Genomic DNA, 49,991 nt, shown 5'->3' on the forward strand with positions numbered 1-49,991 from the left:
TTGAGGGCGGAAGCATCGACGTCAACGGGCGCGGAACGCTGATCACCACCGAAGAGTGCCTGCTTAGCACGGTTCAGCAGCGCAATCCGGGGCTATCGCGAGCGGATATCGAACTGATCTTCGAGCGATACCTTGGCGTCACCAACGTGATCTGGCTCGAGCGCGGCATTGTTGGCGACGACACTCACGGTCATGTCGACGACATCACGCGGTTCGTCGGCCCGAACACGATCGTCACATGCTTCGAGGACGACCGCAGCGATCCAAATCACGAGATCCTGCGCGAGAACTACAAGCGACTGACGCGCGCGAAGGATCAGGACGGGAAGCCGCTGCGGATCGTGAAGATCCCGATGCCTTCGCCGGTCGTCTATCGCGACCAGCGACTGCCCGCGAGCTACGCGAACTTCTATATCGCGAATGGGCGCGTGCTGGTGCCTGTGTTCAACGATCCCAACGACCGCATTGCGCTGAACACGCTCGCAGAGTTGATGCCGAAACGCAGGATCGCGCCGATTTACTGCGGAGATCTCGTCTGGGGACTCGGGACGATCCACTGCATGACACAGCAACAGCCGAAGGGCGAGTGACGACGTTACACGTCCAAACCAATCGACCTCATTAACGCCAGCCCATTGCTCTTCGTAACAATGCCCTCGCGCAACTTGTAATCGAAATGAATTCTTTCGTCCTCGAACTCTTCCTGGAAGTGAACGTTGTGTACGTGCCCATCGAGCGGGCCACCAATCTCCGCGAGCGCCAGGTCGTGGGTGCTGACCATTCCTATGGCACCGCGGTCCAGGAATGCATGAAGTACGCCCTCGGCTCCTATTCGCCGGTCATTCGAGTTGGTACCTTGCAGCAACTCGTCCAACAGGAATAGCAGTGGAAGATCACGGTCTGCAAGATCGAAGAGCTTACGCAATCGAGTAATTTCGGCGTAAAAGCGCGAGCTTCCTTCCTGCAAGGAATCGTTGATCCGAATGCTCGCACCCACATGCAAGGAGGTCAGTCGAAGGCGTTGCGCCCGGACAGGTGCGCCAGCCATCGCCAGTACGGTGTTAATACCGACTGTCCGAAGCAACGTGCTTTTGCCAGACATATTTGAACCGCTTACGAGAAGAACTCGAGTGTCTCCGCACAAACGCACGCTGTTGCGAACGCAGCGTCCCGCGGGGACCAGTGGATGCCCAATCTCCTCGGATTCGAAACGCGCCGCTCCTTCTGTAAACTCTGGAAATGGGTCGGCGGGATGCTCATAGCTGTAGGTTCCCAGTGATATCAGTGCCTCGATCTCGCCGATTGCCTCTAACCAGCGACGGACCGCATGTCCGTGATCGCTTCGCCAGCGATCAGCGGCGAATGCTACGTGCACCGAGTACATCAGCGGAATATCGAGCAGGCCCACAATCATGTTTCTCCGGGAATCGGAGAAATCGACGATGGTTTTGAGACGAGCGATCGCTTCGGAACTCGCAAGCGTATGCGAGGAGAGGTCTCGCTGAAGAGATTTCAGACGTGGCGAAGAGAAAGCCTGTTGTTCGACCCGCGCCAAAACGCCGGAGAGCAAGCCGAGGTCGTGAAACACATGCTCGGAGCTGAGCAGAACCTTGTCAATCCAGTTCCGCAGGGAGTACCTCAGAATGCTTTCGACGACGATGACGATGAAAAATGGGGTGGCGATTCCGAAGTAGCCCCACACGACAACGCCACCGATTGCCAGGAGCGCGAGCACCCAACTGAAGCCGCGAAGCCAGCGGGGCTTTGTCTCGGATGGACCTTCCGCCCATTGGAGCAAGGCTTGCGGATGTACGCCCACGCTTGAATCCGCGCCCAATATGGCCAAATCCTCGCGGAGATCAAGCTGATCCCGCAGCTCACGAACGGCCACGTGCCGTTCGGCGATCTCATCCACTGTCGATGGGGCGAGCAGCCACTTCGCAAGGGTCTCTTCACCCATGCGGGTACGGGCAGTCGAGAGAAGTTCGAAGAGATTGCCGCGCCCGAATAGATCGAGGTCGGCAGCGTATTCGTGGTGAGGATCGTTGAACCTTTCGCCCGTCTGTCCTGTTCCCGCCCAGCGGTCTTCAATACGAGCCAAGCCAGCCTTATAAAACACCGCCTCACGCCGGGCCGTGTCACGGGATGTCAGAATGCGCGAATGATAAATCGCAATGGCCACAAAGCTGAGTAATGGAAGCAGCACCCACGACGGCGAGAAGGCATGCTGTTTCAGGGACTCCCAGGCCAGGACGACGATTATCAAGCCCAGCAGCAAACGAAGATTCCCAAGACGAATGTGGATTGCCTCGCAATGAGCGGCTGCTGTTTCGCGGTGTTTGAGGCGGTCTCGATATTCCTGCGCTGGCTCCACAGGTTGAGAATACAGCAGGAGGAGTGACGGTCAAACCAAGAGAGATGGGCGCCGTCTCCCAAACGAACTACCCCGCCCTGGCGAGCCAGGACGGGGCACAGGAACTTTCTTGGATGGCGAAAACTATTGTTTCTGTGTGGCCTCGAAATCGACGAGCGCCTTCAATGTGTCGTAGGGGACGCCGCCAACGTTGCTGATGGGGCGGCCGTTCACGAAGAGCGTTGGGGTGCCGGTGACTTTCACTTTCCTGCCGAGGTCGATCGACTTCTCGATGCGCTCGCGCGTGTCGAGGCTGGCGGCACAGGTGGCGATTTTGGCCGGGTCGGCGCCGGCCTGCTGGGCGTACTGCTTCAGCTTGTCGATTGCGTTCTCCTTGGTGATCTCGCCCTGGTTGGTGTAGATGGCCTCGATGAAAGTGTTGGCGTCCTGATTGCTGGTGCGGTAGATGCAGTCGAGATAGCTGGCGGCCTCCATGGCCCAGGGATGGAGTTCGGCGAGCGGGAAGCTCTGGAAGATGAGGCGGGCGTTAGGTTCGTTGCTGAGCAGGCGGTCGACGATGGGCTGCGCTGCCTTGCAGGCCGGACACTCAAGATCGCCGAACTCGACAATGGTTACGCTGGGCGTGGCCGAGCCGCGGGTTGGGCCAAAGGCCTTTTGCAGGAGTTGGCGGTTGTCGGAGTAAGGATCGGCTCCGAAGGGGATCATTTCGCCGTTGATGGCGTGCTTGCCGTCCGGCATGACGTAGAGTTTGGCGACCTGCTGGCCTTCGGGCGTGCTGGCGAGGGCGGTGACTTCGGCGACGCCGGGGACTTGGGACCAGCGGATGTCGGCGACCTTGAAGTTGAGGTTGGGCTGGAACCCGAACATGCGGTTGTAGAAGGCGAGCACCGTGGCCTGATCGGGGAGCTTGGCGTCGGTGGCCGGGACTTCTTCGGTCTTCTTCTCGGCGGGAGCAGCCGTTTTTGCCGAGTTGGATGTAGATGCTTTCGCGGGCTTGGCGGTCTTTATGGGCGTCTTCGGCGATTGTTGAGCGAACGCAAAGCCAGTCATAAAGGCTGCGCTCGCCATGATCAATGCGATTTTCCTGTACATGGATTCCTTCTGTCCTTCAACTCAAACTCAGACTTCGTGACGGACTGCTATGGGGAAACGGCGTCCCACACCGAACGCCTTTTCCGTGATCTTAATCCCCGGGGCCGCTTGCTGTCGCTTGTACTCTGAACGCTCTATCATCTTTACCACACGGCGCACGAGTTCGATATCCACTTTGCGGGTTTCCGCGATCTGCTCGGCCGAGCGAAGGTCCTCGACATAGTCTTCGAGGATCTGGTCAAGGATGTCGTAGGGCGGCAGAGAGTCGCTGTCGAACTGGTTGGGGCGGAGTTCGGCGGAGGGCGCCTTGGTCATCGTCGATTTCGGGATGACGTGGCGCACCGAATTCACGTATGAGGCTATACGGTAGACCATCGTCTTCGGCACATCGGAGATGACCGCGAGTCCGCCGGCCATGTCTCCGTAAAGGGTGCAATAGCCGACACCGAGTTCCGACTTGTTGCCGGTGGAGAGCACGAGCGCGCCGAACTTGTTGGAGAGCGCCATGAGAATGGTGCCGCGAATGCGCGCCTGGATGTTCTCCTCGGTCTCGTTCTCGGGCAGTCCGGCAAAGACGCCGGAGAGCGCGTGCTTGAAGCAGCCGAAGATATCGACGATGGGAACGATTTCGAAACGGATGCCGAGGTTGGCGGCGAGTTCGCGCGCGTCTTCGATGCTTCCCCGCGAGGAATACTGGCTGGGCATGCCGACGCCGATGACATTTTCCGGACCGAGGGCTTCGGCGGCGATGGCGGCGGTGAGGGCGGAGTCGATACCGCCGCTGAGACCGACGATGGCCTGGCGGAAGCCGCACTTGTGGACATAGTCTCGGGTGCCAAGAACGAGCGCGGAGTAGGCGCTGGCTTCGGTTCCGGGAGGGCGCTCGTGGACGTCGCCCTTCTGGGTCGCGGTGTCGAAGTAGATCAGGTCCTCTTCGAAGGATTTCGCCTGCGCCAGCACGAGACCGTCAGGGCCGATCACCAGACTGGAGCCATCGAAGACGAGGCTGTCGTTGCCGCCGACCTGGTTCACCATGGCCACAGGAACGCGATAGTGGGTGGCGATGGTGGCAAGCATTTCGTAACGGAATTCGCGCTTGCCGAGGTGAAAGGGCGAAGCGGAAATGTTCAGCAAGATCTGGCCGCCGGCGCCGAGGAGTTCGGCGACGGGATCGACTCCGTAAAGTTGTCGATTCCAGAAATTCTTATCATTCCAGGCATCTTCACAAATGGTGAGCGCAATCTTGGAGCCGCAGAGGTCGATAAGTTCCTGGTGCTTCGCGGGAGCGAAATTGCGGGATTCGTCGAAGACGTCATACGTCGGCAGCAGGCGCTTGGATTGCACGAAGGCGATTTTGCCGTCGCGAAGGAGCGCGGCGGAGTTCATGACGCTCTTGCCGGTGCTGGCGTGCGCGGGGCTGGCGAATCCGCAGACGACGGCGATTCCCTGGGTAGCGGCGGTGACTTCTTCGAGCGCCGATTGGTTGCGGGCGAGGAATGCGGGTTTTTCGACAAGGTCTCGGGGAGGGTAGCCGCAGATACTGAGTTCGTGGAAGAGGATAAGGTCGGCGCCGGCGTCGCGAGCGCGCCGGGAATACTCGATGATTTTGGCGGCGTTGCCTTTGAAGTCGCCAACCGTGGTGTTGATCTGTCCCAGGGCGAGGATCACGGATTAAGTGTAAAGCGCGCGAGCGAGGGTCGCCAACTGACGAGAGAATTACCCCCTGCAAGAAAAACCCACCTGAGTACCAGGTGGGCGTGTGGAGCTTAATGCCGGTCTACATCGGCGGACTCGTTCCCATACCGCCGCCGGGAGGTCCGCCCATGGTTGGCGGGGCCCCGGTGGGATCGGAACCCGGCATGTTGTCCGGTTGTCCGGGCTGCCCGGGTTGTGTTTGCGTGGGGCTGCCGGGCGGTGGTGTCTGATGGGGATCCTGTCGAGCCCCCGGGCTTGTGGTGATGGCCTTTTCGCCTGGACGGAGCAGGCTTGGTGCGTTTTCGGGTTGCTGTTCTGGTGCCTGCTCTTTCTTGGCGACCTCGGTTCCAGTGTCGATGTGGACTTCCGGAGTAGTGCGCACGATCTTTTCGCCGTCCACCTTCATGGTTTCGACGCGGATCACACGATCACCGACAAAGCGCACGAAATGTACTTCCTGCGGCGGCTGACCATACATCCACTCTTCGTAATCTTCTTTGCCGTCGTTGTCACGGATCTTCTTGTCGGCGCGACCCATGGCGGCCATCACCATGTCCTTGTCCATGCCGACGAGCGCTCTGTGGTCCTTGATTGCCTGCTGCACGACAGGCGGCAGCGACGCGGCGTAGGCTTGCGCGGCATTCAAGGCCGTGAAGTCGAGAATCGGCTTCAGCATGGTTTTAATCTGTTCCGTGGTGACTTGCGGAATGTAGTTCTTGAATTCGATAGCGATATACGACCCGCGATTATTGACGTCGAGATTGGTGGGATCGCCACTGCGATCCATGGGCGCTACCTGGCCACCCGTCGCTCCCACGGAAATGCGCTCGTACCATTTCTTCTTTTTAACCGGGCCACCGTTGATCTCGAAAATGATGGCCTTGCCCTTGAAGAGCACGTTGGTAATTCGCACGCGGTCGCCGGGTTTGGCGGCGGGACCGTACTGGGCCACCATCGCTCGAACTTCCTGGGGACCGGGCGTGACCCTGCCGTCCGGCGTGATCTTGAGGCCGACCTTTCCCATGGGGAAATAGGTGTGACAGAAGACCTGTTCCGCCTGGAAGTTGCGGATGATCATCTGCCGCCCCTGGTCGTTGAGTTTCTCCGGTTTGCCTTTATCTCCCGCAAGTAACGGAACGGCAAGAATGACGAGCGCGGCAGCGAGCGCTGCTTTGCGATGCGGCTTCATGGGAGGCCTCGATTTCTGCCTGCATTATAAGCCCGTTTCAGTACCCCAGGAGGGGGCTCAAGCCGGCTTCACCGGAGTTAGATGCTCGCCTCTGTGTTACGTTGCGGCACGGAAATGGAAGAGAGTTCCGGCTTTGGGGCCCAAGCGACCAGCACGAACCCAAGAAGAAGCACCAGCGTGCCAGTCAGGCTGGCTTCCAGACCGTAAGCGCCGCCCGTGAGCAAGTGCGAGCCGTGCGCAGTGGAGCGGACAACGATCGAAAAATCGCGAATTCCGCTGACCGGTAATCCGTAAACGATGCCGAGAAAAAAATTCCACCCAAAGTGCATCCCGATGGGGAGCCAGAGGGTTCGGGTGCGAAGGTAGGCGTAGGCGAAAAGGACTCCCACCAGGATAGTGTTGAAAAACGCGAGGCTGAGCATGCCCTGCGAGTTGGGATTCTGTAGGTGAACTGCGCCGAAAAAGATCGAAAGCACGATGATGGCACCGATCGGGCGAATGGCTTCCACGAGGCGCTGAAAGGGATATCCGCGAAACGCGAGTTCTTCCAGGGCCGCACCTCCGATGAGAAGTACTACTGCGAGCAGTTCATGGGCGATTGCCAGGCCGGAGAAATTGAAAGCGAGCGACAGGTGGCCGATGATCGCCACCGACGCAACTGCGATGGTGATGAGGACAGCCGAGATCGCGAATCCTGCTGCGGACTGCGTTACTGCCAGCCGTCTCCAGGGGAGTCCTTGATACTGCCAGGGATCGCCATCCCACTGATCGAGAATGCGCGTGTAGAGCAGAAAGCCTCCAGCCAGCACGGCTGCGGCGAGCCAGCGATAAGCAGTGTCGGCCAGTAACGGGTGCCCGGCGAAAGCAAGAAACGTGAGAATCGGAATGAAGAGATTCGCGAGCACAACCAGGATCGCGGCCAGAAGAAAACGCACAAGTGGATGCGGCGGCTTGGGGAGGGAGACCGGCGCCGGAACATATTCCGGCGTCGGCCCGGAAAAAATGGGGTGCTCCGGAGTCATTTCGAAGCCTGGGTCGCGGCAACGACCTGGACCGACAGACCTTCACGAGCGACCCGGAAGGGCAGAATCGTGGCCTCCGCCGCGCGCAGGGCATTCTCAACCCGCTCGCGGGTATCCGGTTCGGCGAAGAACAGGACGCAACCGCCGCCGCCGGCTCCGCACACCTTTGCGGCCAATCCGCCATTCTTTTTCGCCACATCCACAAGTTTATCTATGAACGGCGTGGTTATTCCCGGCGCGTTGGTGCGACGCAGTTTCCATTCCTCTCGAATGAGACGCGCTACTTCTCTCCACTTGCCGTTTGCGAGTGCGGCGTGCATGGCCTGGGCGATCGCGGTGATGTTCTCGAAATTACGGAACACCTTCTTGTTGCCGTCGATATGCGACTTGAAGACTTCCCAGTTGTTGATACCGGACTGTCGCGGCGCTCCGGTATAGGCGAGCACGAAACGCGAGTCGAGTTCCTCGAGCGGAACCGGAATGGCTTCACGATGAATGCCGTCAGGGTCGAGATGAATAGCGCTGGCGCCTCCGTAAAGCGCCGGGTAATAGTCCTGGCAGCCGGTGGGAACCTGGATCAGTTGCGCCTCGATGTTCTGAGCGAGCACGCGCGTCTCCTCCAGCCCCAGTTCCCTTCCCGTGAACTTCGCCAACGCGGCCGTCGAGGCGATCATCAGCGCCGAGGAACCTGAGATGCCCGCTCCGGCTGGAGACTCGGAGTGTGTCTCCATGCGGAACCCACCTTCGGGCGCGAAGAATTTCACAAGATAGGCGGCAAGAGGATGTTTGAACTTCGTCGCCTTGCAGAGTTCGCCGAAGCTCGCAAACTTTTCCTCGCGTCCAGTATCGGTGGACTTGAGATGAATCTGCTTGCCAGATGTGGGATGAATGCGACAGGTGGTGAGAACGTTGACCGCGAGGTTTACCGTGACAGCACCAGGATGAAAGAGATAAAGAGGCCAGAGATCGACGGTGCCTCCGGCGAGATCAACGCGACATGGGGCTTGCGAAAGGATGATTTGCTGGGAATTCCCTTGGGTCGGCATGACAGAAGTGTTCTATCACAACAATTGACGATTGACGATTTTCAGATTGACGATGAGGTTCACTACGAAGGCGCGAAGGCACGAAGGAGGTCATTTCTAAACTCTTCGTGCCTTCGTGACTTCAGGATGAGAAAGTGAATTCAAATCTCCGCGCTCAGTCTCATCACTTCCCTTACGACTTCTTCCACATCTTTCTGCGTGCTGCGGTGGTTTGTGATGCAGGCGCGGAGGGCGAATTTGCCGTTGAGCATCGCATTGGAGAAGAAGACGCGTCCGGCGCGTTGCGAGCGCTTCACGATCTCGGCGTTGACAGCATTTACCTCGTCTTCGGAATTTGCTTCGGGCCTGTAGCGGAAGCAGACGGCGCTCAGTTCGACGGGGGCGAGCAGATCGAGTTTGTCATGTTCACCGACGACGGATGCCAGGTGCAGTGCCAATCGCAAATCTTCCGCGATGGAATCCCGAAAGGCCTGTGCGCCGTGATAGCGCAGCGATAGCCAGATTTTCAGGGCGCGGAAGCGGCGCGAGAGTTCCATCGACTCCTCGAAGAACGCAAAGCCCTCAATCGGATCGCTCGAGAGAACCTTGGTGTAGTCGCCGCTGTGTGAGAAAGCACGTTGCGCGGCGGTGGGGTTGCGGTAGAGAAGGCACCCACAATCCAGTGGTTGGTAGAGCCACTTGTGCGCGTCAAGAGAGAGCGAATCGGCACGGGAGAGGCCGCGGAACTTGTCTGGGGCCACCGATGCTGCGAATGCGCCATAGGCGCCATCGACGTGGAACCAGAGATCGTTGGCGGAGGCGATGGTTGCGAGCTCGTCGAGGGGATCGATGCTGCCGGTTGCGGTCGTTCCGGCGCTGCCGACAATTGCAATCGGGCGCTTCCCCGCCCCGCGGTCTTCGCGGATGGCCTTCTCCAACTCGTCAACTTTCATCCGGAAGCGCTCGTCGACGCCGATGTAGCGAATGGAGTTGTAGCCAAGCCCGAGCAACGCCGCGGCCTTGGGCACCGACATATGAACTTCGCTCGAAGTGTAGATCACGACTGGTTGCGCGCCGGTGTCGTTCGCGGGAGCCTTGGCCTCCCGCGCCATGGCCAGCCCCATCAGGTTCGCCGAGGAACCGCCACCGGTCAGGCTCCCGGAGAATCCGCGGCAGCCGATGAACTCGCCCAACCAGCGCACGACTGTTCGCTCAATGGTCGCCGCCGCGGGTCCGGACCGCCATGAAGTCACGTTCTGGTTGAGGACGCTCGCCACCAGGTCGGCTATCGCACCGACAGGCTCACCGGAACCCAATACGTATCCAAAGAATCGGGGAGTGTTCTGTCGAGATAACTCGAGCACTCGCGCGAAATCGTCGAATGCGGCCTCGCCAAGAGGCTCTTCCGGCAGGCCCAGATCAAAAATCGCGTTGGTTTCTTCTCCGCTGGTTTCCGGAAAAGATGGCGCTGTCGGCAATTGCTGAAGAAAGACAGTGGTCAGGTCAACGGCGCGGTTGGCGAGTTTGCGGTACTGCTCGGGGGAAAGATTGAGACGGGACATGACGAGATGAAGTTACAGGGTGTAGGGGAGATGTTCAAGAAGGTACGAGTTGCGAGGTACGGTGGGCGAGGTGTCAGGTATGAGGTGTCAAAGAAAATCGGGGGTGGTCTCAGATGACTGAACCCTCGTACCCCGAACCTCGTACCTCGCAGTTCGCCACTTATTGCAGTTTCGCTTCCGCGCTGGAGTCCTGATCGTTGCCTTGTCCCGGCACACTGAGCAGCAGGAGTTTGGAGCGGCCTTCGCGACCGCCGGGGAACAAGACCAGTTTGCGGTCGGCGTCATATGCCACGGAGTAACCCTTCACGTCGGTCGGCAACTCGTCGACGGCGTGCAGGCGCGAGTCGGCCTTCATGACCAGGAGGGAGCCACCGGCTGCACCGTAGAGCATGCGCGAATCAGGGTCGAGCCAGAGATTGTCGATGCCGGCATCGGCGGGGACGCGGGCGAGCTCCTTGCCGTTCGCGGCATCCAGCGAGAGCACGGCGTAGCGCACCGACACGTAAATGCGGTCAAGTTTGCGGTCGTAGACGATGCCAGTCGGTTGAGATGCGGCCAGCTTCGTGCGGCGCGTCATTTGCAGGTCCTTATTGAGCGCGAGGACTTCGCCAAGGTCCTCCAGGGTGGCGAGCAGGAGCCCGCGCGAAGAATCGAAGGCTAACTCCCGAGGTGTTCCGGGAAGAGGAACCGTGTTGGCCTGCTGCCGAGTGTGCAGATCGACGAGCATCAATCGCTGCTGGAGGGGGTCCGTGATGGCCAGCATGCCCCAGGCCGGGATGACGGCCAACTCCGCGGGCGAACCGTTCAGCGGAATCGTGCCGGTCACGTGCCAATCCTTCGCGTCGAGGACAACGATGTTGTTGGCATTATGGTTGGCGATGAAAACTCGCTCGCCATCGGGATCGACGGCGATCCCGCGCGGGTCCGACATGCCCTTCACTTTAGCGATCAGGCGGCGCTTGGCCGGATCGAAAATATCCACGGTGCCGGCGCCGGCATGGCTCATCAGCACGATGCCGTGTACGACGGCCATCCCGTCGAAGCCGGGCTTGCCGGGAATATCGAGCATACCGATTTCGCGCACGCTCTGTGCCAAGGCAGGTACGCTAGCGAGCGCAATCAACAGTATCGGGAGTAGGCGACGAGGGAACATGAGGTCGACGGCGCAGCCGAGAGTTCCGGCATGCAAATCCTAGGATGCGTCTGGCGCCAGTGATGCTGCCCGCCTGTTCCACACGACTTTCCCGCCCGTTTGGTGTTTTTCGCTTTACCACCCAGACGTTTATACTCGGCCTTTCAGCATAGAAAGGGTTCATCGATGCGTTTACTATTGCGCCCTTCTGTATGTGCTTTCCTTGTTTCTGTTTTTTTGGTGACGGCTGCATTTGCGGAGCCCATCACTTTCCGGCGCGCGGTGGAAGCCGCGTTGAAGCACAGCGGCACCATGGCTATCGCGCAGGCCGACCAGACGAAGACCTACCAGGAGTATCTCTCTGCCAAGGACAGCTACCTCCCTTCCGTGGCCTTCGGATCGGGCGTCGGCTATTCAGTCGGCATCCCTCTGGCGATTGTCGGAACCGCGCCGTCGATATTCAACGTCACCACGCAACAGTCGGTCTTCGACCCTGCGTTGAGGAAATCCATTGAAGCCGCGAAAGTAGATTGGAAAGCCACCGACCTCGACCTCGTTGACAAGAAGAACGCAGTGATCATGCAGACGGCGGTGGCATACTCGGGCCTGGACAACGTGACTTCGAAATTGAAGATACTGCATGAGGCTCAGGCCGCGGCCCAGCAGGCGGAATACATCTCGCAACAGAGGTTGAAACAAGGTATTGACAGCGAACTCGACCTGAAGAAGACGCAACTCGCCAGCGCACAGGTGGCATTGAGCATCGCCGAGGCTGAGGCGCAGGCAGATGTGTATCGCGATCAGCTTTCACAACTTACCGGATTTCCGGCGGCATCGATTGAAACTGTCGCCGAATCGGTTCCAATTCCTCCCGACATCCCGCAAGATCCCAATGTCCCGGGCGATGCCGCGGATCGAAACCCCACGGTGCGCATGGCGTTCGAAAAGGCGAAGTCGGCAGAGTTGAGGGCCAAGGCCGAGCACAACCGGATGCTTCCGGCGTTTGACTTCGGCACCCAATACGCCCTGCTCTCGACTTTCAACAACTACGATCAGGTTTACAAAAAATTCACACGCAACAACTACACCTTTGGATTGAACATCCGCTTCAATTTCCTCAATTTCGGACAGCGCGCGGCGGCAGAAGCAGCCGATGCTGACGCGATCCGGGCGAAGAAAATGGCCGAGAGTGCCAAAGATGACGCCGAGCTCGAAGCCCTCAAATTGCAGCGCAGCTTGCGCCAATTGGCCGCGGCCAAAGATGTCGCCAAGCTGCAATGGGAGATCGCGCAGGCAGGAGTGGACGCCGTTCAGGCGAAGATCGAGACGGGCCAGGCCAGTTCGCGTGACCTGGAAGCCGCGCGCATGGACGCTAACGACCGGTATGCACAGTATCTTGACGCAAGCCAGCAGTTGTTCACGGCTACCGTGCAAATGCTGCGATCAACCGGGAAGATCCAGGAGTGGGCCCTGGAAAAATGAACTAATCGGGCCATCGTGCCAACGGAAGGCAACAACAGCGAAACTCATGGTCGGGCGGTGCTGGGTTGCAGGCCGGAAGTCAGTGCTTGCCGTATCTTCCCCTGGCGGTCTAGATGTATGGTTCCACGGGGCTTGAGGCAGCAAACAGGAGACAGTAAACAGGTAGAGATTCCCACAATGGCCCGATGCCTCGATTAGTTCACTCGTAGCGTAAGGATTCTGTTGGCTGGAGTTTCGAGGCGCGGTTGGCGGGTAGCCAGCCGAAAATCATTCCGGTCGAGAGGGAAACGACGAAGGCGGCCAGGATCGACCCGACCGAAATGGGGATATGCAGGTTCATATCGGTGGGGATCAGCGCGCCAGCGATGATGTCAATGCCGAGGGCGACGGCGATGCCGATGAGAGCGCCTACGCCACTGATCACCATTGCTTCGACAAGGAATTGGTACAGAATCTCCTGACGGCGCGCGCCTACGGCTTTCCTCAAACCAATCTCGCGCGTGCGCTCCGTAACCGTAACCAGCATGATGTTCATGATTCCCACGCCGCTGATGATGAGGGCGATGGTTCCGACTAGGAGAAGGACGGCAGTGAGCGCCATTGAAATCTTGCGCGCCGCATCAAGAATTGAAGTGAGGTTTTGAACGAGGTAGACAGCGCCTGGCCGATGGCGCGATTCCAGCAGGCGCTGCACTTCCCTGGTAACGACCGGGACATTATCGGCGCTGTCGGCCTGCACGTAGAGGGTGCGAATGTAGTTCTTGCCCGAGTAGTACTTGATCAGCGGAAACGGAATCAGCACTGATTCGGAGGTGATTTCGGACTGGCCGAAAGTCGCGACGCGCTCACGGAACACTGCGATCACCGTAAAGGTAAGCTCGCCGATGTGGATTTGGTTGCCGACCATGTTCTGGTCCGGCAGTTTCTTCGCCAGGTCCTGTGTGATCATGCAGGCCTTGCTGGCCGTTTGCATATCCACAGAATCGAAGAAGCGCCCCTTGAGAATCAACAAATTGCGGATTTTCTGGAAGCCTTCCGTGACGCCGATGAGAGTCACGGCCCGTTCCTGTCCGTTGATGACGACGCTCGATGACATGTCGTGAGTGCCGGCGGCTTCCACGACATGCGGAAGTTGCTTGGCTGCAGCAAGGTCCCCGAGGCTGATTTCGTCGGCGACTGGCCGTACGGGGGAGTTGCTGAAGTAGGAAGCGTAAACCAGGTTCGAACCCACGCCCTCGATCTGCGCCATGACGTAGGTTTTACCGATCAGGGCGATCGTGACCACCAGCACGATGCAAGCGCTCCCGATGACGACGCCGAGCATCGTAAGAGCAGCTTTGACCTTATTGGCCCGAAGCGCGTCCATGGCGACGCGGATTGTCTCGCGGCTGAACATGCGAAAGTTGGTTCTAATATAAACCCTGGGTTGTGGGGAGTGTTTTAGTTTGCATACGTATGTGAGAACGCAAAATGGCGAAGCCGGAAATCAGGAGTCAGCCGGCAGAGCGAAAATACCAAAAGAGTATCGATATCAGTCCTATCCTTTACCATCCGCCCGGCGGTTCGAAGGAGTTGCGCCCTTGATGCTCTGCCCTCACCTTGCGGTTCAACTTAGGTGTTGGTACTTCGGTTCCACGTGTTTATTCCGCCACACTTGAAACCATTTGAGACCTCCGGGCTGCCGTCCGCATCTCATTTGTTACGTTCCAGTTGCAATTACGCGACACCCGGGAGCTATGGTCTGTTAACATACCGAAGATACGAACTATGGCCTTGAAGACACTGTTTTTGAACCCACCCTCGTTTGAGAATTTTGATGGCGGAGCCAGTTCGCGTTGGCCCGCAACTCGCGAGATTGAGTCCTACTGGTACCCGGTATGGCTGGCCTATCCGGCCGGCATGCTGGAAGGTTCACGCCTGCTGGACGCTCCGCCGCACCACATCGACGCTCAGCAGACGATTGAAATCGGTAAAGAATACGAATTCCTGGTGCTATTCACCTCGACACCCGGCTTCCCCGGAGACATGAGGCTGGTCGAGGCCATGAAGGCCGCCAACCCCAAGTTGAAGGTTGCGTTTGTCGGCCCACACGTCACTACCCTGCCCGAGCAGGCCTTAAACGATTGCCCCGCTATCGATTTCGTGGTCCGCAAAGAATTCGACTATGCGGTGGTCGAGTATGCCAACGGCAAGGCCCTGGAAGATATTTTGGGGGTCAGTTACCGCAAAAACGGGCGGGTGGTTCACAATCCGGATGCGCCCTCGATCAGCAACCTGGACGCTCTGCCACACGTGACCGAGATTTATGCGCGGGATCTGGACATCCGACGGTATAACGTTCCGTTCCTGCTGCACCCCTTTGTCTCGCTCTACAGCACCCGTGGATGCCCCGCACAGTGCACCTTCTGCTTGTGGCCGCAGACCTTGAGCGGCCATCCCTGGCGCAAGCGCTCCAGCGACGACGTTGCCGCGGAGATGAAGAAGGCCAAAGAGCTCTTCCCCTACGTGAAAGAGTTCTTCTTCGACGACGACACGTTCAATATCCAGAAAGCCCGCACCATCGAACTTTGCGCCAAGCTGAAGCCCCTTGGTCTTACCTGGTCCTGCACCTCGCGCGTCACTACCGACTACGAGACGCTGAAGGCGATGAAGGAAGCCGGATGCAGGCTCCTGATCGTCGGCTACGAGTCTGGAGATCCGCAGATTCTGAAGAACATCAAGAAGGGCGCCACCGTCGAGCGCGCACGCGATTTCACTCGCGACTGCCACAAACTCGGCCTGATCGTTCACGGCGACTTCATCCTCGGTCTTCCTGGCGAAACCAGGGAAACCATTCGCCGTACCATCGAGTTCGCCAAGGAACTGGACGTCGAAACCATCCAGGTCTCCATCGCACACGCCTACCCGGGAACCGAGTTCTACGATTTCGCGCGCGAGAATGGCTTCATTATCAACGAGCAGCAGATGGTCGACGCCGGCGGACACCAGGTCGCGCACGTCCAATATCCCGGCCTCCCTGCCGACTACGTCATGGAGATGGTGCACCGCTTCTACGACGAGTACTACTTCCGCCCCAAGGCTATTTTCCGCATAGTCAGGAAGGCTCTGTTTAATGGTGAAGAGCGCCGGCGCCTGTACAAAGAGGCAAAAGCCTTCATGACGCTGCGAGCCGCCCGCAACAAAGCCGTCCAAGAGAAGCGGACGCAGGCGGTACGGCTGCCACAGCCGGCGCCAAATCCGTTCCCAATCCTCCAGCATGCTGAGGCGAAAGAAGAGACGCTGAGCGTTTCGAACGATTAGAACCTTTACCAAGGCACCGAGAAAATTCCGGTCAAAAGCAAAGGACGAAGCCGTGCAGGCTTCGTTCTTTGTCTTTTTGATCAAGATATCTGTGCCTCGGGTGTCTCTGTGGGAGCTGTGTTTTTCGTTTTTGTGACAATCGCGAGACGTCCCGTTTACCCTGCTTTGCTACAATTTTGAAGTAATGACTCCTGCTGCTCCATTTTGTGATGTGCCGACGGCATTGGACGAGATCCGCGCCGGGCGCATGATCATCGTCGTTGACGACGAGGATCGCGAGAACGAAGGCGACCTGACCATGGCCGCCGAGAAGATCACGCCAGAGGCCATCAACTTCATGGCCAAACATGGGCGCGGCCTCGTCTGCCTTGCAATGACCGAGGATCATCTCGATGACCTTCGGCTTGGCCCCATGTCAGCCGAGAACACCTCAAATTTTGGTACGGCGTTTACGGAGTCGATTGATGCCCGCGACGGTGTGACAACGGGGATCTCGGCTTATGATCGCGCGCGAACTATCCTGGTTGCGATCGATGAACGCACACGCCCCAGCGATCTGGCGCGCCCCGGCCACATCTTCCCTCTCCGCGCCCGCAAAGGCGGCGTGCTGGTTCGCGCCGGGCAGACGGAAGCCTCCGTTGATCTCGCGCGGCTGGCTGGGATGAATCCTTCCGGCGTCATCTGCGAAATCATGAACGACGACGGCACGATGTCCCGTGTGCCCCAACTGACCAAGTTCTGCGCCGAGCACGGCCTGAAAATGTTGACGGTCGCCGAACTCATTCGCTATCGCATGCAGAACGAGCGCTACGTGCACCGCGTCGGCGAGGCGATTGTGCCGACGCGCTTCGGCACCTTCCGCCTGATTGCATACCAATCTCAGCTCGACGGCGAATCGCATATTGCACTGGTAAAAGGCGATGTTGAGAAGTTCGGCGAGGAGCCGACCCTGGTCCGCATGCATGCGCATTGCCTGATTGGTGACGTTTTCAGCGCGACCTGGTGCGAGTGTCGCAGCCTGCTCGAACAGTCCATGCGCATGATCCAGGAGGCCGGACGCGGCGCTATCGTTTACCTGCACCAGAGCTCACGCGGCTTCACATTTGAAGATTTCAAAGGCGAGAAGGCGCTCGTCTTCCACAAGGAAACGCGCCTGCCAACTCTTCCCGAGAGCCAGAGAAAGATTCAGCGCGAGACCGGTGTCGGCGCGCAGATTCTTACCGACCTGAATCTCAAGCGTCTGCGCCTGCTCACGAATCGGCCACGCAAAGTAGCCGCCCTCGAAGGCTTCGGGTTGGAAATAGTCGAGCAGGTGCCAGTGCCGGTAAAGGCTGACATTCCGACCTGCCAGGACTAGATTTCCGCACTCGGCATTCACTCGATCTCAGCTTCAACTTGCGAACGCTGCCGGCAGCGTTCGCTATCTCGATGGCTTCTTCGGTCCTTGTACCGGAGTCGGTGACTGTTGCGGTGCCGGTTCAGGCTGTCCGGGCGGATTCAGCCGGTTGTACTTCTTCAATAGCTGCTGCAACTGATCGTGCGGGATTGCCTGCACGGTGATGTTGTTGGCTCCGGTCATGGTCTGAGCCGCAATCATCGAGTTGACGATCGCTTCTTCCGTGGCTTCCACTGTGGCTGCGAAAAGAGGGTTGATCTCGTCGTTCGGAAGCATCTGGACGGTAGCAATCTTTTTTGCGGAAACGGCGCCCGGGTTCGCCGTGGAGAATGCCAGGATGAGGTCACCCGACGAGTCTTCCCCCAGACCGCCAATGCGTCCCACCCCCAGGATGGCCCTTTTGGCGATACGTCTCAATTGCGTCGGGAGCAGTGGCGCATCGGTGGCTATGACCACGATGATCGATCCGCTGCCCGCGGGCTTTGGTTCGGCGATCGCCGGCGGCACCAGTTCCCTTCCCACAGGAACTCCCGCGATGGTCAGATTGTGAGGGTTGCCGAAGTTGGATTGCACGAGCACGCCGACGGTATAGCCTCCCTGCGTGTCCGGCAGTTTGCGCGACGCAGTTCCGGTACCGCACTTCCAACCGAAGCAGATCATTCCGGTCCCGCCGCCGACGTTGCCTTCGGGGACCGGTCCAGAACTCGCTGTATTCATCGCGGCAAAAACGTCGTCCGGCTTGACGTGGAATCCGTTCATGTCGTTCAGCGGTACGTCGGCGGTCTCGGCCACCACCGGCAGCGAAGCCCAAAGGTCGGCGGTGTAGAGATCGGAGAGAGGGATATAGCCGGTTTTTCCCTGCCAAGCGATGATCGAGTCACGAACGACGCCAACGCTATGGGTATTCGTGATTGCCATGGCGCCCTGCATGAAACCGCTCTCCTTGATCCAGTTTGTACCGGTCATTTCGCCATTGCCGTTGAGCACCGTCGTGGCCGCCATTACGGAATCTTTCGCCGTTTTGCCACGCGGAAAGATGACCGTCACTCCGGTGCGCACGGGGCCTTTGCCGACTACGAGCGGCCCGCTTCCAGAGATCAGCGTGGTCATGCCGACCTCGACGCCCTTCACGTCGGTGATTGCGTTCAACGCTCCGGGTGTTCCCTGGAAAGGAATCCCAAGGTCGCGTGCGCGGATGGGTTTTTCTGTTAAGACATTTGCCGGTTGCTGGGCAACAGCGGCGATTGTCGCGAGTGCCAGGAAAAGCGGGATCAATCGGAATTTCATTCTGCCTCTAAGATTACGGATTCAGTATGACTTTGCCGAACATGTTGCTCTTGGCAAGGTATTCATGCGCGCCTGCCGCATCGCGCAATGGAAAACTCTTGTCGACAACAGGCTGCAGCCGTCCGGCAAATACGTGCTTCATCACCTCGCGAAACTCGCCCATGTTCCCCATGAAGGAGCCGAGCAGGCTCAACTGACGCGAGAATAGCACTCGCAAGTCGATGATGCCCTCGGGTCCGGTGGTCGCACCGCAGGTGACGAGCGTTCCGCCGGGTTTGAGCGAGCGTATGCTCTCGGGCCATGTGGCTTGTCCTACGTGCTCGAATACCACATCGACGCCTTGCTTTGCGGTGATCTCTTTGACGCGCTCCGAGATTTTTTGCGTGTAGTGATCAATCACCAAATCCGCGCCAAGTTCTCGTGCGCGATCCAGCTTCGACTCGCTGCCGGCAGTTGCGATGACGCGGCAGTTCCAGAGCTTCGCAATTTGGATGGCTGCCGAACCCACGCCGGAACTGGCGCCGAGCACGAGGACGGTTTGCCCCGGTTGAATCTTTGCACGGCCGACGAGCATGTGCCATGCCGTCAGGAAGACGAGCGGGACACTTGCGGCCTCGTCATAGGTCAATTCATCTGGGATCGGCAGGACGTTTACGCGGGGAGCTGCAAATAGTTCACTGTCCCCACCGGGCACACGATAGCCGAAAACGCTGAACTGCGGACAGAAGTTCTGCTTCCCGCTGACGCATTTGTCGCAAACTCCGCAAAAATACATGGGGGCGAGCAGGACACGAGTGCCCGGCTTGATGTCCGTTACGTACTCGCCTGCCTCGACGACATCTCCGGCGATGTCGCTGCCGGGAATCTGCGGGAGAGGCACGCCCGGCACACCCTGGCGCACGAAGAGATCCAGGTGATTGAGCGCGACGGCCTTCACACGCACCAGTACCTGGTCTTTGCGCAATACCGGGTCGGGCACATCTTCGTATTTCAACACTTCCGGCCCACCGTGCTGGTGGAATCGGATGGCTTTCATGATGGCGCTCCTCGCGAACCGAAAATGCTATCAGAAACGCAGGACCGACTCACCCAAGAGACGCAGAGGCGCAGAGATTGTCAGGCACAATACTCAAACGAAAAGGGGTTTTGTCACCGCCCCCAGTCCTTTTGATTTTGGGTTTGTGCATCAATTCCTCTGTGCCTCTGCGTCACAGTGGCGAATCGGTTTGCGAACTGTCACACCCCTCGCGGATAATAAACGCATGGACCTCTACGAAGAGATAGTCGCGTTGCGCCGTGCTGGACGCAAGGGCGCCCTGGCGACCATCACCAGCGTTCGCGGATCGATTCCGTCGTTTCGAACGGCAAAGATGCTGGTTCGCGATGACGGCTCGATCATGGGTACTATCGGCGGCGGATGCGTCGAGGCTGACGTTTGGCAGGCCGCGCGCGAGGTCATGGAGCAGGAGAAGCCCCGCTCGCTCAGTTTCGATCTCAATAACAATCCCAGCTATGACACCGGCCTCGTGTGCGGTGGTACCCTGGAGGTCTTTATCGAACCTATTCTTCCTCCGGCGGAACTGTTCATCTTCGGCGCAGGACACGTTGCGCTGAATCTCTCTAAGATGGCGTCCCTCGCTGGTTTCGGCGTATCGATCATCGACGATCGCGAAGCGTATGCCAGTCGTGAACGGTTTCCAGAAGCGCGACAGATCGTTGCCGAGGATTTCGACGCCGCTCTCTCCAGGCTTGAAATTCCCGAACATGCCTATATCGTGATTGTCACGCGCGGGCATCGCGACGATATGCGGGTACTTCGTTGGGCCGTCGATCAGCCGGCCAAGTACATCGGCATGATCGGCTCGAAGCGGAAGGTGCTGTCCATCTACAAAGAGTTGGAGAAGGAAGGCCTTCCAGCAGCGAAATTCGAGCGGATCAATGCCCCGATTGGGCTGGAGATTGGGGCGGTGACGCCGGAAGAAATCGCTGTGGCGATTGTGGCAGAAATGATTGCCGCCCGCCGAGGAGTAGATGCCGGAGCCCTCTCTAAAGCTCGCCCCGTTCAGGACCGGACAGCATCTCACTAGCTGAATTCGTTTGCAGGACGCGCTCCAATTGTTAGCATAGTACTGGCGGTCCCCCGTCCGCCCGGAGGTCTATGTCCAACGGCTCTTCGCGATTCAAGGCGGATTGCGCACCCATCTACGAACCCCTGCTCGGCCAGGCCCTGCTCGACCCTGAGCCGGAGACCCTCGCGGTCGTACACAAGGTGTTCGTGCAATTACTTGAGCGCCTCATTGACAAGCATCTCTCGAACGAGGAGGCCGCACAGGCTCGCGAGCACATGACTTCCCTGCGCGAGTTGCTCGACTATTTGAAATCGACGGGCGAGCATGGCGCGCAGATATTTCCGCACGCCGTAGCTTCGCTGCGTCAGTGGCTCTTCCGCGAGGAACTCGACCCGGTCCTGAAAGGCCAGAATCTGGATGAATTCGGCTTTCTCTGGCTCGACCCGCTTGAGACGGCAGCATTCTGCTCGCACCTGGTTCGGCGCATTGCCGCCACAGATGAAGCCGGCGCCGAGCGCATCGGCAATTTGTCGTCGGAAGCCAAGATCAAGCTGCTGCTCGAAATGGCCAAGCAGTTCCAGATGATGTTCCTGGCGCAGTTGCAGAACGAGGTCGGCAAAGAGCGGTTCGAGGCGGCGACGGAGGCCGGTGCGAAGGAACTGTACGAGTTGTACCATCACTTGCAGAGCCCGATCGGCTTTCTCGTGAATTGCAAGGAGAAGTTCGTGCGCGCGCATTTGCGCGAACTGGTGAAGCACCAGTCGCAGAGCAAGCAGTGATCACCCGGCCACAGGTCCGGAAGCCATGACTCGTTCTCCCAGCTTCTGCGGTTTGATTCTTTCGGCGGGCACTTCGTCCCGCATGGGCAAGGACAAAGCGCTGCTGCCCTGGCCACCGTCGGCACAGCCCTCCGCCGGGCTGATTGATACTTTCCTTGGTGCGCACATTACCGCGCTTCGGCCGCACTGCGACCTGGTTGTGGTGATCGCCGGAGCAAATTTCGATCAACTTGCGCCGGTGGTTTACTCGGTTGGCGGCTTCATGATTCGTAACTCCGCGCCTGAACTGGGCCAATTTGGCTCGCTCAAACTCGGCGTGCAGGATGTACTGAATCGCGGCCGCGACTCGGCCATTGTCGCGCTGGTGGATCGTCCACCCGTTCGTCCTGAAACACTTACGAAGCTTCACGACGAGTTTCTTGCCGCCGAAGAAGGCGTCTGGGGCGTTGTTCCCGAGTATCAGGGCAAACACGGACATCCCTTCTTCGCGGGACGCGATTTGATAGAAGTTTTTCTGCGTGCGCCTATTACGTCAACTGCGCGTGATGTGATGCACTCGCTGGCCGGGCACTTACGCTACATTCCAGTTGACGACCCCCACGTTAGTCTCAACGTGAATACGCCCGAGGACTACTCGCAGTTGTGCAGGTAACCTCTGGGTGACCATGTCCTTTTGACCGGGCTTTACAGCCGCGGCCTTGTTATATATTGAGTTGCGGAGATTTTTGCGCGCCATGCAACGTTCGGCTCCCGCCACAGCATCCACCGGGTTCGTCCAGAAGGTTCTTCACAAGAAACCACGTGTGGCCGTTTTTGATTGCGATGGCACCCTCTGGTCCGGCGATGCCGGCGCCGACTTTTTCTACTACGAGATCGATCGCGGACTGCTCCCAGAGAAGGTAAAGAACTGGGCATTGGCGCGCTACGAGGACTACAAAGCGGGCAAGGTCGACGAAGTGACGATCTGTGGCGAGATGGTCACTATCCACGACGGCATTCCCGATGCCGATATCCGCGCACTTGCGCGCGAGTTCTTCGCCTCAACCATCGCTCAACGTGTCTTCGGAGAGATGCAGGAGTTGACGCACTGCCTCGCCGAAAGCGGCTGCGAAGTCTGGGCGGTCTCCTCAACGAACAGTTGGGTGGTCGAAGAAGGAGTTCGCCGTTTCGGTATCCCGACCGAGCGGGTCGTGGCTGCCCAGGTCGAGATCAGGCACGGCAAGGCCACCAACAAGCTCATCCAGGTGCCGACGGATGAGCTCAAGGTCACCGCCATCCAGAAGCACATTCCGAAGATGGTCGATGCGATCTTCGGGAATTCCATCCACGATCTGCACATGCTGGAACTGGCGCGGATGCCTTATGTCATCAACCCCAACCCCGACCTCGAGGCAGTCGCCAGGGAGAAGGGTTGGCCCATTCACAAGCCTTTGTAAGGTGGTTCTTCGTTCTTCGCCTTTAGGGTTCAGTTCCCTGCCTCAAACGCTTGCCAGTTCGCTCTCTTCCACCGCGACTGGTTCTGAGGACAGCGCCAGAACACGCACTCGCTGGCCTTCGCGCAGTCTCTGCAGCGACAGCTCACGACCATTTGAGAAGCGCACCGCATCGCGATAATCACGACGATCGAGTTCCGTGAAGACGACTTCCTGATCTGGACTGTCGAGACGCAGCTTGCGCTGCATCTTCTCCGGAACGTCCTGTAACAGCAAACGTGCTCCCGGCGGCAAACCACAGTGCATCTATCCGCCGGGGGATTCAACAACCGGGCGACCTTGGCCCAGAAGCCATGAACTGGTTGTTCCTTAAGCTTATTCAATTCACATACTTCCATAGCCGGTGCCAGGCCCGTCGTTCCGAACTCGAACTTGTGAGCTACAAGATCCTCTCCACACTCGGCCAGGCGATTTTCAAGAGCCATTAGGGAGTAATCACACATTTTCCGCTCCTTGCAGTTGAACTCCGGACAGCAAACTCTGCTCGGACAAAAATTGGATGCCTCTCGCTAATGACCCGTGGTACCCGGCGAGGTTGCATAAGGCGACTTCAACGTTGTTTCCAGCAGATCACGTCCCGCCTTTCGTCGAGAAAACGGCGATCTCACAGCCTCTCGTGACCGCTATCACTGAGGCAACGGTTTTTTCTGGTGTTAGCTATCCGAACTCATATTGCTCCACCGGGGCCCCGAAAGCGCGTGACCGCATTAATAGGAACTCAGCGTCTCAGCAGAAATATATCCGTGCGCGAGAACTGCGGAGGAAGTGATGTCAAACGACGCCAAGGAAGTTTGCACGACCCTGGAGCAACTCAACGAACGCGTACAGCACCTCGAAAACCGAATTGCAATCCTGGAAGGCGAACCCCGGACGCAACGCGTCGCAGCCATCGCGCAACCAGTCAACCCGGTGCGACGAGAACGGCCGCCTGAGACCTGGCAGGGATTCCCTTCCATTGAGTTGCCTGCGGCGATTTCAACGTTGGGCAAGGCCGTGATCGGACTGGCGGGCGCTTACCTGTTTCGCGCACTAGCGGAATCCGGAACGCTTCCCAAAGCCCCGGTTGTGGCGCTTGCGGTTGCATATGCAATGCTCTGGTTGGTTCAGGCAATTCGAGTTCATGCCCAGAAGTTCGCCAGCACCACTTATGCTCTCACTTCCATCCTGATTCTCTCGCCCATGCTCTGGGAGACGACGGTGAGGTTCGAGTTCGTCTCGCCTGCTTACGCCGGAGCCATTCTCGTCGGTTTCTTTGCCGTGACGCTGGCGCTCTCTTGGAAGCGTGAACTGGAAACCATCCCGTGGCTGGCCGCGGTCGCGACGAGCGGCACCGTGATTGCGCTCTTCTTCGCAACCCGGGATGTGTTGCCGCTGACGTTATCGGCCCTGGGAATGGCACTTGCGATGGAAGTTGTTACGTGCTCTGGGCGCGTCCCGACCTCCAGGATGATCCCTGCGTTGTCCGCAAACCTGGCAGTATGGCTGGTCATAACCATCATGATGTTTGGACCGCCGGCTGAAGAATATCCGCAGGTTGGAAAGGCAACTATAAGCGCGCTCTGGTTTGCGTTGCTGGCGATCTATGTCGGGAGTATTGGACTGCGAGGATTCTTGCGAAGGCGCGGGGTCACGGCCGTGGATGTGATCCAGGGCTCGATGGCAGTTGCTGTCGCTGCGTTAGGCGCAACGCGCTCGTCAGGCCTGACCAAATCGATGTTGGGAGTTGTTATGATGGCGCTCGCCGCAGGATGCTACTGGTTGGGGCTTGCGAGATTCAGCAGCGAATTATATGCGCGCAATCGCCGTATCTTCTCCGCCTGGGGTGCGGCGCTTCTGATTGTGGGCAGCGTTTTCCTGCTCGGAGCAAATGCCTCTGTGGTGTTCCTGGGCGCTGCAAGTGTGGCGATGACCTTTGTGTACAGGCGCTTCGGAACCCTTAGCCTGGGATTACATCCTTCCGTATTGCTGGCTGCAGCAGCGGTCTTGTCTTCCTTGCCGACATTCATAGCGGCTGCGTTGTCTGGAACGGTGACTGCGTCGCCGGATTGGACCGTTATGGTTGTCACGGTAGCGGCGGTGCTCTGCTACTCGATTGGTTCGTCGGTCGCGGAGACCAGGATCAGACGGCGGGCTTTGTGGATTATTCCAGCAGCGCTGAGCGCAGTGGCTGCGGTCTCGCTCGCCGTGACGGCCATCGTCTGGCTTGCGAATGGCCACTGGGAAACTTCTGCGTCGAGACTATCCGTGATTCGGACGATCGTGAACTGTGCGCTGGCGCTGACGTTGGGCTACCTGGGGCCCTACTGGCGACGGATCGAGCTTGGATGGGTCGCGTATGCCGCGGTCGCGTTCGGAACCCTGAAGCTGGTATTCGAGGACCTGCGTTTTGGGAGTCCTGAGACGCTCGTCTTCTCTTTCCTGTTCTATGGCCTGGTGCTTATTGTGCTTCCGAGACTGGCACGGCGCAGACAGACGGATTATCAACACCCGAGGAAGTACTTCGCAGCCAGCGCGTAACGGTTCTCAGCAGAGATAGTTCAAGCGACGCTGTGAAGGCTCTTCAACAAGCTCACCAGGTCATCCTGGTGAACGGCGCGCATCATCGCTTCTTCCCGGTCAATCTTCCGTTCCATGACGAGCCGCGAGAGCGATTCCTCCAGCGTCTGCGAGCCCTGGTTCTTGGTCAGCGTGATCTCCTGGTGTAAATGCTGCAAGGCATTGCGGCGGATGTGATGGCGCGTTCCGTATCCGACCATCAGCAACTCGACTGCGGGAACTCTCCCCCCGTTATTGCTGGGGAGAAGCATCTGCGTCATCACCGCGCTGGCTGCCATCGCGAGGTCCTGGCGAATGGTGTTCTGACGCTCCGGCGGGAAGGAGTCGGCGATTCGACCGATTGTGGAAGCCATGTCCGTGGTGTGGAGTGTGGAGAAGACCAGGTGGCCCGTTTCAGCGGCGGAAAGGGCGATTCGCATCGTCTCCGGATCGCGCATTTCGCCGACGACAATGATGTCGGGAGCCTGGCGCAAGGCGGCGCGGAGAGCGGTTGGGAAATCGGGAGCATCCGTTCCGATCTCGACCTGCTCGATGATGCTGTGCTCGTGCGAATGCTCATACTCGATCGGGTCTTCGATGATGACGATGTGACGAGCCGACGAGCGATTGATCTCGTGAATGAGCGCAGCAACAGTGGTCGTCTTCCCGGAACCAGCAGCACCGCCGATGAGGACGAGTCCGCGCTTAAGTTGAGAGAGCGCGTGAACCTGCGGAGGAAGGTTGAGTTCGGAGAGCTGTGGAACACGGGTGGGAAGCGCGCGAATGGCGGCCGCCGCATCTCCCTTCTGGTGGTGAAGGTTGATGCGGAAACGTCCGAGTCCGGAAACGCGGTAGGAGGAATCGGCGATTCCATCGCTGCGATAGAGTTCCAGAGCGTGGGGAGTGAGCGCTGGAACGACCGCATTCTCAATTTCGGCACCGGTGAGAGGCGCGGTATCCATGCCGCGAACCACGCCGTCAACCAGCATGCAGACGGGAGCGTCGGTGACGAGAAGGATGTCGCTGCCGGCATTGGCGATGAGCGTCTCGAGCCACTTGTCTAGAGGGAGAGGCATAAGTTAGGCACCAGCGGACCATTGTAATGCTGGTCGCCGGTTCCCAGTTCTCGGTCTCGCCTCCCTCAGCTATGGCTCGGAGAGGTAGGGTGAGGACCTCAAGGGCGAAAGCTTGTCCTCATGGGGTCTGAAAGGCACGCTGAACCCGTGCCCCTTCAATAACTCGTACCCTTTCAAAACCTATTTGTCAGGGATTTCGAGGGTACGCATGGCGATGTTGGGGTCGGGGACGGCGGATTCGTGCGCTACGATCAGCCACTTGCCTTTGATCTTCCGGATGATTACGAGATTCACTCCGAAGACGCTTTGTCCGGCGTTCATGGAATCGTAGCGAGTGATGGCATACGCGAATTCTTGGGAGCAACTGGAAGCCAGCACTTTCAGCGATTCGATCTTGTACTTGGCATCGGTGCCTCGTTTCACGTACGCCTTGATAGCGGGGCGGCCATGAACGATGCCGGTGGCGAAGTGCTGCGTGAGGTAGGTTGCGTCTTCGGCGTAAAGCGCCGCCACCGCGTCGGGATTGCCAGAGTTGTAGCCGTCTTTCCAATCCTGGGCGACCTTCTGAATTACGCTTTCGATCCCGGGAACAGCGCATTGTTGGGGATGTTGTGGCAAAGCCTGCCCAAGTGCGAGATTCGAGATAAGCAACAGCAGTCCGAGTTTCAACATGACAGATTTAGTACACGGCCAAGAAATGATTCTCTGTCGCAAAGATCACAACTGGCAGTGATATGAAATGGTCTCTTGTTCGGGCCATCCTCATGCCCGGAAAGGGGTAGTGCGGGGGCGGCACTTTGATGCTAGTTTGCCTATACCTTCACTGGGGCAACAAGAAAGACACGCTGGAGCAGGAACGCAAGGATGGTGGCCTCAGACTTTTCCCTTCAAAAATGTGCGGCGCCCAACTGTACGCAGCGGTGGCACAGGCTGGGTGTCGGCAAGCTGTTCACTTTTCACGTGAGGACTGGCGGAATAAGCAGCGCCATGCATGTGTGGCTGTGTGATCGGTGCGTTGAGAGTTGGTGCGCTGTTGCCCAAGAAGGAAACATTGTGCTGGTCCCGCAAAAACGTAGAGCGAGTTAGAGCCCTGTCGTATTAGTATGTCGCTGTAGCACTTAACTTCATTAAGTGCAGGCGACCTGGACGCGGGCGTTCGGGGGAGCGCCTGCGTCCTTGACATAGACTTAGACGAGAATTCATCGCGGTGAGCAGTTGGGCTGGTAGTGCGCGTATACAATCCCGTTTAAGCAAAACGAGCTTGAGCGAAGTACTAATGAGAAGTTGGCTTGCTGGAGAAAGGACTAATGGCTAAAACAAAGGGCTTTGGGGCAGTCAAGAAGATCGATAAGACGAGTCTGGAGCGCATGAAGCGAGCCGGGATGACCGAGTTTGCGATTGCGGAGAAACTCGGTTGCCATCGCTCGCATGTGACGCGGGCGACGATTCTTTACGGGCTGCAAGGCATGGGCGCGAAACGCGGACACGGTCCGATCAAGGTTGCTCCGATTACAAAACGCGAACTGGCGTCGCTGCGCAACAAGGGATGGAAGCTGCAGGAGATTGCCAATCATTTCGGGTGCGGAATCGACCACATCACGGTACTCATCCGCAGGTACGGATTGCCGAAGAGTAAGGCAGGGAGACCTGTACAACCAGTAACGAAAGCGGCACGCTAAGTTGAGCGTGAAGAGCGGGCGTCGTTCGAGGATAAGGATGGGGCGGCGATAACGATGAAACCAAAGGGAACCTGGAAAAACATTGGGGAGTATATCCGTTTCCGACGTATCAAAGAAGGGATGACGATTCGCGAACTGGCGGGGCTGGCGGGAATGACGTCGACGCTGCTGTTCAACATAGAATCGGGAAAAAACGATCCGAAGCTCAAGTCGGTTGAGAAGATCGCGATGGGCTTTGGGGAGCCGGAGATGAAATTTCTCGGCAGGTTCTATGGTCAGCGTCGGCATCGAAATCGGGGAAGCTAGCTCGCACCAACCAACTGACTCGCCATTTTTTAGTTGCATTGCCAAAGGGGAGCAACTACTCTGTTGCGCACAAATTTCCCTGGGGACTTCTAGTCACAATTTAGATCGCTAGTACATGATGCGGCGCGGATCTTTTTGCGCTCGCGAGCTGCGTTTGAGAGGCGAGGAGATTTCTGTGGCCGTTGGAAACGTGGGGTTTGCTGCCGGACTCGAGAAAAGAGGCGTCACAACTCAGTTCAAGAGGTTTCTCGGCCGTTATTTCTACTTCGTCATGTCGCTGGTGATGGCGACTCTGGTAGTCGCGGGCTTCAGTCGCACCGTGGACCAGAGCCTGTTCCACGCGAACCCGCCGAGGCCGTTGCTGTTGTGGATGCATGGTGCGGCGTTCTCGACTTGGATGCTGTTCTTTATTTTGCAATCGGCGCTGGTGCGGGTGCGCAAGGTGAGCGTGCATCGCGTTCTCGGCTGGTTCGGTGCCGCGCTTGGCGCCCTGATGGTTCCATTGGGACTGACCGTGATGGTAGTCATGACGCGATTCGACATGGGCGTCCTGCATCAGGCCGGCGTCGATTCGTTCATCTCCGTGCCGATTTGCGACATGGTCGTCTTCGGTACTTGCCTGGCCCTGGCGATTTACTGGAGGAAGAAGCCGGAATACCATCGCCGGCTTCTGTTCGTCGGGACATGCGAATTGATGGACGCCGGGATTGGACGATTCGATTTCTGGTTCAACCACAGCATCTTTTACGTCGGACTGGACGCGCTGATCGTGCTCGGGATGGTGAGAGATTGGATGGTTGAAGGGCGCGTCAATAAGGTCTATTTGTATGCGCTGCCAGCAATGATTGTTCTGCAGAGTGTCGCGATTTATGCGTGGAGAGGTAATCCTGCCTGGTGGCAGGGGATCACGCACGCGATCCTGGGGATGTGAAGGACCGTGCCGCCCGAAGAGGCTAACGGTCTTTCGACTCCGCGCAATGAAGCCGCGCTCCGTTCCGGACGACGCAGCTTCTGAAGCTATTCTTCCGGGGGTTCCTGGAGCACGGAGGCAGTGTGGATGCCGGTGGCCATTTCGGGCAGAATTCCTTTCTCGACATAAATGGGGCGAATGAGTTGGCGGATTGCGGGTAGCTCTGTTGCGAACAGCGCGGCTCCGGCGACGCAGATGGCTCCGCCAATGGTAAGCGTGAGGGGCGCGCCGATGCGACTGGCGATCGCTCCCGCGGCGAGACTCCCGAAGGGTGCAATGCCCTGGAATGCCATCGCGTAGAAACTCATGACGCGCCCGCGCTTTGAGTCTTCCGAAATAGTTTGAAGGATGGTGTTGCTGGCGGCCATCTGCTGCATGACGCTGAAGCCGGTTATCACCAGCAGCAGCAGCGAGAGCCAGATCTGGCGCGACATCGAAAAGGCAATGAGAGATGCGCCGAATCCGGCGGCGGTGATGGGGATGATCCGGCCGAGGCCGAGCACGCTCTTGCGCGCGGCGAGGCTCATGGCGCCGATAAGCGCGCCAACGCCGGCGGCTCCCATGAGAAACCCGAAAGTATGCGCGCCGCCGTGGAGGATGTTTCCGGCGAAGATGGGCATGAGTGCCGTGTAGGGCATGCCCACAAGGCTGATAAGCGCCAGCAGCAGGAGGATCGCCCAGATGGGACGAAAGCCGCTGATGTAGTTCCAGCCTTCGCGGAGTTCGGAGGCGACGCTTTCGTGCTCGCGCGGAGGCGAAGCGACGACCGTCATGGCAAGAAGCGAGATTATGACGGCGATGTAACTGATGCCGTCGAGCAGGAAGCAATACCCTTCCCCAAAGGCCGCGATGAGAAGTCCGGCGACGGATGGGCCGATGAGTCGCGCACCGTTAACCAGTGATGAGTTAAGGGCGATGGCGTTGGGGAGATCGGCACGGTCTTCGACCATTTCGATGACGAATGCCTGGCGCGCCGGCATATCGAAGGCGTTCACGCAGCCCTGAAAGAGGTTGAGCAGGATGATTTCGGTAACAGTGATAATTCCTGGGAGCGCCAGAGCCGCGAGGGCGAAGGACTCGACCATTGAGAGGATTTGCGTGATGACGAGCACGCGATGACGGTTGAGGCGGTCGACCCAGACACCCGCAAACGGACCGAGGATGAGGATCGGAATCTGACTAGCGAAACTGACGAGCCCGAGAAGAAATGCCGAATCGGTGAGGCGGTAAACGAGCCATCCCGTTGCGACTCGGGTCATCCAGGTGCCGATCAGGGAAATCCCCTGGCCGCCGAAAAAGAGGCGGTAATTGCGGTGGCGGAGAGCGCGGGCGATTTGACGCCAGTCGGTTCCGCCTCGCCGGGGATTGGATTGGTTAGGCACGCCAGGACAGGACTAAGCTTCAATGTAGCAAAAGAACTTCATGGCGTGTGAACAGGATTCTTCGTCTCCTTCGACAGGATCAGTCTCCTCAGGATGACCCAAAAAGCTAACGGACATGGCACGGAAGAAGCCCGCCCTTGCCAAACCGCTTCTATTCGCAAGGGAAGAAGAGGGAGAAGACGGTGCCGGTGTGTCCGGGCGTGGTGCTGCTCTTGAGCGAGAAGCGGCCTTTGTTTTTGCGGATAAATTCGGCGGTGATCCAAAGCCCAAGACCATTTCCCTTCTCTTTTTTCGTACTGAAGAAGGGTTCGAAGATCTGTTTGCGGATTTCACGGCTCATGCCATGCCCGGTGTCGGCGACGGTGATGCGAAGGCCTTTAATGCCGCCATTCATCCAATCTCGGCGGAGATTGGCGCGGACGATGAGGCGGCCGCCGTTGGGCATCGCGTCAATGGCGTTGGTGACGATGTTGGCGACGACCTGGCGGACTTCGCTGGCATAGCAACGAATGGGGCGGAGTTCGCCTAACTGCACGGTAAGAGAGATATTTCTCCCGCTGATCTGCTTCGAGAGAAGGTTAACGACCGCGTCGACGATGGCGCCGACGTCGACGAGCTCACGCTGGTTCGAGTAGCGGTAGAAGGTCAGCGTCTGGCGTGTGATTTCGCCGATGCGGGCGAGTTCGCGCTGGGCGGTTTGCCCATACTCGCGGATGCCGGGTTCTTTCGAGGTGGTTGCGATCAGATAGACGAGGTTGGTGACACCCTCGAGCGGATTGTTGATGTCGTGCGCGATGGTGCCAGCGAGTTTTCCGGCAATGGCGAACTTCTCGGCGTTTTGCAGAGCGTGCTGAAGAGCGGCCTGCTCCTGGATGTCGGTGCACGTCGCGACCCATTCCAGGAGGTCTCCCTGAGCACCGAGAACTGGCACCACGCGCCACTGAACGAGGCAGTAGGAGCCATCAGCGCGATGCAACCGGAACTGGCACTCGACGCCGCGACGGCTCTGAATCGCCTCCGACCAGATGCGCTGCACGTCTTCGCGATCGCCGGGATGAACGGAATCGAGCCAACCGGAGCCCACGTACTCGCCTGGAGCCTGACCGGTGAAGGCTTCCCAATCATGCTGATGATTGCGTGCGCCACCTTCGGCGTCGGCAAGCCAGACCAGCGATGAAGAGGCAAGTACCAACGATCGGTAACGTTGCTCGCTCTTCGAGAGCGCCTGTGTTACCTGCGTTAGAGTTGCGAGGTGATCGCGGATTTCATACTGGCGCGCGCGCGCGCGCAGGGCAGACCCGGCGGCACTGACGAGAGTGACTGGGCGAATGGGACGCTCGAGGAGCGAGACGTTGCCAAGAACGCCGCGATTGCGCGCAGCTCGCAGGCTTCGGCTATCGCTGGCACCGCCGCCGGTGAGCACGATGATAGGGAGATCGGACCACGCTGGCTGTGCAGCGAGGGTCTTTGCGAGCGTGGAGATTCCGGCCGGCATCAAGGCCTCTTCGGCGACAATCACGGTGCCGACGCCATGCTTCATCCGCGTGCAAAGCTCGATGAGCGAGTTGCACACTTTGACCCGGATTCCGGCGAGATTGAGTTCGCGGCCAATCAGGAAACCGTCCACCCCGGCAGGAGCGAGAACCAGGACACGACTTTCGAGGGTCCGGGACTCTACCGGACTAGTCGGCTGCTGCGTCTCGGGCTGTTCCACCAAGAAAAGTCGGGGTTCCGGCGAGGACTCCCTGGAAGTTCCTGAGGGGCTCGCCGACTCGGATTCCGTTCGATCCCAACTGAAGTTCGCGGATTGTGCGTTCGTGTCGTCCACTGCGCTTTTTCACCACGGAAATTGCCTGACGGACTTCACCATAGGCTTCGTAGTAACGCAGGAGAAGGATCGCGTCGGCGAGATAGCTTACATCAACCGGTGACTGCATCGCCGCACCGACTATGCCGGTTTGGGCAAGCACCATGAGAGTAACCACGCCTTGCTGGTTGAGGAACGTGAGCAATTCGTGAAGTTGAATAGTTAGAAAGTCTTCGCCGGGCATGGCCTGGAGAAAACCGTTGAGGCTGTCGATGATGACCATTCGAGCATTACGCTCTTCTACCGCTGAGCGGACGTTTTCGACGAATTCTCCGGGCGACAGAACGGCGGGATCAAGTTGCTGGACCTCGAGCACATTCTCGCGTAAGGGCGCCGACAGGTTGATCTTGAGACCCTGCGCGCGTTCCATGAACGTCTGCTGCGATTCTTCGAAAGTGAAGAAGCAAACGCGCTCGCCGCGATTCGACGTTGCAGCAGCGAATTGCAAAGCAACCGTCGATTTGCCGCAACCGGCAGGACCAACCAGGAGCGTACTAGTGCCGCGATCGATGCCGCCGCCGAGAAGATCATCGAGTTCGCGGACACCACTGGGGACGGGCTCAATTTTGAACTTCTTTCCGTGCTGCGAAGCTTCGAGCCGGGGGAAGACGCGAAGTCCACCTTTGCGGATCACATAATCGTGGAAGCCTTCGCGAACCTGCATGCCGCGCATCTTCGTGGCTTCCAGGCGACGACGGGTCACACCATATTCACGCGCGATCTTCTCCATGGTGATGACGCCGTGGACGATGCTGTGCAATTGCATATCGGCGGAGCGACCGGTGCGGTCGTCCAGAAGGAGCACGGTACAGCGGCGGCCTTCAAAGTGATGCTTGAATGCGAGGATCTGGCGACGATAGATGATGGGCTCGCGGGCCAGCATGCGAAGTTCGGCGAGAGAGTCGATCACGAGGCGGCTGGGATTGATCTTCTCTACTTCGGAGAGAACAGTCTTGGCGGTGTCGGCTAACTCGACATCAGAGGGATGGAACACCGTGTAATGATCGTCGGGGCTGAGCTGGCCGCGCTCGGCAAATAGTTCGTAGATGGGAATCTGGTCAAGGTTCCACCCGTGAGACCGCGCCACTGCCTCGAGTTCCATCTTGGTTTCCGAGAGGGTGACATAGAGCACATTCTCGCCATTGCGAATACCTTCGAAAAGAAACTGAAGAGCGAGCGTCGTCTTGCCCGCGCCGGGGTCACCCTCGAGCAGGTAAAAGTAATTAGCGGGCACTCCGCCATTCATAACCTCGTCAAAGCCGGCTACACCTGTCTTCAGCCGATCGTTATCTGCCATTGTTCCTCTATCTTTGCGGGCCCGAGTTGGCGTGGCTATGCCGAGACCGGGGACCGCTTTCATTCCTATTCTTGGCGCTGCATAAGGGCGCGTCCTGAAAGCCTCACCGGGCGCGTGCTGCCGGAACGTAAGCTCCCGCAGGAAGTGGGCACTCCTCACCCGCTGTTTTGGGGGAAGACCAGACTGGCAAAAATAGATGCGAGTTTGTTTTGAGGAAGTTGCTTACTTAAGCAATCTGGCGTGAACACCCGTCCAGAGCGGAGTCAGCGGACTGCGCGAGGCGACTGTTCACCGCGAAGAAAAGCCCCACCCTGACGAAGGAAGCCAGGATGGGGCCCTAATTAGCCTGCGTTCACGTCTACATCGCCTTCCCCAACTTACTGCACGGTTGCAGTGACTGAGGTTCGGCTGGTTGGCGTGTTGTAGCCGGTCGGAGTTCCGACGTTCACGTGTGTCGTACCGACAGCGACAGCGTGGAAGGTCGCGCTGCCGGCAGACTGGCTCGAAGACAGAGTGACCGGCGTCGTGATGGTTCCCGCCGAGGTGTTGTCGCTTGACATCGGGACCTGGATGCTAATGCCGCCCCGTACCGGTTGCACGACGAGGAAGTTCGAATTGGCGTCAAGCAAGGCGGAGGCGACGCCAACCGGAGTATCGGACCCGGTGATGGCGTTGAAATCAGCCGAGGTAATGATGAACCCGGACGGATTCACCGTGACGTTGATGGTCGTTGTGGCATAGCCGGTGGCAGTCACGGTCAGCGTGGTCGTACCCTGGCTGATGCCCTGGATGTAGAAGTTTGGTGTGGTGCTGCTGATGCTGCTGAAGGTCACGGTTCCGGTGCCGGCGACGGTGGGATCGGTGCTGACGGTAGCGACTGAGGTGGAACTGCTGGCAATCGTCACATCAACCGGGGTTGTCGGTGTCGTGCTGAGTGTGACGGTGTTGGACTGTTGGAGGTCCTTGCCGACGGTGACCTGAGTGTTCGTAGTCAGGCCGGGTAGACCGACGGATGCGGTGATGCTGCCGTAGGTCATGGGCGTGCTGAAGCCTGCGGGGGCAACGGTCGCGAGCGTCGTTTCGCCATCGGCGAGAGCGTGGAATGTGGCGCTGCCCACCGATTGGTTGCTCGCGAACGCAACCGGCGTGGTGATGGTGCCCACAGCCGTGTTGCTGCTGGTAAGGCCGACGGACGCGCTGACGCCACCACGCAGCGGTTGCAGGCCGATGTAGTTAAGCGTCGTTGAGTCGAGCACGGCGGGAGCGATATTGACCGTCTTCGTGTCGTTCACATTCGCGTTGAAGCTCCCGGTATCCATGATGAATCCGGATGGATTAACAGTGACGTGAATGGTGGTGTCGGCATAGCCAGGCGCGCTAACCGTGAGCGTGGTCGAGCCGATGCTGATGCCCTGGATATAGAAGTTGGGCGTGCTTCCTGTGATGTTGTTGAAGGTCAACGAACCGGTGCCGGCGGACGCCGGATCAGTGCTGAGGACGGCGACCGCAGTGGAGTTGCTGGTCACGGTGACCGCGACAGGACTGGCCGGCGCCGTGTTCAGCGTAACCGTGTTCGGCTGTTGCAGATCCTTGCCGATCGTGAACGCGGTCTTGGTGGTCATGCCGGGCAGCCCGACATTCGCCGTGATGGATTGATATTGCGTCGGCGTACTGAAGCCGGACGGGGTCTGGATGGCGACGGTGGTGGTTCCACCCGAGACTGGATGGAAAGTCGAGGTCGCGCTCGCGACGTTCGCAGCAAAGCTGATCGGACTGGTTACAGTCGCGACGCCGGTGTTCGAACTGGTGATTCCGAGATTGACAGGAGCAGCGCCGGGACGAACCCCCTGCGACGTCCCGGTCGGAACCAGGGAGCTGTTGAGAACCGCAGTCGCAAGGGTGACAGTGCTGTCTCCAGTGGAGCCGCTGTTGATGCCTGAGTTGACGATGACGAACCCGGACGGCGCGAGTGTGATCGTTGTCGTGCCGTCGGTAAGGTTAGTCCCGCTGGCCGTGAGGGTAACGGTGCCGCTGGAAGCGAGAGCCTGAACATAGAACTGCGGTAACCCTCGCGTCCCACCATTGACGTGAACCGTGGTAGTGGCTGCGCCCGCCGTTACAGGATCGGACGAGACCACGACCTTGGACGGATCGGAACTGGTGATGGTTACGTCAACGCCGTCGGGACTTGGTGCTGGGTCACCGAGATAGATCGTGTCAACGCCCTGGAGGTCTTTGCCAACCGTGAGCGGGTTCATGGTGACAGTGGCGTTGCCAACATTGACCTTCATCACCTGGAAATTCGCGGGCGTGGTGAAGCCGCTCGGTTCGGTGACGGTGATGTTGGTGGTCCCGGTGGCGAGGGGGTGGAAGGTCAGCGTGGCATACGGTGTTCCGGCGCCGAGAGAGATGGAACTCGTACTGATGGTGCCGACGGTCTTATCGGAATTGGTTAGCTTGATCGTCTGCGAACTCATGCCCCCGCGCAGGGTTTCCGTCCCGAGAACGTTCTTAGTGGTTGGATCCAAGTATGCGGGCAATACGGTGAGCGTGGAGTCAGCGGCAAAGACCGAGGTATTGAGCGTGTCAGACGTGCCGTTTCGGATGATAAAGCCGGAAGGCGCGAGCGTGACCGTCGCGGTCGTGTCGAGATAACCCGAGGCCTTGATGGTCAGCGTCGCCGTACCGGTATCGGTTAGAGCCTGCACGAAGAATGAGGGGCTGGTCTTGGAACCGGCGGCGGCGGTCACCTTAACGGTGTCGCTCCCCTTCGCTGTGGCACTGTTCGAGAGCAGGATTTTCGAGGTGTCAGTGGTCGTGACCGTGATGTCGGTGGATGCGCCAGTGACGACGCCGAAGGTTACGGCGGCGGAGCCTTGCAGGTCCTTGCCAACGGTGATGTTGGGAACAGTCATGCTGTTCACCGTTACATTAACGGTGACTGACCCTGTCGTGTAGCCGCTGGCGGTCCCTGTAATGGTGGTGGATCCGGCGGCCGAAACCGAGGTGACTGTCACCGACGTGGTGGACGAACCCGATGACACTGTGACGCTTGCGGGAACCGTAGCAACACTGGTGTTGCTGCTGGTCAGGTTGACCGTGACTCCACCGGAACCAGCGGTTTGTCCGAGAGTCAAGATGAGGGTTGCCGTGGAATTGCCGTTCATGTCGAGCGGCGAAGGCGAAAAGCTGATATTGGTATTCGGGCCAACCGTGATGTTGACGGTGTCCGGCGTCGAGGTCAGGAGGCCATCGCTGACAACCAGTTCAACGGTGTAGGTGCCCTGAAGGTCAGCTGCAAAAGTTGGCTTCGAGGTGGTTGCACCGGCGAGCGTTGCAGTGGAACCGTTGGGGATCGACGTGAAGCGCCACTGATATGTCAGCCCGTACCCATCGGGATCAGTGGAACCGGTGCCGTCCAGCGTGACCGTGGAGCCGACGCTCGGCGATTGATCTGGCCCTGCATTTGCGACCGGCGCACGGTTCGACGAAGTGATGATGACAGTTCGCGGAGCACTGTCGCTATGGCCATCGTTGACGATCACCTGTGCGATGTAGGTGCCCCGCTTGTCGAGCGTGAAAGACGGCGTTTGCGAGGTGGGATCGTTGAGCGCAGCGGTGCTGCCCAATGGCAGCCCGATCAAAGACCACTTGTAAGTCAGCGAGTAGCCTTCGGGGCTGCTGGAGCCACTCGCGTCGAGGTTGGCCGCGGAGCCTACATTCACGCTCTGGTTGCTTCCGGCGCTGGCCGATGGCGGCGCGTAAACCGTGCTCACGAGAACGGTGGCGGGCGCGCTGGTGACGATTCCGTTGGAGACAAAGAGTTCGGCGACGTAATCGCCCGCAATATCGGCAGTGAAGCTGGGCTTCTGCCCAGTGGAACTGCTGAGCGCGGCGGTGCTGCCGGCGGGTTTGGAGACGAGGGCCCAGGCGTAGCTGAGCGTGCCGCCGCCGGGATCGAAGGAACCGCTGCCGTCAAGTTGAACGGCGCCGCCCACGGTCGCGTGCTGCGGCTTTCCAGCATTGGCGATCGGGGCCACAGGCGAGGTCGAAATTGTGACGGTTGAGGCCGAACTGTAGAAGTGTCCGTCGTTGACCATCAACTGGGCGACGTAGTCACCGGCTTTGTCGGCGACGAAAACCGGGTTGGGTACAGTCGGATCGGAAAGGACGGCCGCGCTGCCGGCAGGCTTGCTGAGTAGCGCCCAATAGAACTGCAGCGCGTTGCCATCAACGTCGGTGGAACCGGAGCCATCGAGTTGAACAGTCGCGCCAGCGGCGACGGTCTGGCCGGGTCCAGCGTTGGCGACGGGGGCGGAGTTCGTGGTGCTGATGGTGACCGTCGAAGGCGCACTGTTCGCGGTGCCGTCGTTGACAATCAACTGCGCGACGTAGGTTCCGGCGACGTCCGCGGTGAACGAGGGCTGAACCGAAGCTGCAGATGAAAGAGTCGCAGTGCTTCCGGAGGGACGCGCGATGAGCGCCCAGCGATAGGAGAGCGCGTTGCCGTTGGCGTCGGTGGAAGCGCTGCCGTCGAGCAGAACGTCGGAACCCGTTGTAACTGTGCGATCACGGCCTGCCGACGCGACAGGCGGAGTGTTCACCGTGCTGACGGTCATGGTCGAAGCAACGCTATTGACCGTGCCGTCATTGACGATCAACTGGACTAGATAAGTTCCGGCCTTGTCGGCAACGAAAGTCGGCCGTATGGAATTCGCGTTCGAAAGTCCGGCGCTGCTGCCGGCGGGAGCGCTCGTGATCGCCCACGAATATGTCAGCGGATCGCCTTCAAAGTCACTTGAAGCGCTGCCGTCGAGATGCGCGGTGGCGCCGACTTGCACGGCCTGGTTACGTCCGGCGTTGGCGATGGGCGCGGAATTTGAAGTGTCGATGTAGACGCGCGAGATGTGGCTGTCAACAATGCCATCGTTGACAATCAGGTCCGCCTGGTAGGTTCCAGCTTTGTCCACCACGAATGTCGGTTGCGGGCTGGTAGTGCTGGAAAGAGCCGCCGAGCTGCCGGAGGGACTGACCAGCGTCCATTTGTAGGTCAGGTGATTGCCGTCGAAGTCGGTTGAATGCGTGCCGTCGAGTTGGATGGTCACGCCGATCTTGGCAGTCTGGTTGAAGCCGGCGTTTGCGACCGGCATGGAATTGACGGTGCTGATGGTCACAATCGCAGGAGCACTGGTGGCCGTCCCATTCCTCACAACGAGTTGGACAAGATAGTTCCCTGCTACGTCGGCGACGAAGCTCGGCGTTGGAGAGCTTGCATTCGAGAGAGTCGCGGTGCTGCCGCTGGGAGCCGATGCCATCGTCCACTGGAAAGTCAGCGGAGATCCATTGCCATCGCTGGAGCCGTAGCCGCTGAGATTCACAGTCGAGCCAACGGCGACGGTCTCATCGAGACCGGCATTAGCGACCGGGGGCTGGTTCGCGGGGCGCGTGACAATGTTCAGCTGAACTGGGTTTGAAGTCCCGCCCTGCGGAGCTGAATTAACGACGGTGACGGCGGGCGTTCCGACGGAAGCAAGATCGGCCGCGGTAATGCTTGCGGTCAGTTGCGATGAACTGATGAAGACGGTAGTGCGGCTGGAACCACCGAGTTGGACGGTTGAGTTGGGAAGGAAGTGACTGCCGTTAACGGTTAGCGTGATGTCTCCGGAGCCGGCATAAACCGTCGTCGGATTGATGCCGGTGAGGACCGGCACAGGAGCATTGATGAGGAAGTTCTGCGCAGTGGAGGTTCCACTGCTTCCCGTCGTGACGGTGATCGGTACAGAGGCCGACGACGCGACGAGCGAAGCCGGGATATCAGCGTTGAGCTGACTGCTGTCGAGGTACGTGGTGGAAATTGCGTTGCCGTTCCAGTTGATCGTCGAAGTCGGGTTGAACCCGGAACCGGTAACGGTGAGCACAAAGCCGGCGCTGCCCGCAGTCACATTGCCGGGGTTCAGCGAAGAAATGGTTGGAGCGGCAGACGAAACAGTGAAGTTGACGGAATTAGACGTGCGGCCGCCATCCGTGACCGTAACTCCAAAGGTACCGGCGGTAGTAAGAGACGATGCCGGGATTGTTGCGCTCACCTGGGTCGGGCTCGTGTAGGTTGTCGTGAGCGCCGTCCCATTGAAGTTGACGACAGAACTCTTGGTAAAGTTCGCCCCCGTAACTGTAATTGTGGTCGCCTGCGAGCCTACGGTGACCTTGGAAACGGAAAGGGAGGCAATGCTGGGCGCGCCACCCGAGCCGGAGCTTTTGCCGCAGCCGGAGATGAAGGCAAGAAGAACGAGAATGACACCCAGAAGAGCGGTACGACGGTAGAGCATAATCCTCCCACGCAGGGATACACCGTTATCGGCGGAACGGGTCGCACCGGCAGACGGTCTATGAAGATAATGAGTTCGGCTGCAGAAGCATTACGGCTGAAGACGAGCGCACGTTTGATGTGCTTGAGCCAAACGCACTCGATCCGTACAGAAACGGACCGTTTACTGCAGGCCGTCCAACATCAAATTTCCAGAATTCAGGAACGTACCTTTTATATCGCAAACCCGGGCCCTAAGTCTTGGTAATTACAATTTTTAACGTCGTTCCACGCTTAGAACCGAATTCGCCACAGAGACACTGAGGCAAAGAGTTTTCTGGGCGGAAACCCACGAATGCCGATTCGCGGGTTTTCGCTTTTGTGACTCTGGGTCTCCGTACTGCGGCTCGCTTGCGGCGAACAAGGCTTCTTCGTTCGGTTGGATTGTCGACTGCCGATGCGAGGACGGCAATCAGAGAAGAACCCTAATCAGGAAGTATGTTGACTATGGGAACACGAAGGTGGAGCTAACGGTAAAACTGAGAAACTCTGCTTTTCGCGCGCATGGAACGCGGAGAACGGACATCTGATGGATCGCTAATTTGCTACTTCCCTTTCATATTGCGATAACGCCGGATTAGCGCATTGGTTGAGCTGTCGTGCTTCAGTGGCGGTTCTTGGGCGGCGGCGAGTTCGGGATAGATGTTTTTCGCGAGCACTTTGCCCAGTTCGACGCCCCACTGATCGAAGGAATCGATGCACCACACCATGCCTTGAGTAAAGACGCTGTGCTCATAGAGGGCGACAAGTTTGCCGAGCGTGGTCGGTGTGAGGCGTTCGGTGAGGATGACGTTCGACGGGCGGTTGCCCTCGAAGGTGCGGTGCGGAACGAGCCAGTCGGGCGTGCCTTCGGCTTTGACCTGGTCCGGCGTTTTGCCGAAGGCGAGCGCTTCGGCCTGCGCGAAGATGTTGGCCATCAACAGGTCATGGTGTTCCCCGAGCGGGTTGAGCGATTGTGCGAAGCCGATGAAGTCGCACGGAATAAGGCGCGTGCCCTGGTGAATGAGCTGGTAGAACGAGTGCTGCCCGTTGGTGCCCGGCTCTCCCCAATAGATCGCTCCGGTTTCGTACGTGACGCGGGCGCCGCCCCGGGTGACGTGCTTGCCATTACTCTCCATCGTTAATTGCTGCAAGTAAGCGGGGAAACGCTTGAGGTACTGGTCGTACGGGAGGACCGCGACTGTCTCAGAGCCGAAGAAATCGCTGTACCAGACCGCGAGCAGGCCCATGATCGCCGGGAGATTGCGCTCGAAAGGCGTCGTTCGGAAGTGCTCATCGATTTCGTGCGCGCCCGCCAGCATGGCGCGGAAGTTTTCCGGGCCAATGGCAATCATCGTCGAAAGGCCGATAGCCGACATCATGGAGTACCGCCCGCCGACCCAATCCCAGAATCCGAACATGTTCGCCGTGTCGATACCGAACTTTGAGACTTCGGCGGCGTTGGTGGAGACGGCGACGAAATGCTTCGCGACGGCCTTCTCGCCGCCGAGTTTGGCTAACGACCATTGTTTCGCGGTCTGGGCGTTGGTCATCGTCTCGAGCGTGGTGAAGGTTTTCGACGAGATGATGAAGAGTGTCTCTTCGGGATCGAGTCCGTGGGTGGCTTCGGCGAAGTCGGTGCCGTCGATGTTCGAGATGAAGCGGAAGTTGAGGTCGCGCTTGCTGTAATGGCGGAGAGCTTCGTAGGCCATGACGGGGCCAAGGTCGGAGCCGCCGATACCGATGTTGATCACGTTGCGGATGCGCTTGCCGCTGAAACCACGCCACTCGCCGTTGCGGATGCTCTCGGCGAATTTCGCCATGCGATCAAGGACTTCGTTGACTTCCTCTACGACGTTCTTGCCGTCGACGACGATGGATGCTCCGCGAGGCATGCGCAGGGCGACGTGAAGAACCGAACGATTCTCGCTGAAATTGATCTTGTCGCCGCGGAACATGGCGTCTATGCCCTCGCGGAGACCGCACTCATTCGCCAAAGCGACGAGCAGGCGCAAGGTTTTGTCCGTGACGCGGTTCTTGGAGTAATCGAGGAAGAGTCCGGCGGCCTCGGCCGTGAGATGCTCCCCGCGCTTGGGATCCTCGGCGAACAACTGGCGGAGAGTAACGTTCTTGACCTGTTCGAAATGAGAGCGGAGTGACTTCCATGCGGAAGTGTCGACAGGAGTTTGTAGTTGCAGGCCGGTCGGAGTGCTCATCGGTTCTCCATTATGAATGCGAAGGTATAGATGCTACTGCCATCGCGGGCCGATTCCAACTTTTGAAGGACAACCGCATATCCGAACAGCGGAACCGAATAGTCAACAGCAACGGCTCAACGTCCTATTCTTCGGTTTTCGCAGGAATGGATTAGGTCGTCGGAGCCGTTCATGAATGCGAGCCGAACGGCAGACACAACTCACTTCAGAGAAGCTGCATCCAACTTTTACGTATTTGCCCTAATCCCTTATAAAACGCAGGTTTACAGCAACGGGGGATGTCGGTTAATCTCATAAAACTTTCGGCAGATGACGCGCCCGCAAGGGTGGCCGTCGTGGGGAGCTGCCAGAATAGTTGTTCGTCAGGGTTGTTCGACCCGAATTCAAGGTACCAAACGATGATTAGAGAAACGCTCTTATGCGTCTGCTCGTGAACTGTCGTCAATTTACGGTTCTGGTGCTCGTGCTCGGGAGCATCATTCCCTGTCGTGCGGCCAATGCCACGCAGAACGATCAACAGACCGCAAAAGAATTGAAGCAACTCTCGCTCGAGCAACTCTCAAACATCGAAATCACAACCACGAGCAAGGGGCCGACCAATGCGTTTCGCGCGCCGGCCGCGGTCTACGTCATTACAGCCGAGGACATACGTCGGGCCGGGGTGAGCACTATTCCGGACGCGTTGCGTCTTGCGCCTGGGGTTGAGGTCGCACAGATCGACAGTAACAAATGGGCGATCGGCATTCGCGGCTTTGGAAGCAGGCTGTCGCGCTCAGTGCTGGTTTTGATCGATGGGCGCACGGTTTACACCACTCTGCTGGCTGGAACTTACTGGGAAGTCCAGGACACCTTGCTATCGGACATCGATCGAATCGAGGTGATTCGCGGTCCCGGGGGGACCATCTGGGGCCCGAACGCAGTTAACGGCGTTATCAACATCATTACGAAGAGCGCCAGCGAGACACATGGGACGCGCGTAGAAGTCGGCGGCGGTAACGTCCAGCAAGGGTTTGCGAATTTCCGCTACGGCGGCGCAACGAAGGGCGGTTTCAACTACCGGGTCTACGGCAAGTGGTTTACGCGGGGACCGATGTATCACCCGGATGGCCGGAACTTCGACGACTGGCGTGGTGGGCAGGGTGGCTTCCGCACGGACTGGAACAATGGAGAAAAGAACCACTTCACGGTACAGGGAGATTTGTACAAGCAGGAAGACGGCGAGAGCGTGGTCGCGACGAGTTACACAGCTCCATTCTCCCGGATAATCGATGCCAACGCGCATCTCTCTGGAGGCAACATCCTCGGGAGGTGGACGCACGGTATTTCTGACGGCAACGACATCCAGGTGCAGGCATATTACGACCGCACGAACCGGCACGAACCCAATTTTGGGGATGTTAGAGACACTTTCGACGTCGATTACGTTCAACACGCGCGAATAACGCGGAATGACTTTACGTTCGGATTCGGCGCGCGCTTCAGCCGCGGCAATGATCTCCAGGTGGTCTCGGGTCTGACCTTCAGCCCGGCAAAGAGAACCGACGCCCTCATTACGGGGTTTATCCAGGATGAGTTCGCGATTGTGCCGCAGCGGCTGTCGCTGACTATCGGGACGAAACTGTTGCACACGAATTTTACTGAGTTCGAGCCCGAACCCAGCGCTCGGCTGCTATGGACGCCAAATGACAAAATGACGTTCTGGGCCGCGGCGACGCAAGCGGTGCGAACACCATCAGACGCCGAGCACGACTTCTACCTTTCGGGCTTTCTTGGGCTCGCCCCTGACGGAACGCCCTTCTTCGCGCGCTTCAATGCGAACAAGGACTTCCGCCCGGAACACATGAATGGGTTCGAGTTGGGCTACCGGCAACTTATAAGCAAAAAGCTCTTTGTCGATGTCGCAAGTTTCTATAACCACTACAGCGATTTATTCAGCGAGGACATCACGGGGGGACCCTACCTGGAGACCACGCCGCAGCCGACGCACTACCTTCTGCCTGCGGAGTTTGGCAACGGCCTAATGGGGAATACGAAAGGGTTTGAAGTTTCGCCCGAGTGGCGTCCGACGAACTTCTTCCGGCTTCGCGGGTCCTATTCGTACCTGCACATGAGTATCGCGAGGTCGCCGAACTCGATAGACATCGGCACGGCGCCGCAGATTATGGGCTCCAGCCCACAGCACCAGGTCACCGCGACGTCTTCGTTTGATCTGCCCTCGGCCTTCTTGCTCGATCTCGACTTTCGTTTCGTCAGTTCCCTTCCCGCCCAGAAAGTGCCTGCCTATTCGACGGCCGACGCTCGGTTTTCGAAGCAATTTGACAACGGATTTCGGATTGCACTCGTCGGACGTAATCTGCTTCAGCCGCATCATCTAGAGTTCGGGACAGACCCGGGAGCGACAGCCAACGACATCACCCTGGTCGGGATCCGGCGAAGCGCCTATATCGAGCTGAGTTGGGTGCACTGATGCGGGAGTCGAACCGAGTACGTGGGCCGCGCAAGATACTACGACGTGTGAATCGACTCGTAGTGCACGTTCTCCTTACGATCGCCCTTTTGGCCAATGGCGAACTCGCGCTGGATGGACAGCAGATCAGGCCCACGGAAGCCCAGTTGAAGGCTGCCTTCCTCTTCAATTTCGGAAAGTACGTCACTTGGCCGAGAATTACCGGAGACACCTTCTCGATCTGCCTCCTCGGGCAGGACCCTTTCGGGCCGGTACTCGATTCCATTGTGGCCGGCGAAAAGCTGGGCGGGAAACCAGCGGATGTTCGGCGCATCCGAGGTGCTCAGGAGGCATCCACCTGCCAGATAGTTTTCATCAGTTCTTCCCAGGAAAGCCATTTGCAGTCGACGCTAGTGGAACTGGCGAAATATCCGGCCTTGACCGTGAGCGACATCCCTGACTTCGTCCGTCGCGGGGGCATGATCCAGTTCGTCGATGAAGACGACCGCGTGAGGTTCATCGTGAATCTCTCGGCCGCCCAGAAGGCTGGATTTGTGGTCAGTTCCGAGCTGTTAAAGGTAGCCAAGTACGTACAACGCGAAAGTGGACCGGGGGGTGTCTAGTGCGCCTCCAACCTTCCATTTCGCGAAAGCTCACTTGGCTCAACGTACTCGTCAGCGCCACGGCACTTGCAATTACCGCTATTGCTCTCATCGTCTACGACCAGTCGAGCTACCGGCGAATTCTCCTGGAGAACATCTCCGCACAGGCCGATGTAGTAGGCAGAAACAGTGTCTCGTCACTCGTATTCGCCGACCCCCAGACAGCGCGAAACACCTTGAGCGCACTGGATAGCGTCCCCAACATTCTCGCCGCCAGTCTCTTCACCGCGGATGGGCACCTGTTTGCGTCCTACAGCAGGAGACCTGATCTGGCGATCACGGCCATGGGAACGCCGACGTCGACGGTGCAAGAGTACCCGGATCGAACGTTAGTTCTGACGCGGCAGTTACTTTCAGGCGATCAGGTCGTCGGTTACCTCACCATCAAAGCGGACGCTTCCCCTATACGGCAGAGGCTACGGAGTTACCTGATGATCGTCGGTGGCGTCTTGGGTCTGTCGCTGCTGGCGGCAATCCTCTTGTCATCGGCATTTCGCCGCGCGGTTGCACGACCAATTGTCGAACTCGCAAACTCCGCGCGATTCGTGTCCAGGGAAAAGGATTATTCCGTCAGGGTGCCGGAGACGGGCACGGGCGACGAACTGTCCGTCCTGGTGGATGCGTTCAATGAGATGCTGTCCGGTATCCAGAGCCGGGATCTGGCGCTCGATTCCGAGCGCGCGCGCTTGAGAGCGGTGCTGGAGAGCGCTCCGATAGGGATCATGGTGGTCGATCCAAAGTCGCAGAAGATAATTCTCTCCAACAGAACCATGGACGAGATTCTGCAGGAACCCGCAGGCTCGTTCGGAAAACCCGCTTTAAGTTGGAGCGCGATGCGACCGAATCGTGAGCCCGTGACTTTTGACGAACGACCCCTGATTCGCGCGCTTCGTGGAGAGGTCGTTACCGCAGAGGACTACATTCTCGTTCGCAGCGACGGCACGGAAACATGGGTGAGATCGAGCGCAGTACCGGTACGCGAAAAGGACGGTAATATCGCGGCAGGATTGGTGGCGGTGATCGGGATCGACGCACAGAAGAAAGCGCAGGAGGCACTGCTGCAGGCCGAAAAACTGGCGGCGGCAGGGCGGTTAGCGGCTTCGATTTCCCACGAGATCAATAACCCGCTGGAGAGCGTGACCAATCTGCTTTACATTGCGCTCTCCCAGGATTCCCTCACACCCGAGGTGCGGCACCTTTTGACGCAGGCGGACCAGGAACTATCGCGGGTCACGCACATTGCCACGCAGACTCTGCGTTTTTACCGGCAGTCGACGAATCCCACCTCGGTGGATATGGGCAATCTGATCGATTCGGTGCTGCAGTTACTCTCACCAAGGCTCCGCAATATGGAAGTCGAGGTAGGGAGAGAATACGGCGCGAAGACGCGTATCACCTGCTTCGAGGGCGAACTGCGGCAGGTTTTCACCAATCTGATCAGCAACGCAGTTGACGCAATGCCTAAAGCCGGAGGACGCCTCATTGCACGAACCAAGCAGGTTGGGAGTTCGAACGGAACAGGACTGCAGGGCATACAAATCACGATCGCCGACAACGGACAAGGAATCCCGGCGGACCTGGAAAGCCGCATCTTCGAACCGTTCTATACGACCAAGGGAAATCGTGGCACGGGACTGGGGTTGTGGGTGACGAAGGAAATTATTGCAAAACATAAAGGAACCATTCGAGTCCGAAGCACGGTTGGACGTGGCACGGTATTCATGATCGTGATTCCGTTTGCGATTGCCAAAGAAGACAGTCGGCTCGCCCAACTCGCATAGGCTGCGACGTTCCAGGTGCATTCGGTGTTATGCGGCCCGATCGTGCGAGCCATGCCGCTCCCATTCACTACGCAACTGGAAGAGGCGAAGGATGTGGCTGCGCGTATCGTGCCCCCCCCGGGCGGTACTAGCTGGCCCTGGGGAAGGGTTTCCTGTGCGGAGATGCACTTGCGTGCGCGGCGGACAACTGCGCTCAGCCGTCGGCGCGAGCGCGAAGGCCAGTCATGGAATGCACCTTGATTCGAAAGAAGACGGGATCGATGAGCTGGTCACCACCTTTGGCCTGGCGCTCGGCAAAGGCGATTTGCCACCAGCGGCTGCGCTTCTCCAGCAGGCTGCGCGCATGCGCACGTTCGTGTGTGAAGCGTGGTTCGACCAGTTCCTCGTATTCGCCGTTGAAGACGACGCTCGTCCACTGGATTTCGTTGCTGATTTCGTCGATGGCTACGCACACTTTGGCGTTCTCGCGCATCCATTCGATCTTCTGCCCGAAGGTGGAGATAGCATAGATATAGCCGGAGTCGTAGGCGACGTTGATGGGAATCACGTAGGGCTGGTTGTCCTGCGCACAGGCGAGCCTGCCCAGTGTAATGCGGGTTGCAAACTCCATACATTCGTTCTCGGTCATTTCATCGATCGTCATGATTGCTTCTCGCGCCCAAGCTACGAACCTATTATTCCATTGATGGCGCTTTCAGGTGTTGGATGCGCGTCTTTCCCGCTGGACTGTTCTCAGCATCGGTTCTAACCTCTTTCGATAAACCATGGCGACCGAAACCACGCAGCGCGTACAGCAACCGCAAGCGAGCAAGTCAACTTCATCTGGAAAGCTGAGTTCTGTCGTCAACATCGCGGACCTGCGGGCGATGGCGAAGCGGAGAGTTCCGAAGTCTGTGTTCGATTACCTCGACGGCGGGGCCGAGGGCGAGGTCACACTGCGGGAGAACTGTCGCGCCTTCGAGGACATCGTCTTCCGGCCCAGGAGCGCGGTGCGGCTCGATAACGTCGATCTGCGAACCACGGTCCTTGGTCACGCGCTGGCCTTTCCGGCAATCCTCGCTCCCGTCGGTTACAGCCGCTTGATGCATCCGCGGGGCGAGTGTGCGGCGGCGCAGGCCGCGGGCGAGGCCGGAACGGGATACATTCTGTCCACGATTTCCGGACACAAGCTTGAGGACGTGAAGGCGGCGACGCAGGGATTCGCCTTCTACCAGCTTTACCTGATGGGCGGTCGCGAGGCGGCAATGGGCGCCATGGAGCGGGCCAAGAAGGCAGGCTTCGCGGCGCTGGTCATCACCATCGACACGGCGGTCTCCGGTTTGCGAGAGCGCGATCCGCGGAACGGAATGAAAGAGCTGTTGGGGAAGAATCCGTTGGCGAAGCTTCCCTTTCTGCCGAATATTCTTGCGCATCCGGGATGGCTGATCTCTTTCCTGCTCGACGGTGGAGTTCCGCCGCTGGCGAATGTCGTCGTTCCGGGCAAAGGAGCGATGCCGATGACCGATGTCGCGGCGGCGCTCGACGAGTCGACGGTTGTGTGGGAGGACCTGAAGTGGATTCGAGAAGTGTGGACCGGACCGATCGTCGTGAAGGGCGTGATGATTGGCGACGACGCGCGAAGAGCCATCGACGCGGGCGCGGCGGCGGTCGTGGTCTCCAACCACGGCGGACGACAACTGGATTGCTGCGACGCCACGATCCGCATTCTTCCCGAGGTCGTCGAGGCCGTTCGCGGACAAATCGAAGTCCTGATGGATGGCGGCGTGCGTCGCGGCGGCGACATCGTCAAGGCTCTCTGCCTCGGCGCAAGAGCGGTGCTGATCGGTCGCGCGTACGCATACGGCCTGGCCGCGGCGGGACACGCTGGCGTCACACGCGCGCTGCAGATCCTGCGAGCCGATGTCGAACGGACGATGCGGTTGCTGGGCGTTGCGTCGGTCGCGGAGCTGAATAGCGAGTATGTGAAGTATCTGCCGAGCGCTCGGTAAGACTGCAAAACAGCAAAGGGAAAAACAGCAAAACGGCAACGAACATCTTTGCTGTGTTTCTTCCGCGACCTCCGCGTCCTCTGCGTTAATCCGCTAAGCAGTGTGGTAAATTTAAGAGTACCGTGGGTGCGTAGCTCAGTTGGTAGAGCAATGCCCTTTTAAGGCATGGGTCGAAGGTTCGAGTCCTTCCGCACTCACCAAAATCAAAATTGGCTTACTGCCACGGCCGGAGTCATCCGAACCATTGGCTGGTGGCCCAGCTATCCACGACTAATTTGTGCCCCACGTTCATGTCCCGTTTTTGGACGCCAACGTGGGCGAATCACAGTTTTCCTCTTATTCACAAGTCAAACTTGCTGTCCCGCTGACGGTCGGCGGTGTCGTGCTGCCACTCGATGCGTTGCCCGTCCCCGTGACTGGCCCCGATGTCGCGCTTTATACATGTAGCTACGCCGTAGGTCGCGTCATGCACGTTGCTGATGCTTACGTTCTGCGTATCCGATACCGTCCAGGTCACATTCGTCAGATTGCTTTGCGCAATCGCGC

37 protein-coding genes and 1 tRNA gene are annotated in these 49,991 nt (G+C 58.7%); 17 read left to right on the forward strand and 21 right to left on the reverse strand.

Translation table 11 applies throughout. The features are described 5' to 3' along the window. Positions 1 to 590, forward strand: a 590-nt coding sequence (locus ROO76_08705; protein ID MDT8068232.1) for an agmatine deiminase family protein, incomplete at its 5' end; no start/stop codon positions are given. 5 nt (positions 591 to 595) lie between these two features. Here ROO76_08705 and ROO76_08710 read toward each other — a convergent pair. The 8 genes from ROO76_08710 to ROO76_08745 all read right to left on the reverse strand — a co-directional run bounded on the left by ROO76_08710 (position 596) and on the right by ROO76_08745 (position 11,112). After that, a complete protein-coding gene (locus ROO76_08710; protein ID MDT8068233.1) occupies positions 596 to 2,278 on the reverse strand; it encodes a mismatch repair protein in 1,683 nt (560 codons plus the stop codon). A 219-nt stretch (positions 2,279 to 2,497) separates the two neighbouring features. Then, positions 2,498 to 3,466 carry a thioredoxin domain-containing protein gene (locus tag ROO76_08715; GenBank protein ID MDT8068234.1) on the reverse strand — a complete coding sequence of 323 codons (969 nt, stop codon included), beginning with the start codon at positions 3,464 to 3,466 and terminating at the stop codon, positions 2,498 to 2,500. 27 nt (positions 3,467 to 3,493) lie between these two features. Beyond that, positions 3,494 to 5,134, reverse strand: a complete 1,641-nt coding sequence (locus ROO76_08720; GenBank protein MDT8068235.1) for an NAD+ synthase — start codon at positions 5,132 to 5,134, stop codon at positions 3,494 to 3,496. A gap of 109 nt (positions 5,135 to 5,243) precedes the next feature. Continuing rightward, positions 5,244 to 6,350 carry a hypothetical protein gene (locus ROO76_08725; GenBank protein MDT8068236.1) on the reverse strand — a complete coding sequence of 369 codons (1,107 nt, stop codon included), beginning with the start codon at positions 6,348 to 6,350 and terminating at the stop codon, positions 5,244 to 5,246. A 77-nt stretch (positions 6,351 to 6,427) separates the two neighbouring features. Continuing rightward, positions 6,428 to 7,372 carry a type II CAAX endopeptidase family protein gene (locus ROO76_08730; GenBank protein MDT8068237.1) on the reverse strand — a complete coding sequence of 315 codons (945 nt, stop codon included), beginning with the start codon at positions 7,370 to 7,372 and terminating at the stop codon, positions 6,428 to 6,430. Continuing rightward, positions 7,369 to 8,418, reverse strand: coding sequence for a GHMP kinase (locus tag ROO76_08735; protein ID MDT8068238.1), 1,050 nt, complete (start codon positions 8,416 to 8,418; stop codon positions 7,369 to 7,371). Before ROO76_08735 ends, ROO76_08730 begins: the two co-directional genes overlap by 4 nt. A gap of 140 nt (positions 8,419 to 8,558) precedes the next feature. Next, entirely contained in the window at positions 8,559 to 9,959 is a 1,401-nt protein-coding gene (locus ROO76_08740; GenBank protein MDT8068239.1) for an aminotransferase class V-fold PLP-dependent enzyme, read from the reverse strand. A 160-nt stretch (positions 9,960 to 10,119) separates the two neighbouring features. After that, positions 10,120 to 11,112, reverse strand: a complete 993-nt coding sequence (locus tag ROO76_08745) for a YncE family protein (protein ID MDT8068240.1) — start codon at positions 11,110 to 11,112, stop codon at positions 10,120 to 10,122. 219 nt (positions 11,113 to 11,331) lie between these two features. On the opposite strand from ROO76_08745, the gene ROO76_08750 reads away from it, so the two are divergent. Beyond that, positions 11,332 to 12,573, forward strand: coding sequence for a TolC family protein (locus ROO76_08750; protein ID MDT8068241.1), 1,242 nt, complete (start codon positions 11,332 to 11,334; stop codon positions 12,571 to 12,573). 199 nt (positions 12,574 to 12,772) lie between these two features. Here ROO76_08750 and ROO76_08755 read toward each other — a convergent pair whose 3' ends face one another. Next, the gene (locus ROO76_08755; protein ID MDT8068242.1) at positions 12,773 to 13,969 is read right to left on the reverse strand and encodes an ABC transporter permease; all 1,197 of its coding nucleotides are present in this window, start codon (positions 13,967 to 13,969) and stop codon (positions 12,773 to 12,775) included. Positions 13,970 to 14,340: 371 nt separating this feature from the next. On the opposite strand from ROO76_08755, the gene hpnJ reads away from it, so the two are divergent. Next, entirely contained in the window at positions 14,341 to 15,873 is a 1,533-nt protein-coding gene (gene hpnJ, locus ROO76_08760) for a hopanoid biosynthesis associated radical SAM protein HpnJ (GenBank protein ID MDT8068243.1), read from the forward strand. A 184-nt stretch (positions 15,874 to 16,057) separates the two neighbouring features. Further along, positions 16,058 to 17,230: a 3,4-dihydroxy-2-butanone-4-phosphate synthase gene (gene ribB, locus ROO76_08765; GenBank protein ID MDT8068244.1), complete on the forward strand. Its 1,173-nt coding sequence runs from the start codon at positions 16,058 to 16,060 to the stop codon at positions 17,228 to 17,230. Between the two features lie 63 nt (positions 17,231 to 17,293). Here the strand turns inward: ribB and ROO76_08770 are convergent, their stop codons facing one another. Continuing rightward, positions 17,294 to 18,556, reverse strand: a complete 1,263-nt coding sequence (locus tag ROO76_08770; GenBank protein MDT8068245.1) for a P1 family peptidase — start codon at positions 18,554 to 18,556, stop codon at positions 17,294 to 17,296. A 13-nt stretch (positions 18,557 to 18,569) separates the two neighbouring features. Further along, on the reverse strand, positions 18,570 to 19,592 hold the full coding sequence (locus tag ROO76_08775; protein MDT8068246.1) for a zinc-binding dehydrogenase: 1,023 nt from the start codon (positions 19,590 to 19,592) through the stop codon (positions 18,570 to 18,572). A gap of 226 nt (positions 19,593 to 19,818) precedes the next feature. Here ROO76_08775 and ROO76_08780 point away from each other — a divergent pair, with 226 nt between their 5' ends. From ROO76_08780 to ROO76_08795, 4 genes are all read left to right on the forward strand, one after another. Next, positions 19,819 to 20,643, forward strand: coding sequence for an XdhC/CoxI family protein (locus tag ROO76_08780; protein ID MDT8068247.1), 825 nt, complete (start codon positions 19,819 to 19,821; stop codon positions 20,641 to 20,643). A gap of 71 nt (positions 20,644 to 20,714) precedes the next feature. After that, positions 20,715 to 21,404, forward strand: a complete 690-nt coding sequence (locus tag ROO76_08785; protein ID MDT8068248.1) for a hypothetical protein — start codon at positions 20,715 to 20,717, stop codon at positions 21,402 to 21,404. A 25-nt stretch (positions 21,405 to 21,429) separates the two neighbouring features. Then, positions 21,430 to 22,056, forward strand: a complete 627-nt coding sequence (locus ROO76_08790) for a nucleotidyltransferase family protein (GenBank protein MDT8068249.1) — start codon at positions 21,430 to 21,432, stop codon at positions 22,054 to 22,056. A gap of 82 nt (positions 22,057 to 22,138) precedes the next feature. Further along, on the forward strand, positions 22,139 to 22,840 hold the full coding sequence (locus tag ROO76_08795) for a haloacid dehalogenase-like hydrolase (protein ID MDT8068250.1): 702 nt from the start codon (positions 22,139 to 22,141) through the stop codon (positions 22,838 to 22,840). Between the two features lie 42 nt (positions 22,841 to 22,882). Here ROO76_08795 and ROO76_08800 read toward each other — a convergent pair whose 3' ends face one another. Then, the gene (locus tag ROO76_08800) at positions 22,883 to 23,143 is read right to left on the reverse strand and encodes a hypothetical protein (protein ID MDT8068251.1); all 261 of its coding nucleotides are present in this window, start codon (positions 23,141 to 23,143) and stop codon (positions 22,883 to 22,885) included. A 522-nt stretch (positions 23,144 to 23,665) separates the two neighbouring features. Between ROO76_08800 and ROO76_08805 the strand changes: the two genes are divergently transcribed. Beyond that, on the forward strand, positions 23,666 to 25,414 hold the full coding sequence (locus ROO76_08805; GenBank protein ID MDT8068252.1) for a hypothetical protein: 1,749 nt from the start codon (positions 23,666 to 23,668) through the stop codon (positions 25,412 to 25,414). Positions 25,415 to 25,434: 20 nt separating this feature from the next. Here ROO76_08805 and ROO76_08810 read toward each other — a convergent pair whose 3' ends face one another. Together ROO76_08810 and ROO76_08815 are read right to left on the reverse strand one after the other, a co-directional pair. Next, positions 25,435 to 26,508 (reverse strand): PilT/PilU family type 4a pilus ATPase, encoded by a 1,074-nt coding sequence (locus ROO76_08810; protein ID MDT8068253.1) that lies wholly within the window; start codon positions 26,506 to 26,508, stop codon positions 25,435 to 25,437. 180 nt (positions 26,509 to 26,688) lie between these two features. After that, a complete protein-coding gene (locus ROO76_08815; protein ID MDT8068254.1) occupies positions 26,689 to 27,180 on the reverse strand; it encodes a DUF4440 domain-containing protein in 492 nt (163 codons plus the stop codon). Positions 27,181 to 27,815: 635 nt separating this feature from the next. On the opposite strand from ROO76_08815, the gene ROO76_08820 reads away from it, so the two are divergent. From ROO76_08820 to ROO76_08830, 3 genes are all read left to right on the forward strand, one after another. Further along, positions 27,816 to 28,187 (forward strand): hypothetical protein, encoded by a 372-nt coding sequence (locus ROO76_08820; protein MDT8068255.1) that lies wholly within the window; start codon positions 27,816 to 27,818, stop codon positions 28,185 to 28,187. A 54-nt stretch (positions 28,188 to 28,241) separates the two neighbouring features. Continuing rightward, positions 28,242 to 28,493: a helix-turn-helix transcriptional regulator gene (locus ROO76_08825; protein ID MDT8068256.1), complete on the forward strand. Its 252-nt coding sequence runs from the start codon at positions 28,242 to 28,244 to the stop codon at positions 28,491 to 28,493. Between the two features lie 175 nt (positions 28,494 to 28,668). Next, entirely contained in the window at positions 28,669 to 29,424 is a 756-nt protein-coding gene (locus tag ROO76_08830) for a hypothetical protein (GenBank protein ID MDT8068257.1), read from the forward strand. Positions 29,425 to 29,510: 86 nt separating this feature from the next. On the opposite strand, the gene ROO76_08835 is transcribed toward ROO76_08830, so the two are convergent. The 5 genes from ROO76_08835 to pgi form a co-directional block, all read right to left on the reverse strand. Beyond that, entirely contained in the window at positions 29,511 to 30,845 is a 1,335-nt protein-coding gene (locus ROO76_08835; GenBank protein ID MDT8068258.1) for an MFS transporter, read from the reverse strand. Positions 30,846 to 30,996: 151 nt separating this feature from the next. Beyond that, entirely contained in the window at positions 30,997 to 32,559 is a 1,563-nt protein-coding gene (locus tag ROO76_08840) for an ATP-binding protein (GenBank protein ID MDT8068259.1), read from the reverse strand. Beyond that, the gene (locus ROO76_08845; GenBank protein ID MDT8068260.1) at positions 32,528 to 34,009 is read right to left on the reverse strand and encodes an ATPase domain-containing protein; all 1,482 of its coding nucleotides are present in this window, start codon (positions 34,007 to 34,009) and stop codon (positions 32,528 to 32,530) included. The genes ROO76_08840 and ROO76_08845 overlap by 32 nt, the downstream gene beginning before the upstream one ends. A 377-nt stretch (positions 34,010 to 34,386) precedes the next feature. Then, complete coding sequence (locus ROO76_08850) at positions 34,387 to 40,335, reverse strand: PKD domain-containing protein (GenBank protein MDT8068261.1); 5,949 nt, start codon at positions 40,333 to 40,335, stop codon at positions 34,387 to 34,389. 583 nt (positions 40,336 to 40,918) lie between these two features. Beyond that, positions 40,919 to 42,568 carry a glucose-6-phosphate isomerase gene (pgi, locus tag ROO76_08855; protein MDT8068262.1) on the reverse strand — a complete coding sequence of 550 codons (1,650 nt, stop codon included), beginning with the start codon at positions 42,566 to 42,568 and terminating at the stop codon, positions 40,919 to 40,921. 418 nt (positions 42,569 to 42,986) lie between these two features. On the opposite strand from pgi, the gene ROO76_08860 reads away from it, so the two are divergent. The 3 genes from ROO76_08860 to ROO76_08870 are packed head-to-tail and all read left to right on the forward strand — an operon-like array spanning position 42,987 to position 47,457. Continuing rightward, entirely contained in the window at positions 42,987 to 45,035 is a 2,049-nt protein-coding gene (locus ROO76_08860) for a TonB-dependent receptor (GenBank protein ID MDT8068263.1), read from the forward strand. Positions 45,036 to 45,082: 47 nt separating this feature from the next. Beyond that, a complete protein-coding gene (locus ROO76_08865) occupies positions 45,083 to 45,637 on the forward strand; it encodes a YfiR family protein (protein MDT8068264.1) in 555 nt (184 codons plus the stop codon). Then, a complete protein-coding gene (locus tag ROO76_08870) occupies positions 45,637 to 47,457 on the forward strand; it encodes an ATP-binding protein (protein ID MDT8068265.1) in 1,821 nt (606 codons plus the stop codon). The genes ROO76_08865 and ROO76_08870 overlap by 1 nt, the downstream gene beginning before the upstream one ends. 193 nt (positions 47,458 to 47,650) lie before the next feature. On the opposite strand, the gene ROO76_08875 is transcribed toward ROO76_08870, so the two are convergent. Continuing rightward, positions 47,651 to 48,100 (reverse strand): pyridoxamine 5'-phosphate oxidase family protein, encoded by a 450-nt coding sequence (locus ROO76_08875; GenBank protein MDT8068266.1) that lies wholly within the window; start codon positions 48,098 to 48,100, stop codon positions 47,651 to 47,653. Between the two features lie 121 nt (positions 48,101 to 48,221). Here ROO76_08875 and ROO76_08880 point away from each other — a divergent pair, with 121 nt between their 5' ends. Together ROO76_08880 and ROO76_08885 are read left to right on the forward strand one after the other, a co-directional pair. After that, positions 48,222 to 49,445, forward strand: a complete 1,224-nt coding sequence (locus ROO76_08880) for an alpha-hydroxy acid oxidase (protein ID MDT8068267.1) — start codon at positions 48,222 to 48,224, stop codon at positions 49,443 to 49,445. 124 nt (positions 49,446 to 49,569) lie between these two features. Beyond that, positions 49,570 to 49,645: transfer RNA gene (locus tag ROO76_08885), tRNA-Lys, on the forward strand. A gap of 140 nt (positions 49,646 to 49,785) precedes the next feature. Here the strand turns inward: ROO76_08885 and ROO76_08890 are convergent. Further along, positions 49,786 to 49,991, reverse strand: a 206-nt coding sequence (locus ROO76_08890; GenBank protein ID MDT8068268.1) for a hypothetical protein, incomplete at its 5' end; no start/stop codon positions are given.

Source organism: Terriglobia bacterium, assembly GCA_032252755.1.
Taxonomy (GTDB): domain Bacteria; phylum Acidobacteriota; class Terriglobia; order Terriglobales; family Acidobacteriaceae; genus JAVUPY01.

Bases quoted from the DNA above. Each gene is read 5' to 3' on its own strand.
- ROO76_08715 (MDT8068234.1), bottom strand. From the start codon at position 3,466: ATGTACAGGAAAATCGCATTGATCATGGCGAGCGCAGCCTTTATGACT.
- ROO76_08725 (MDT8068236.1), bottom strand. From the start codon at position 6,350: ATGAAGCCGCATCGCAAAGCAGCGCTCGCTGCCGCGCTCGTCATTCTT.
- ROO76_08730 (MDT8068237.1), bottom strand. From the start codon at position 7,372: ATGACTCCGGAGCACCCCATTTTTTCCGGGCCGACGCCGGAATATGTT.
- ROO76_08735 (MDT8068238.1), bottom strand. From the start codon at position 8,418: ATGCCGACCCAAGGGAATTCCCAGCAAATCATCCTTTCGCAAGCCCCA.
- ROO76_08740 (MDT8068239.1), bottom strand. From the start codon at position 9,959: ATGTCCCGTCTCAATCTTTCCCCCGAGCAGTACCGCAAACTCGCCAAC.
- ROO76_08745 (MDT8068240.1), bottom strand. From the start codon at position 11,112: ATGTTCCCTCGTCGCCTACTCCCGATACTGTTGATTGCGCTCGCTAGC.
- ROO76_08755 (MDT8068242.1), bottom strand. From the start codon at position 13,969: ATGTTCAGCCGCGAGACAATCCGCGTCGCCATGGACGCGCTTCGGGCC.
- hpnJ (MDT8068243.1), top strand. From the start codon at position 14,341: ATGGCCTTGAAGACACTGTTTTTGAACCCACCCTCGTTTGAGAATTTT.
- ribB (MDT8068244.1), top strand. From the start codon at position 16,058: ATGACTCCTGCTGCTCCATTTTGTGATGTGCCGACGGCATTGGACGAG.
- ROO76_08770 (MDT8068245.1), bottom strand. From the start codon at position 18,556: ATGAAATTCCGATTGATCCCGCTTTTCCTGGCACTCGCGACAATCGCC.
- ROO76_08775 (MDT8068246.1), bottom strand. From the start codon at position 19,592: ATGAAAGCCATCCGATTCCACCAGCACGGTGGGCCGGAAGTGTTGAAA.
- ROO76_08780 (MDT8068247.1), top strand. From the start codon at position 19,819: ATGGACCTCTACGAAGAGATAGTCGCGTTGCGCCGTGCTGGACGCAAG.
- ROO76_08785 (MDT8068248.1), top strand. From the start codon at position 20,715: ATGTCCAACGGCTCTTCGCGATTCAAGGCGGATTGCGCACCCATCTAC.
- ROO76_08790 (MDT8068249.1), top strand. From the start codon at position 21,430: ATGACTCGTTCTCCCAGCTTCTGCGGTTTGATTCTTTCGGCGGGCACT.
- ROO76_08795 (MDT8068250.1), top strand. From the start codon at position 22,139: ATGCAACGTTCGGCTCCCGCCACAGCATCCACCGGGTTCGTCCAGAAG.
- ROO76_08800 (MDT8068251.1), bottom strand. From the start codon at position 23,143: ATGCACTGTGGTTTGCCGCCGGGAGCACGTTTGCTGTTACAGGACGTT.
- ROO76_08805 (MDT8068252.1), top strand. From the start codon at position 23,666: ATGTCAAACGACGCCAAGGAAGTTTGCACGACCCTGGAGCAACTCAAC.
- ROO76_08810 (MDT8068253.1), bottom strand. From the start codon at position 26,508: ATGCCTCTCCCTCTAGACAAGTGGCTCGAGACGCTCATCGCCAATGCC.
- ROO76_08815 (MDT8068254.1), bottom strand. From the start codon at position 27,180: ATGTTGAAACTCGGACTGCTGTTGCTTATCTCGAATCTCGCACTTGGG.
- ROO76_08820 (MDT8068255.1), top strand. From the start codon at position 27,816: ATGGCTAAAACAAAGGGCTTTGGGGCAGTCAAGAAGATCGATAAGACG.
- ROO76_08825 (MDT8068256.1), top strand. From the start codon at position 28,242: ATGAAACCAAAGGGAACCTGGAAAAACATTGGGGAGTATATCCGTTTC.
- ROO76_08845 (MDT8068260.1), bottom strand. From the start codon at position 34,009: ATGGCAGATAACGATCGGCTGAAGACAGGTGTAGCCGGCTTTGACGAG.
- ROO76_08850 (MDT8068261.1), bottom strand. From the start codon at position 40,335: ATGCTCTACCGTCGTACCGCTCTTCTGGGTGTCATTCTCGTTCTTCTT.
- pgi (MDT8068262.1), bottom strand. From the start codon at position 42,568: ATGAGCACTCCGACCGGCCTGCAACTACAAACTCCTGTCGACACTTCC.
- ROO76_08860 (MDT8068263.1), top strand. From the start codon at position 42,987: ATGCGTCTGCTCGTGAACTGTCGTCAATTTACGGTTCTGGTGCTCGTG.
- ROO76_08875 (MDT8068266.1), bottom strand. From the start codon at position 48,100: ATGACGATCGATGAAATGACCGAGAACGAATGTATGGAGTTTGCAACC.
- ROO76_08880 (MDT8068267.1), top strand. From the start codon at position 48,222: ATGGCGACCGAAACCACGCAGCGCGTACAGCAACCGCAAGCGAGCAAG.